The sequence below is a fragment of the Arthrobacter sp. SW1 genome, assembly GCF_001766675.1.
GTDB lineage: Bacteria > Actinomycetota > Actinomycetes > Actinomycetales > Micrococcaceae > Arthrobacter.
The window spans coordinates 56,867-112,097 of sequence record NZ_MJLT01000045.1; the positions used below are offsets into that span (position 1 = coordinate 56,867).

General features: G+C 66.8%; 53 protein-coding genes (2 of these 53 cut by a window edge). 21 read left to right on the top strand and 32 right to left on the bottom strand.

The annotated features are described in order from the left end of the window. On the bottom strand, positions 1-158 hold the beginning of the coding sequence (locus tag BIU82_RS13680; RefSeq protein ID WP_216099024.1) for a hypothetical protein. The gene continues 814 nt to the left of window position 1, outside the view; 158 of the gene's 972 nt are visible here — the first part of the coding sequence; its start codon is at positions 156-158; the stop codon falls past the left edge of the window. A 120-nt stretch (positions 159-278) separates the two neighbouring features. Then, complete coding sequence (locus BIU82_RS13685; protein ID WP_070350015.1) at positions 279-1,640, bottom strand: MFS transporter; 1,362 nt, start codon at positions 1,638-1,640, stop codon at positions 279-281. Between the two features lie 296 nt (positions 1,641-1,936). Between BIU82_RS13685 and BIU82_RS13690 the strand changes: the two genes are divergently transcribed. Beyond that, on the top strand, positions 1,937-3,436 hold the full coding sequence (locus BIU82_RS13690; RefSeq protein ID WP_216099025.1) for an NCS1 family nucleobase:cation symporter-1: 1,500 nt from the start codon (positions 1,937-1,939) through the stop codon (positions 3,434-3,436). A 71-nt stretch (positions 3,437-3,507) separates the two neighbouring features. Here the strand turns inward: BIU82_RS13690 and BIU82_RS13695 are convergent, their stop codons facing one another. Beyond that, positions 3,508-5,775, bottom strand: coding sequence for a transglycosylase domain-containing protein (locus BIU82_RS13695; protein ID WP_083292347.1), 2,268 nt, complete (start codon positions 5,773-5,775; stop codon positions 3,508-3,510). A gap of 132 nt (positions 5,776-5,907) precedes the next feature. Next, complete coding sequence (locus tag BIU82_RS13700; RefSeq protein ID WP_139146616.1) at positions 5,908-6,552, bottom strand: TetR/AcrR family transcriptional regulator; 645 nt, start codon at positions 6,550-6,552, stop codon at positions 5,908-5,910. Positions 6,553-6,609: 57 nt separating this feature from the next. Here BIU82_RS13700 and BIU82_RS13705 point away from each other — a divergent pair, with 57 nt between their 5' ends. The 3 genes from BIU82_RS13705 (at position 6,610) to BIU82_RS13715 (ending at position 9,703) form a co-directional block, all read left to right on the top strand. After that, positions 6,610-7,128 (top strand): VOC family protein, encoded by a 519-nt coding sequence (locus BIU82_RS13705; RefSeq protein ID WP_070350017.1) that lies wholly within the window; start codon positions 6,610-6,612, stop codon positions 7,126-7,128. Positions 7,129-7,221: 93 nt separating this feature from the next. Continuing rightward, the gene (locus BIU82_RS13710; RefSeq protein WP_070350018.1) at positions 7,222-8,040 is read left to right on the top strand and encodes a DUF2637 domain-containing protein; all 819 of its coding nucleotides are present in this window, start codon (positions 7,222-7,224) and stop codon (positions 8,038-8,040) included. 49 nt (positions 8,041-8,089) lie between these two features. Further along, positions 8,090-9,703, top strand: coding sequence for a hypothetical protein (locus BIU82_RS13715; RefSeq protein ID WP_139146617.1), 1,614 nt, complete (start codon positions 8,090-8,092; stop codon positions 9,701-9,703). Positions 9,704-9,705: 2 nt separating this feature from the next. Here the strand turns inward: BIU82_RS13715 and BIU82_RS13720 are convergent, their stop codons facing one another. The 4 genes from BIU82_RS13720 to BIU82_RS13735 all read right to left on the bottom strand — a co-directional run bounded on the left by BIU82_RS13720 (position 9,706) and on the right by BIU82_RS13735 (position 13,455). Then, positions 9,706-10,110, bottom strand: coding sequence for a VOC family protein (locus tag BIU82_RS13720; protein WP_070350020.1), 405 nt, complete (start codon positions 10,108-10,110; stop codon positions 9,706-9,708). A gap of 23 nt (positions 10,111-10,133) precedes the next feature. Continuing rightward, complete coding sequence (locus tag BIU82_RS13725) at positions 10,134-10,574, bottom strand: helix-turn-helix transcriptional regulator (protein ID WP_070350021.1); 441 nt, start codon at positions 10,572-10,574, stop codon at positions 10,134-10,136. Positions 10,575-10,669: 95 nt separating this feature from the next. Beyond that, the gene (locus tag BIU82_RS13730) at positions 10,670-12,388 is read right to left on the bottom strand and encodes an amidase (RefSeq protein WP_070350022.1); all 1,719 of its coding nucleotides are present in this window, start codon (positions 12,386-12,388) and stop codon (positions 10,670-10,672) included. Continuing rightward, the gene (locus BIU82_RS13735; RefSeq protein ID WP_070350404.1) at positions 12,388-13,455 is read right to left on the bottom strand and encodes an agmatine deiminase family protein; all 1,068 of its coding nucleotides are present in this window, start codon (positions 13,453-13,455) and stop codon (positions 12,388-12,390) included. Before BIU82_RS13735 ends, BIU82_RS13730 begins: the two co-directional genes overlap by 1 nt. Positions 13,456-13,526: 71 nt before the next feature. On the opposite strand from BIU82_RS13735, the gene BIU82_RS13740 reads away from it, so the two are divergent. After that, positions 13,527-14,159, top strand: coding sequence for a TetR family transcriptional regulator C-terminal domain-containing protein (locus BIU82_RS13740; RefSeq protein ID WP_070350023.1), 633 nt, complete (start codon positions 13,527-13,529; stop codon positions 14,157-14,159). A gap of 152 nt (positions 14,160-14,311) precedes the next feature. Here BIU82_RS13740 and BIU82_RS13745 read toward each other — a convergent pair whose 3' ends face one another. Both BIU82_RS13745 and BIU82_RS13750 read right to left on the bottom strand, forming a co-directional pair. After that, the gene (locus BIU82_RS13745) at positions 14,312-14,953 is read right to left on the bottom strand and encodes an NAD(P)-binding domain-containing protein (RefSeq protein ID WP_070350024.1); all 642 of its coding nucleotides are present in this window, start codon (positions 14,951-14,953) and stop codon (positions 14,312-14,314) included. Positions 14,954-15,051: 98 nt separating this feature from the next. Next, positions 15,052-16,344: an ammonium transporter gene (locus BIU82_RS13750; protein WP_070350025.1), complete on the bottom strand. Its 1,293-nt coding sequence runs from the start codon at positions 16,342-16,344 to the stop codon at positions 15,052-15,054. Between the two features lie 320 nt (positions 16,345-16,664). Between BIU82_RS13750 and BIU82_RS13755 the strand changes: the two genes are divergently transcribed. Beyond that, positions 16,665-17,396, top strand: coding sequence for a glutamine amidotransferase (locus BIU82_RS13755; protein WP_070350026.1), 732 nt, complete (start codon positions 16,665-16,667; stop codon positions 17,394-17,396). Here the strand turns inward: BIU82_RS13755 and BIU82_RS13760 are convergent. The 9 genes from BIU82_RS13760 to BIU82_RS13795 form a co-directional block, all read right to left on the bottom strand. Next, positions 17,384-18,628: an MFS transporter gene (locus tag BIU82_RS13760; protein ID WP_070350027.1), complete on the bottom strand. Its 1,245-nt coding sequence runs from the start codon at positions 18,626-18,628 to the stop codon at positions 17,384-17,386. The two genes, BIU82_RS13755 and BIU82_RS13760, sit on opposite strands and share 13 nt — an antisense overlap. Beyond that, positions 18,625-18,939 (bottom strand): hypothetical protein, encoded by a 315-nt coding sequence (locus tag BIU82_RS13765; RefSeq protein ID WP_070350028.1) that lies wholly within the window; start codon positions 18,937-18,939, stop codon positions 18,625-18,627. The genes BIU82_RS13760 and BIU82_RS13765 overlap by 4 nt, the downstream gene beginning before the upstream one ends. Positions 18,940-18,956: 17 nt before the next feature. After that, positions 18,957-21,239: a bifunctional SulP family inorganic anion transporter/carbonic anhydrase gene (locus BIU82_RS13770; RefSeq protein ID WP_070350029.1), complete on the bottom strand. Its 2,283-nt coding sequence runs from the start codon at positions 21,237-21,239 to the stop codon at positions 18,957-18,959. A gap of 199 nt (positions 21,240-21,438) precedes the next feature. After that, a complete protein-coding gene (locus BIU82_RS13775) occupies positions 21,439-23,022 on the bottom strand; it encodes an alkaline phosphatase D family protein (RefSeq protein WP_070350030.1) in 1,584 nt (527 codons plus the stop codon). Positions 23,023-23,135: 113 nt separating this feature from the next. Continuing rightward, the gene (locus BIU82_RS13780; protein WP_253182785.1) at positions 23,136-23,858 is read right to left on the bottom strand and encodes an aspartate/glutamate racemase family protein; all 723 of its coding nucleotides are present in this window, start codon (positions 23,856-23,858) and stop codon (positions 23,136-23,138) included. After that, positions 23,848-25,308 carry an MFS transporter gene (locus BIU82_RS13785; protein ID WP_070350031.1) on the bottom strand — a complete coding sequence of 487 codons (1,461 nt, stop codon included), beginning with the start codon at positions 25,306-25,308 and terminating at the stop codon, positions 23,848-23,850. Before BIU82_RS13785 ends, BIU82_RS13780 begins: the two co-directional genes overlap by 11 nt. Positions 25,309-25,570: 262 nt before the next feature. Beyond that, on the bottom strand, positions 25,571-26,407 hold the full coding sequence (locus BIU82_RS13790) for an alpha/beta hydrolase (RefSeq protein ID WP_070350032.1): 837 nt from the start codon (positions 26,405-26,407) through the stop codon (positions 25,571-25,573). 122 nt (positions 26,408-26,529) lie between these two features. Further along, positions 26,530-26,703: a hypothetical protein gene (locus BIU82_RS19945; RefSeq protein WP_171906555.1), complete on the bottom strand. Its 174-nt coding sequence runs from the start codon at positions 26,701-26,703 to the stop codon at positions 26,530-26,532. A 243-nt stretch (positions 26,704-26,946) separates the two neighbouring features. Further along, on the bottom strand, positions 26,947-27,513 hold the full coding sequence (locus tag BIU82_RS13795; RefSeq protein WP_070350033.1) for an MOSC domain-containing protein: 567 nt from the start codon (positions 27,511-27,513) through the stop codon (positions 26,947-26,949). A gap of 82 nt (positions 27,514-27,595) precedes the next feature. Here BIU82_RS13795 and BIU82_RS13800 point away from each other — a divergent pair, with 82 nt between their 5' ends. The 3 genes from BIU82_RS13800 to BIU82_RS13810 all read left to right on the top strand — a co-directional run bounded on the left by BIU82_RS13800 (position 27,596) and on the right by BIU82_RS13810 (position 29,134). After that, entirely contained in the window at positions 27,596-27,955 is a 360-nt protein-coding gene (locus BIU82_RS13800; protein WP_070350034.1) for a metalloregulator ArsR/SmtB family transcription factor, read from the top strand. Further along, entirely contained in the window at positions 27,952-28,449 is a 498-nt protein-coding gene (locus BIU82_RS13805) for an SRPBCC domain-containing protein (protein WP_070350035.1), read from the top strand. The genes BIU82_RS13800 and BIU82_RS13805 overlap by 4 nt, the downstream gene beginning before the upstream one ends. 79 nt (positions 28,450-28,528) lie before the next feature. Next, positions 28,529-29,134, top strand: coding sequence for a DUF1992 domain-containing protein (locus BIU82_RS13810; protein ID WP_070350036.1), 606 nt, complete (start codon positions 28,529-28,531; stop codon positions 29,132-29,134). On the opposite strand, the gene BIU82_RS13815 is transcribed toward BIU82_RS13810, so the two are convergent. Continuing rightward, positions 29,131-30,459 carry an MFS transporter gene (locus BIU82_RS13815; protein WP_070350037.1) on the bottom strand — a complete coding sequence of 443 codons (1,329 nt, stop codon included), beginning with the start codon at positions 30,457-30,459 and terminating at the stop codon, positions 29,131-29,133. The two genes, BIU82_RS13810 and BIU82_RS13815, sit on opposite strands and share 4 nt — an antisense overlap. 283 nt (positions 30,460-30,742) lie before the next feature. On the opposite strand from BIU82_RS13815, the gene BIU82_RS13820 reads away from it, so the two are divergent. The 3 genes from BIU82_RS13820 (at position 30,743) to BIU82_RS13830 (ending at position 33,768) form a co-directional block, all read left to right on the top strand. Next, positions 30,743-31,063: a hypothetical protein gene (locus tag BIU82_RS13820; protein ID WP_216099026.1), complete on the top strand. Its 321-nt coding sequence runs from the start codon at positions 30,743-30,745 to the stop codon at positions 31,061-31,063. A gap of 120 nt (positions 31,064-31,183) precedes the next feature. Then, positions 31,184-33,097, top strand: a complete 1,914-nt coding sequence (locus BIU82_RS13825) for a histidine kinase (RefSeq protein WP_253182786.1) — start codon at positions 31,184-31,186, stop codon at positions 33,095-33,097. Further along, on the top strand, positions 33,094-33,768 hold the full coding sequence (locus tag BIU82_RS13830; protein WP_070350040.1) for a response regulator transcription factor: 675 nt from the start codon (positions 33,094-33,096) through the stop codon (positions 33,766-33,768). Before BIU82_RS13825 ends, BIU82_RS13830 begins: the two co-directional genes overlap by 4 nt. Positions 33,769-33,836: 68 nt before the next feature. Here BIU82_RS13830 and BIU82_RS13835 read toward each other — a convergent pair whose 3' ends face one another. Beyond that, positions 33,837-34,316, bottom strand: a complete 480-nt coding sequence (locus tag BIU82_RS13835) for a hypothetical protein (protein ID WP_070350041.1) — start codon at positions 34,314-34,316, stop codon at positions 33,837-33,839. Between the two features lie 427 nt (positions 34,317-34,743). Between BIU82_RS13835 and aqpZ the strand changes: the two genes are divergently transcribed. Then, positions 34,744-35,520 (top strand): aquaporin Z, encoded by a 777-nt coding sequence (aqpZ, locus tag BIU82_RS13840; RefSeq protein WP_070350042.1) that lies wholly within the window; start codon positions 34,744-34,746, stop codon positions 35,518-35,520. A 17-nt stretch (positions 35,521-35,537) separates the two neighbouring features. On the opposite strand, the gene BIU82_RS13845 is transcribed toward aqpZ, so the two are convergent. Further along, positions 35,538-36,386, bottom strand: coding sequence for a pentapeptide repeat-containing protein (locus BIU82_RS13845; protein ID WP_253182787.1), 849 nt, complete (start codon positions 36,384-36,386; stop codon positions 35,538-35,540). A gap of 68 nt (positions 36,387-36,454) precedes the next feature. Here BIU82_RS13845 and BIU82_RS19730 point away from each other — a divergent pair, with 68 nt between their 5' ends. Next, positions 36,455-36,670, top strand: a complete 216-nt coding sequence (locus BIU82_RS19730; RefSeq protein ID WP_139146619.1) for a hypothetical protein — start codon at positions 36,455-36,457, stop codon at positions 36,668-36,670. On the opposite strand, the gene BIU82_RS13850 is transcribed toward BIU82_RS19730, so the two are convergent. Next, entirely contained in the window at positions 36,648-38,135 is a 1,488-nt protein-coding gene (locus BIU82_RS13850) for an ATP-binding protein (RefSeq protein ID WP_070350044.1), read from the bottom strand. The two genes, BIU82_RS19730 and BIU82_RS13850, sit on opposite strands and share 23 nt — an antisense overlap. Positions 38,136-38,208: 73 nt before the next feature. Here BIU82_RS13850 and BIU82_RS13855 point away from each other — a divergent pair, with 73 nt between their 5' ends. From BIU82_RS13855 to BIU82_RS20180, 3 genes are all read left to right on the top strand, one after another. Continuing rightward, complete coding sequence (locus BIU82_RS13855; protein WP_070350045.1) at positions 38,209-38,517, top strand: MmcQ/YjbR family DNA-binding protein; 309 nt, start codon at positions 38,209-38,211, stop codon at positions 38,515-38,517. A gap of 150 nt (positions 38,518-38,667) precedes the next feature. Further along, positions 38,668-39,297 (top strand): excalibur calcium-binding domain-containing protein, encoded by a 630-nt coding sequence (locus BIU82_RS19375; RefSeq protein ID WP_083292350.1) that lies wholly within the window; start codon positions 38,668-38,670, stop codon positions 39,295-39,297. A gap of 125 nt (positions 39,298-39,422) precedes the next feature. Then, entirely contained in the window at positions 39,423-40,001 is a 579-nt protein-coding gene (locus BIU82_RS20180) for a hypothetical protein (RefSeq protein ID WP_253182788.1), read from the top strand. Positions 40,002-40,066: 65 nt separating this feature from the next. Here BIU82_RS20180 and BIU82_RS13865 read toward each other — a convergent pair whose 3' ends face one another. The 4 genes from BIU82_RS13865 to BIU82_RS13880 are packed head-to-tail and all read right to left on the bottom strand — an operon-like array spanning position 40,067 to position 45,239. Continuing rightward, a complete protein-coding gene (locus BIU82_RS13865; protein WP_070350046.1) occupies positions 40,067-40,897 on the bottom strand; it encodes a bifunctional allantoicase/(S)-ureidoglycine aminohydrolase in 831 nt (276 codons plus the stop codon). Between the two features lie 12 nt (positions 40,898-40,909). Further along, on the bottom strand, positions 40,910-42,190 hold the full coding sequence (locus BIU82_RS13870; protein ID WP_070350047.1) for an aldolase: 1,281 nt from the start codon (positions 42,188-42,190) through the stop codon (positions 40,910-40,912). Between the two features lie 2 nt (positions 42,191-42,192). Next, positions 42,193-43,788, bottom strand: a complete 1,596-nt coding sequence (gene aceB / locus BIU82_RS13875; RefSeq protein ID WP_070350048.1) for a malate synthase A — start codon at positions 43,786-43,788, stop codon at positions 42,193-42,195. 14 nt (positions 43,789-43,802) lie between these two features. Then, the gene (locus BIU82_RS13880; RefSeq protein ID WP_070350049.1) at positions 43,803-45,239 is read right to left on the bottom strand and encodes an NAD-dependent malic enzyme; all 1,437 of its coding nucleotides are present in this window, start codon (positions 45,237-45,239) and stop codon (positions 43,803-43,805) included. Between the two features lie 210 nt (positions 45,240-45,449). On the opposite strand from BIU82_RS13880, the gene BIU82_RS13885 reads away from it, so the two are divergent. Then, on the top strand, positions 45,450-46,205 hold the full coding sequence (locus BIU82_RS13885; protein WP_070350050.1) for an IclR family transcriptional regulator: 756 nt from the start codon (positions 45,450-45,452) through the stop codon (positions 46,203-46,205). A 116-nt stretch (positions 46,206-46,321) separates the two neighbouring features. Here the strand turns inward: BIU82_RS13885 and BIU82_RS13890 are convergent, their stop codons facing one another. The 4 genes from BIU82_RS13890 to pucL form a co-directional block, all read right to left on the bottom strand. Continuing rightward, positions 46,322-47,863, bottom strand: a complete 1,542-nt coding sequence (locus BIU82_RS13890; protein ID WP_070350051.1) for an NCS1 family nucleobase:cation symporter-1 — start codon at positions 47,861-47,863, stop codon at positions 46,322-46,324. Positions 47,864-48,058: 195 nt separating this feature from the next. Next, on the bottom strand, positions 48,059-48,877 hold the full coding sequence (locus BIU82_RS13895) for a MurR/RpiR family transcriptional regulator (RefSeq protein ID WP_070350052.1): 819 nt from the start codon (positions 48,875-48,877) through the stop codon (positions 48,059-48,061). A 103-nt stretch (positions 48,878-48,980) separates the two neighbouring features. Continuing rightward, positions 48,981-50,468 carry a nucleobase:cation symporter-2 family protein gene (locus BIU82_RS13900; protein WP_070350053.1) on the bottom strand — a complete coding sequence of 496 codons (1,488 nt, stop codon included), beginning with the start codon at positions 50,466-50,468 and terminating at the stop codon, positions 48,981-48,983. Positions 50,469-50,631: 163 nt separating this feature from the next. Further along, entirely contained in the window at positions 50,632-51,543 is a 912-nt protein-coding gene (pucL, locus tag BIU82_RS13905; protein ID WP_070350054.1) for a factor-independent urate hydroxylase, read from the bottom strand. Positions 51,544-51,923: 380 nt separating this feature from the next. Here pucL and BIU82_RS13910 point away from each other — a divergent pair, with 380 nt between their 5' ends. Beyond that, positions 51,924-52,118 carry a hypothetical protein gene (locus tag BIU82_RS13910; RefSeq protein ID WP_070350055.1) on the top strand — a complete coding sequence of 65 codons (195 nt, stop codon included), beginning with the start codon at positions 51,924-51,926 and terminating at the stop codon, positions 52,116-52,118. Positions 52,119-52,205: 87 nt separating this feature from the next. On the opposite strand, the gene BIU82_RS13915 is transcribed toward BIU82_RS13910, so the two are convergent. Continuing rightward, a complete protein-coding gene (locus BIU82_RS13915) occupies positions 52,206-53,582 on the bottom strand; it encodes an 8-oxoguanine deaminase (RefSeq protein WP_070350056.1) in 1,377 nt (458 codons plus the stop codon). A gap of 360 nt (positions 53,583-53,942) precedes the next feature. On the opposite strand from BIU82_RS13915, the gene BIU82_RS13920 reads away from it, so the two are divergent. Further along, complete coding sequence (locus BIU82_RS13920; protein ID WP_070350057.1) at positions 53,943-54,434, top strand: nucleoside deaminase; 492 nt, start codon at positions 53,943-53,945, stop codon at positions 54,432-54,434. Between the two features lie 15 nt (positions 54,435-54,449). Continuing rightward, on the top strand, positions 54,450-55,231 hold the 5' portion of the coding sequence (locus BIU82_RS13925) for an NCS2 family permease (RefSeq protein WP_139146638.1). 793 nt of this gene lie beyond the right edge of the window; the window shows 782 of its 1,575 coding nt (coding positions 1-782); it begins with the start codon at positions 54,450-54,452; the stop codon falls past the right edge of the window.

Consider the following 55,231-nt stretch of genomic DNA (forward strand, 5'->3'; position numbering starts at 1 on the left):
GACAACGGCATGTCTGCCGGCAGTATCTCGGTGGCCCAGAGGTTCTGCAAGGGAAGCTGCGCGCCGGTGGCAAGCCACGGAAGCAGGCCGAGCACCGCGCCAAGCACTCCGATCAGCAGGGCTGTGCCGGGCTCCTTGCCGGCGCTTTGAGGGCTCATAGGCACCAATACTACGCCGATTGGATTTATCGCCATGCGCCCGGTTTGTTGCCATGGCAAAACAAGGACGACGACGGCGGGAGCCTCCCGCCGTCGTCGTCTCCTTGATCGGTGCCGCGCTTAGCGGGGCTCGCCGGCGCTCTCCAGCTCGCCTTCCTCGGAGGCCTGCTCCTGCTTGGCCTGCTTGCGGATGAAGATCAGGATGAAGCCGACTGCGAGGAACTCAACGGCTGCAATCAGGTAAAGGCCGCTGTTGTAGGCGCCGGTGCTTTCCTTGAGTCCGCCCAGGAGTTGCGGGGCGAAGTAGCCGGCCAGGTTGGCGATCGAGTTGATCACGGCGAGGCCCGCCACGAGCGCGGTGCCGGACATGAAGCGTGCCGGGAGGTTCCAGAACACCGGGATGGCGCCCATGGTTCCGGCGGCGGACAACGCCAGTGACAGGACGACCCCAAGCGTGCTGCCTTGGTTCAGGAACACGGAAGCGAGGACCAGGCCCAGGGCGCCGAGGGCGGCGGCCGTTGCCGTGTGCCAGCGGGATTCGCGGTTGCGGTCCGACAGCCAGCCGTTGCCCACCATGCCCAGCCAGCCGCAGGCATAGACGGCGGACATCACCCAGCCGAGGGTGGCGATATCCGTGATGCCCACGGCCTTGACCAGGCTGGGGCCGTAGAAGGTGAGGGTGGCGTTGCCTGCCACGATGCAGAAGAACGTCAGGATCAGTACCCAGGTGATGGGCTTGCGGAGCGAAACCCAGAAGTTGTGGTCCCGGTGGCCCAGCGTGGACTGCTCGGAGGCGAGTTCGTAGCGGATGTGCTCCTTTTCATCGGCGGACAGCCACTTCGCGTTGCCCGGGCGGTCCGTGAGGATGAAGAGCGCCAGGATGCCCACGATGATGGACGGAATGCCTTCCACAATGAAGAGCCACTGCCAGCCGTGCATGGCCAGCGAACCATCAAAGGCGTTCATGATGGAACCGGCCAGCGGTGAACCGATCATCAGGGACATGGCGGACGCGGACATGAAGACAGCCATGGCCTTGCCGCGGCGGTGGGCCGGCAGCCAGTAGGTGAGGAAGAGGATGACGCCGGGCTGGAGGCCGGCTTCGAAGGCGCCCAGCAGGAAACGCAGCGTGTAGAACTGCCATTCCTCCTGCACAAAGGCCATGAGGACCGAGACCACGCCCCAGCCCAGCGCAATCCGCATGATGGTCTTCGGTGCGCCGATCTTCTGCAGCAGCAGGTTGGACGGCACTTCGAAGAAGAAATAGCCGAAGAAGAAAATGCCCGCGCCTGCGCCGTAAACCACCTCGCTCCATTGCAGGGAATCCATCATGGTCAGCTTGGCGAAGCCGATGTTGACGCGGTCGATCCAGGCAAGGAACCAGACCAGGGTCAGGAACGGGATCAGCCTGAGGATGACCCGGCGGAAGGTGCGGTTGCGGTCCTCAACCGGGGCAGGGGGAGATAAGGGACTGGAATTCATGGTGTTCTCCGATGAGCGTGGCGGCGGGGAAATATCCCGTGGAAGCGTCGGGGGAATTCCTGGATCCGAACCCCCAATTTCGTAATTCGAAAAGCGTGCAGGCCGGATTTCGAGGCGTCAACGGATTCTCCGCGGAAACACAATGTGACCGGGCAGGGGAGGTTGCCCGAGCGGGCCGCCCGCCCGGCGGTCATATTCCGCGCGTAGGCGACGGAACCGTTGACATCTCCGATGTGACGCACAACACTTCCAACGGGATCCCAAAATGGGATCCCATTGCGCAAAGGTGCGCGCACATGTGTCCGACCGATCCCGGAGCAGCCATGGAACCCGACCACAAAGCCCTCGCAGCGCTCGACCCCTCCGGCCGCCTCTACAACGAGGACCTCGCACCGGCCACCGAGCGGAAATGGAGCACGTACAGCTTCTTCGCCGTCTGGATGTCCGCCATCCACAACATCGGCACCTACACCTTCGTCGCCGGCCTCTTCGTGATCGGCCTCAGCGGCTGGCAGGTCCTCGCCGCGATCCTCATCGGCACCGGCATCCTCTTCTTCGGCATGAACTGGGCCGGCCGCATGGGCCAGCGCACCGGCGTCCCGTTCCCGGTCATGGCCCGCATCAGCTTCGGCATCTGGGGCGCCAATATCCCCGCCCTGATCCGCGCAGTCATCGCCATTTGCTGGTATGGCATCCAGACCTACCTTGCCTCCATGGCCGTGGTGGTCCTCCTGCTCCGCATCAACCCGGAGCTCCAGCAGTGGCAGAACCAAAGCTTCCTGGGACTGTCCCTGCTGGGCTGGGCCTGCTTCATCCTGCTCTGGGTGCTGCAACTGGTGGTCATCACCCGCGGCATGGAGGCCGTGCGCCGCTTCCAGGACTGGGCGGGCCCGATCGTCTGGGTGGTCATGCTGGCCATGGCCGTGTGGCTCTTCGCGCAGGCCGGCTGGAACATCCCGATGGACATGTCCGTCAAGCCGCTCTCCGGCGGCGACGCCTTCCTTGGCGTCCTCACCGGGGCCTTCCTCCTCGTGGCCACCTATGCCACCATGCTGCTGAACTACTGCGACTTCACCCGTTTCGCCACCTCGGACAAGGCCGTGGTGCGCGGCAACTTCTGGGGCATCCCGGTGAATTTCGCGGCCTTCGCCGCCATCAGCATCACCATGACCATCGGCACCGTGGTGGTGTTCGGCGAAGCCATCACGGACCCCGCGCTCATCCTCGCGAAGGTCCCGGACACCGCCGTCCTGGTCCTGGGTGCCGTGATGTTCATCGTGGCCACCATCGGCGTGAACGTGGTGCTGAACTTCGTCTCCCCGGCCTACGACCTCGCCAATGTCTGGCCCAAGCACATCACCTTCAAGCGCGGCGGCATCATCAGCGCCGTCCTCGCGCTGCTGGTCATGCCCTGGAACCTGTATTCCAACCCCGTGGTGGTCAACTACTTCCTGGGCGGCCTGGGTGCCTTCCTTGGTCCGCTCTTCGGCATCATGGCCGCGGACTACTTCCTGGTGAACCGCGGCATCATCAACATCAAGGACCTCTACCGTTCCGACGAATCAGGCGCGTACTTCTTCCGGAAGGGCGTCAATCCCAAAGCCATCGCGGTGTTCGTCCCCACGGCCATCCTCGCCGCGATCCTCGCGCTGGTGCCCGCGTTCAGCGCCGCGGCCGCCTTCGCCTGGCCCATCGGCCTGGTGACGGCAGGCGTGGCGTACTACCTCGCCATGGGCGGCGCGAAGCCCGCGGTTGCGGCAGGGGAGCCGGAAGCGGAACTCGAACCGGCTGAGTAGACGCACCGCAAGGCGGGCCGACGACGGCGGGAGCCTCCCGCCGTCGTCGGCCCGCCTTTTACTGGGAAGACTCAGCGCCGCGACGGTTCCGGTGACGGCGAAGGCGGCGGCGTCGCGTCACCCTGCCGCTCCGGCTCCTGGAAACGCGGCGGCGGGGGTCCGACCGTGGTGGGCCGCGGGCCGGGGCCGCGCATCATCGACTCGGGCGGATCCGGGAACTCGCCGCCCGGGTAGAGCCGTACCACCTGCACCATGTAGTTGGCCCATTGCGGCCCGGCGATCATGTACCCGTCCAGCACCTTGTAGAACTTGCCGTTGATGGTGACGTTGCGGCCTTCCCGCTTCTGGCCCTTGGAGGTATCGCCGAAGAAGGACGCCGTGGCCAGCCCGCGCGTGTAGCCCACCACCCAGGTGGCGCCGTTCGTGTTGGAGGTACCGGTCTTGGCCGCGGTGGGAACGATCTCATGGACCTTCGGGTGGATGTACCAGCCGGAGCCCTGCACCAGCACGTCCTGCAGCACCGCGTTGACGCCCCGGGCCACTTCCGGCTTGATGGCGTCCCGGCAGCTGGCGCGGTCCGCTGCCAAGCGGCGGCCGTCCGGCGCCACCACGGACACCAAAGCGATCGGCTCGCAATGGCGGCCATCATTGGCGAAAGTGGCGTAGGCGCTGGCGAGGTTGAGCGGGGAAACCCCGATGGCTCCGAGCAGGTTGCCGATCTGGTGCATGTCGATCTGGGCCCGGTCCAGCCCGCTGTGCAGCCCGACAGCATCCACCATCCGCTGGATGGCGCAGAAATCAAGCTGCGCGGCGGTGGCGAACGTGGCGGTGTTGATCGAGTTGAAGAGGCCGTAGTTGATGGGCATGGGCCGGTAGTAGCCGGGGTCATTGTTCTGCAGGTCGTCGTCGGCGCCCTCGTTGGCTGCCTTCTGCGCCGAGCTGTAGCCGCCCAGCACCCGCTTGCCGCAGCTGGACCGCCACGGGAATCCCACGGGGTACACGCGCCGGGAAGCGTCCACGATCGCGTTCAGCGGCCGCCCGTCATTGAGCCATTCCGCGAAGGTGAACGGCTTCATGGTGGACCCGGGCTGGAAGCCGCCCGCGCCGCTGAGGTCGTAGCCATTCGCGTCCCGGGCATCCACATTGAAGTTCAGCTGGGTATCGAACTTCCCCGGCGCCGGCAGGAACACCGTGTTCTGTGCCATCGCCAGGATCTTCCCGGTGCCCGGCTGCACCGTCACCAGGGCAGCACCCCACTTGTCCGGGTTGGCACCCGCGGACGCGTTCACCTGCGCCTGCGCCACGGCCTGCAGGCGGCTGTCCAGGGTGGTGGTGATGGTCAGCCCGCCCCGGTACAGCAGGCGCTCGCGGTCATCGAAGGTGGCGCCGTAGGCCTTGTTGTTCAGGATCAGGTGGGACACGTAATCGCAGAAGTACGGTGCCATGGCCGCCCCGGCGCAGCCTTGCCGTGCGGGCGTGACCTTCAGCTGCAGGGGAGTGGAGGCCGCGGCGTCGTACGCTTTCTGCCCGATCATCCCCTGGGCGAGCATCTTGGACAGCACCACGTTGCGGCGCTGCACGGCGCCCTTGGGATTCGTCAGCGGGTTGTAGTAGCTGGGACTGTTCACCAGCCCGGCCAGCAGCGCGGCCTGCGGCAGGGTGAGGTTCTTGGCGGAGGTGCTGAAGAACAAGCGCGCGGCCGCCTCGATCCCGTAGGCGTCCCGGTTGAAGAACACAATGTTGAGGTAGCCCTCGAGGATCTGTTCCTTCTCATGCGTCTTCTCCAGTTCCAAGGCGAGCTTGATTTCCCGGAGCTTGTCCAGCATGGTCTTTTGGCCGCCGAGCACAATTTCCTCGGTGCGTCCCGCAGAGAGACGCTCCTCGTTGAGCACATTGGCCACGTACTGCTGGGTGAGGGTCGAGGCGCCCTGCCGGTCGCCGCCGCTCAGATTGACGCGCACCGCACGGATGATGCCCTGCGGATCCACGCCGGGGTGCTGGTAGAAACGGCTGTCCTCGACGGCGATCACCGCATTCCGGACGAACGGCGAGATGTCCTGGAGCTTCACCGGCACGCGGTTCTCGGCGAAGAAGGTGGCAATCAGCTTGCCGTCGGCGCTGAGGACCTTGCTGCTTTGCGACGGCGGACCGACCTTCAGTTCCGCGGGAAGGCTGTTGAAGTAGGAGACCGAGCCCTTCAGCGCCATGCCGGTGCCCGCAACCACCGGCACCACCAGGCTGGCGGATAAGAGGCCGCCCACAACGCTCAGGACTAAGTATCCGAAGACCCTCCCCAGGGTCGCCGCCACAGTGAACCTTGGACCATTCCTCATCGTCATGCCCCAGACTTCGCCCAGTTCCCAGCCATTGGCTCGTCCCGGATTCCGTACCTCCCGGCGTAAGGCCAGATTACGCCTTGGGTCCGGCGGATGGGGAGAGGGGTTTCCGTGGGACCGTGCGTGCGGCTGCGCCTAAGCGCCCAGCAGTTGCCCGAGGGTCCGGCGCAGCCAGGCCCGGTACTGTTTGGTGCCCCAGCCGTGGGTCTGCCGCAGGAGCAGGCACGTTTCGGCCTGTACGGCGAGGGTGGCCGTAGCGGCCAGCCAGTCCGGGTCGCTGCCTCCGGGAAGGAGGCGGTCGGCGTCGAGCTTGTCGACAAAGGCGCGCAGGTTGTCCCGCGTTGCCTCCCGCCCGCGCTGTGCCGCCTCCGCGATGAGCGGTTCCACCGGCTCGGCCTGGCGCGCGACGGCGAACAGCGCTCCCGCGCGTTCCATCAGTTCCGCTACTCCTTCGCTGAGCGCGTCGATCCGTTCCGCGGGCCGCGGCGCCGAGAGGGCGGTTTCGAACCAGTCGCGGTGCCGGACGTCGATGGGAAGGGCGTCGCCTGCCACAGCGATGTCCAGGGCGCGCTTGAGGAGTTCGGCCTTTGTGCCGAAGCGGACGTAGACGGTACGGTGCCCGACGCCGGCAGCTTCGGCGATTGCCGTGAGCGTGGTCGCCGCGTAGCCGTCCTTGGTGAACAGTTCCGCTGCGGCGTCCAGGATCCGCTGTTCGGTGTCGGCAACCCGGGAGGCGCGCAGCCCGGCCGGCCTCTGGGAGCCCTTGACTCCATCCTTCATGAGGTGCAGTATAACTGCATTATTGCAGTCGTACTGCATTAAAAGGCTGGAGGAATCATGGCCGCATCGGATGTTCCCCGCGATGTTCCGCAACTGGACGGTGTCCACCACCTGAAGCTGCCGGTCAGCGACATCAAGCGTTCCGTGGAGTGGTACGGCTCCCGGCTTGGCTACCAGGTGACCACCGAATTCACCGAGAAGGACAAGCTGGTGGGCGTGATCATGAACCACCCGGCAGGCGGTCCGGTGTTCGGGCTGCGCCTGGACCCGGAACTCGCGGCCCGGGCGGCTGGCTTCGACTATTTCTCCATCGGCGTGCCGACTAAGGAAGACCTCGAATCCCTCGCCGCCCGATTGAAGGACTTCGGTGACGGGCACGCCGGCGTCCACTTCGCCACGGTCGGCTGGATCCTTCCCGGCACCCACGACCCCGACGGCCACGAGGTCCGCTTCTACACCACCGAACAGCACACGGACTACGGCGACGGCGAGATCCGGCACGTGGAGAGCGCGGTCCGTTACGCGGCGGAGCGTGAACGGAACTACAAGGAATCCGGGCCCGGATCCGGGCGGTAAGATCATCGAAGTACCCCGCAGTTCGTGTCCGGAATCCATCCGCGCCATTTTTCGGCGCCCACGGCGGATGCGTGAGCAGAGAAGCCGGAGAGCATGAACACCAGGATTCCCAACGAGCCGCACAAGGCCGTCCTCCTTACCGCTGTCGGCACCACGGTGGTGATCGCCGTCGGCGCTTTCATCCTGTCCTTCGCCGCACTGACCGACCTCGCTGAGCGTTCGGGCATCGAGGCGCACCTGGCCTGGATCTGGCCGATCATCGTGGACGGCATGATCGTGGCCGCGACCGTAGCCATCGTGGCCCTGAACGGGCACAGCCGCCGGGCCATGGTCTACCCGTGGACGCTGCTCTTCTTCGGCGCGATCGTCTCCACCGCGGCCAACTCGGTGCATGCCATCCTCACTGTGGACGCCATCCAGTCCGGCATCCCGCCTATTGTCTCCGCCCTCGTGGCCGCCATGCCCCCGGTGGTGCTGCTCGCCATCACCCACCTGACGGTGCACATGTACCAGAAGCGCGCCGAAGTGGCCGAGCTGCACCGCGCGCAGGCTGCCGCCGAGCAGGCCGAACTCGCCCAGGCCGAAGCCGAGCGCGCCGCGCTTGAGGAGGCCTACCGCGCAGAGGCGTACTACGCTCCGGAATCCCACTACGCTCCGGAACAGGCAGCGCCCCGGGTGCCTGCCGCCGTCGCGCCCGTTCCGCAGGTTCCCGCACAGGCGCCGGCCGCGCAGGTTAACGCAGCTCAGGCGGGCGCCCCCGCCCAGCCGGCGGACGACGTCGTCCCGGCCCTTTATGAGGAAATGGTCCAGGCGCTGGAGCCGGTGGAGCCCGCCGTCACCCTCTCCGACGAGGAACTGAGCCAGGAAGACCTGCCCGACGACGACCCCCGGCTGGCGCAGGCCAAGGCGTAACAGTTCCGGGCAGTAGCGCCGGCCGCGTCGTTGGCCGATGATTGATCCCATGCCCCAAACGCCCTCCGCCGCGCGCTGTGCCGGCGTCCCCCGACGCTCCGCGCTCCGGCGGTTGCTGGCGGTCCTTGTCTGCGCCGTCCTGCTCTCCTTCGGCGCCGTCCCCGCGGCCGCACCCGTCCAGGCCGCGGCCTACGGCGCACCCCGCTTTACTGACCCGATGGCGCTCTATGATGCGGCGACGGCGCGGGTTGCGCTGACCGCGGCCAACGGCAGCGTCAGCTACAGCGTCGCTTCAGCCGAGGGCGGGCTGCTCCGGCAGGGCACGGCCACCGTCAGCAGCGGAGCCGGCAGCATCGACCTGCGCACCCTTGGGCCCGGTTACTTCAAACTCACCGTACGGAACACGGCCGGAAGCGCCAGCACCGATCTTGGAATCGTCGCGCGGCTCGCCACAACGCCCACCACCAAGAGCCCGTTTGGCACCACCGCGCACCCAGGCATCCACTGGCAGCTCAATCACGCCGCCGCTTCACGTGCCCTGGGCCTGTCCACGACGCGCGTCGACTGGCGCTGGGAGCGGATGGCCACCTTCATTTCCGGCTTCTACCGTTGGGACACCGTGGGCGAAGCTGAAATCAAGAGGCTGCGCGCGCTGGGCATTCGCCCCTCTTTGGTGATCGCCTACCACGGCCTCTGCGACGGCGCCCTCACACCTTCCAGCACCACCTGCATCAACGAATACGCCAAATTCGCCCGGGCCACCGCCCAGAGATTCGGCACCACGGTGGACTACGCGGTCTACAACGAATGGAACGCAGCCACCAACACCGGAAGCTGCGGCAGGAGCGCAGACTGCTACATGAAGCTGCTCAAACCAGCCGCCGCCGCGATCCGCGCGGCCGCCCCCGGCGCACGGGTCCTCGGCCCGGCCCTCGGAGCGGTGGACGACTGGTGGGCAGTGGATGGACCGGCGTACACCTGGTTCCAACGCTTCGTGCAACTGGGCGGGGCGGGGCACGTGGACCTGGTGACCATCCACAACTACTCCGTCACTACGGCCCCGGACGGCAAGGGAGAACGCGCGGTCCGCAACGCCAAGGCACTCCTGGCCGCGGCAGGGATCAGCAAACCGGTGGTGATGGAAGAAGCCGGCTACCCGACCGTTGCCGACGGCCTGCCCGAATACCTGCAGGCCGCATTCATGGCCCGGGATGCGGCCGCCGTGCTCACCGCAGGCGCCGCCACGTACATGCCCTACGGACTGGTGGACAACTACAACGACCGCGCCCATGCTGAAAGCAATTTCGGCCTGTTCCGGCACGAGGCCGTGAACGGCGGCCGCCTGGTTCCCAAGCAGGCGGCCGTCACCCAGGCCGTGCTTTCGCGCTTGCTTGCCGGCGCCGTATCCCGCGGCGAGGAAAAACTGGGAACAGGCACGCGATCCATGATGTGGCGCATGGCCGATGGCCGCACCCTCCGGATTGTCTGGACCACGGACAAGACCCGGACTCTTGAGATCGGCGGAAGTACCGGCGTGGCGGCCACGGACTGGCTGGGTCGGCCCGTTCCTACCCTCCTGACCGGCGGCAAGCGCCAGATGGTCATCGGTGGCATCCCGGCCTTCGTCACCACTCCCGCCGGCACGACCGCCAGGGTGTTCTAGGCTCAGGCGGCCTGGTTGAAGCGGACGTGGTTGCCGGACGGGTCGCGGAAGGCACAGTCGCGCGGTCCCCACGGCTGGTCGATCGGTTCCTGGAGCACCTCGGCGCCGGCGGCACGGAGCGTTTCGAAGGTGGCATCGACGTCGTCCGTGCGGAACACGATGACCGGCAGCACGCCCTTGGTCAGCAGCACCTGGAGGGCGTCGCCGTCGTCCTGGGAACGGCCGGCGTGCGGCTCTGACAGCACCAGTTCCAGGTCCGGCTGCGAGGCGCTGCCGAGGGTGACCCAGCGCTGGCCGTCGGAGCCGACGTCGTTGCGGACTTCGAGCCCCAGGGCGTCACGGTAGAAGGCGAGGGATTCGTCGAGGTTGTTGACGGTGATCTGTGCGTACTGAAGTGAAATGTTCATGCCTCACACGCTATTGCGGGTGCTCAGGCGGACGCTTCTTCGATCCTGCTCGCTTTGTCCTGCGTGGCTTTGCGGTCCGGTTTGGTGCGCTGCCGCGCGATGCATGAAGGCATTGCCTTGACGGCGTGGTGCTCCCGGTCCCGGTAGGCGCTGGGGGTCATGCCCACCACCTCGGTGAAGCGTGAACTGAAGGAGCCCAGTGAAGTACAGCCGACCTCCATGCAGGCATCGGTCACGCTGCTGCCGGCGCGGAGCAGGGCCATGGCACGTTCGATCCGCCGGGTCATGAGGTAGTTGTACGGCGTCTCCCCATAGGCGGCCTTGAACTGGCGCGAGAAATGGGCCGGCGACATCAGTGCCCGCCCGGCCATGGTGGGCACATCCAGCGGCCGGGCGTATTCGCGGTCGATCAAATCCTTGGCCCGGCGCAGGTGGGCCAAGTTGGCCAGCTCCTGGGGATTCACAGGGCTATCCTAAGCCAACGCGGGGTCACTTACGGCCCATGTTTGGTGCAAACATGGGCCGTAAGTGACCCCGCGTTGGGGGCGGGGCGGAGTGCCTAGCCGAGGCGGGGCGTGCGGGGCGGTTCGCTGCGGCGGGTGCCCGTCGCTTCGAAGGCCGCGGCCAGGGTGAGCAGCGCGGTGTCGTCATAGGCGCGGCCGGCGAAGGTCAGGCCCACCGGCATGCCGGTATCGGCCATGGTGCCCATCGGGACCGTGACGGTCGGGATGCCGAGGTGGCGCGGGACCAGGTTGCCGTTGGCCACCCACACGCCGTTGCGCCAGCCGAGGTCCGCGGACGCCGGGTTCACGTCCATGTCCGCAGGCCCGACGTCGGCTACCGCGGGGAACAGCACGGCGTCCAGGCGCAGGCCGTCCATCCATTCCTCGAGGTCGAGCTTGCGCGTCAGCTCCAGCCCGCGCACGCCCGCGGCCAGCTCCGGGATCTCCGTCACGGCGGAGACCGGGTTGGCCTGGACGTGCGCCGGGTATTCGGCGATGTCGTCGTCGAAGCCGGCGTAGCGGTCCGGGAGGGCGCCTTCCGGGTGCGGGAAGATCTGCGAGCCGTCAACCTGCGCCAGGGAATTGAGCGCAGGATCCCCGTTGGCGGCCAGGAAGTCGTCCCAGGACCAAGCGGAGAGGTCCACGATTTCGCGCTTCAGGTACTCCGGGCTGACCAGGCCGCGGGTGGCGATGGTGGGTGCGCCGGGCCGGTCGCCTTCGTAGTTGGAGACCACGGGGAAGTCCACCAGCACCACCTCGGCGCCGGCGGCTTCCAGGTCCCGCCGGGCCGCTTCCCAAAGCTCGATCACGGAGGCTCGGGTTTCGATCCGCTGCCCGGTCGGCCCGCCGATACCGGGCGAATCGGCAGTCCCGGCGTCGGGATCGGCGTTCACATACATGCGCGGCACCCCGAAGCGCTTGCCCCGCAGAGCCGCCCGTCCGCCGTCGGCGTCCCCGGGAGGCGGCGCGAGGGCCGGGTACGACTCAGGCCGCACCTCGGAGGCCTTCGGGATCTCCACCCATGGCTGCACGCGCCAGAAATCGCCGCGGGTCTCGGCGTCGTCCGCAACCACCACGTCCAGGATTTCCAGAAGGTCAGCCATGGTGCGGGTGTGCGGAACCACCACGTCCATAGTGGGGACCAGCGGCCAGTTGCCGCGCACCGAGATGACGCCGCGGGACGGCGTGTACGCGCACAGGGCATTGTTCGACGCCGGCGCACGGCCGCTTGACCAGGTCTCCTCGCCCAGGCCGAAGGCCGCGAAGCTCGCCGCCGTCGCCGTGCCGGAACCGTTGGAAGAGCCGGAGCCGAAGGCGGCCGTGAGGAAGTCCGCGTTGTAGGGGCTTTCGGCACGGCCGTAGACGCCCCGCTGCATGCCGCCGTTGGCCATGGGCGGCATGTTGGTCAGGCCGATCAGCACGGCGCCGGCTTCGCGCAGGCGCTCGATGGTGAAGGCATCCTTCTGCGCCACGAGGTCCTTGAACGCGGGGGAGCCGGCGGCGGCTGTGAGCCCCTTGGCCAGGTAGGAATCCTTGGCGGTGTATGGGATGCCGTCCAGCGGGCCGCGCACCTCGCCGCGGGCACGGCGCTCGTCGGAGGCGGCTGCGTCCGCACGCGCCTCCGGGTTCATGACCACCATGGCGTTCAGCTCGCCGTCGTACGCGTCGATCCGGGCGAGGTACGCGTCCAGGAGCTCGACGGCGGTCGTTTCGCCGGACTCCAGCGCCGCGCGCAGCTGCGCGATGGAGGCCTCGACGACGTCGATGCGCGCCATTACGCCACGCTCCTGTTCGCGGGAGCCGGGTCAGTCGGAAGCAGCGAAGGCTGCTGCTGGGTGATGCAGTGGATGCCGCCGCCGCGGGCCAGGATGGGCCGGGCGTCCACGGTGACCACACGGCGGCCGGGGTAGGCCTCGGCGAGGATCTCGGCGGCGAGGGCATCGGCGCGTTCTTCGCCGTAGCCGCAGGCGATCACGCCGCCGTTGACCACCAGATGGTTCACGTAGCTCCAGTCCACGAAGCCTTCCTCGTCCCGCAGCGTTTCCGGGGCGGGCAGCTGGACGATCTCGAAGGGCTTGCCAGCGGCGTCGGTCTGGGTTTCCAGGAAGGCGTGCAGGCTGCGGCTGACCTCGTAGTCCGGGTGCTCCGGGTTGCTCTGGGAGTGCAGCAGGATGCGGCCGGGTGTGGGCAGGGTGGCCACCATGTCGATGTGGCCGCGGGTACCCAGGTCCTCGTAGTCGCGGGTGAGGCCGCGCGGCACCCAGATCACCTTCGTGGCGCCGATGGTGCGGGCCAGTTCGGCTTCCACCCGGGCCTTGTCCGCGTGCGGGTTCCGGCCCGGGTCCAGCTGTACGGTTTCGGTGATGAGCACGGTGCCTTCGCCGTCTACGTGGATGGCGCCGCCTTCGTTGACCAGCAGGGAGCTCACCAGTTCGGCGCCGCTCTGTTCGGCGACGAAGCGCGCCATGCCGGCGCTCTTCTGCCACTCGGCCCACTGCGGGGCGCCCCAGCCGTTGAAGATCCAGTCGACGGCGCCGAGCACGCCGGGGCGTTCGTCGTCGAGCACGAAGGTGGGTCCGACGTCGCGCATCCAGAATTCGTCCAGGGGAGCCTCGAGCTGCTCGATCCCGCTGCCGAGCATGCGCGCGGCGCGCTCGCGCTCGCTGGGGTCCACCACCATGGTGACGGGCTCGAATTCGGCAACCGCATGCGCGACGGCGGTCCAGGCCGCGTACGCTTCCTCGGCCGAGGCGGCGTCATTGCCGAGCGTCAGGCCGGTGCGCGGGAAGGCCATCCAGGTGCGGTCGTGGGGCGCGGTTTCGGCCGGCATGGTCCAAGCCATGGGAACTCCTTCGGAAAGCTTGTTGATCACTTGATCAATAATGCTGAAAAGTTACTTTAGACTGTTCTGTGATGTCAAGCACCACGCAGAAACGCGCCACCCGGAAGTCCCCCGCCGAACGCGCCGCCGAAATCACCGAAGCCGCCCGCGGAATCGCCCTGGAGCAGGGGCTTTCCGCCATCACCTTGCGCAGTGTGGCCGCCCGGGTGGGCGTGGCCTCGGGCCTGGTGGCGCACTACCAGCCGAACGTGGATGCCTTGGTGGCGGGGACGTTCACGGCGATCGTCGCGGCCGAAACCGAGGAGGTGGCCGGGATGCTCGCCGCCCTGCCCGGACCCGTGGAGCGCCTGGCGTTCCTGCTGGACACCCTCATGGACGGCAGCCGCCTGGACGTCACGGCGGTGTGGGTGGAAGCGTGGACCCTCGGCCGTCGGAATGAGGCGCTCGCCGCCTGCGTCCGCGAACAGATGGACGCCTGGCAGGCCGTGCTGCAGCGGGTGGTGGAGGACGGTGTGGCGTCCGGCGATTTCGACGCTGATGACCCCGCCTCCCTCGCGTGGCAGGTCCTCGGCATGATTGACGGCCTCACCGCCCAGTCCCTGGTCCGCTGGGGCGGCGTCAGCGACCGTGGCACGCACTTGGCGCGCGCCGTGGAAGGCATGGTGGGGGCGGCGCGGGGATCGCTGCGGACGCCCTCCCGCTGAGCGCACATGTCCGTCTGCCGCATCGAAGGATGGACGTAGCGGTGATATGTCCACTCCCGGGGCTTGACGGTGGACATGTCCTGTAGCCGCAGTAAACAGCAGCGGACGACGGCGGGTACCTCCCGCCGTCGTCCGCTCGCTTTTACCGGGTGTCAGACTGTCCGCGTCGCCTTGGCGAGGTTCGCCTCCAGTTCCGCGGCGTCCTGCCGGATGACGTAGGCCGGGCGGTCCCGCTCCACGCGCCAACTCTCGGAGAGCGGGCCGATGTTCACGGTGTCGAAACCGAATTCGTCGTAGAGCCGGGTGACCAGGTCGCTGGCTTCGTCGAAGTCGCTGGCGGTGGCCAAGGCGCGGCGGCCCGGGGTCCCGGCGGGCGTACCGTCCGTGGTGATGTCGGCGGCCATGATGTGGTTGAAGCCTTTGGCCACCTTGGACTCGGTGAGGTGCTCCTGCACCAGCCCGGAGGTGGTGGCCTCGCCGGCGTCGAGTGCCGGGAAGCGGCCGTCGCGCTCCCAGTAGTAGTTGTTGGTGTCGATGACCACCTTGCCGGCCAGCGGTTCCGCCGGGAGCTCCCGGTAGTTCTTCAGCGGGACGGTCACGACGGCGAAATCGCCTGCCGCTGCCGCCTCCGCCGGGGTTGCGGCCCGGGCCTTGGGGCCCAGTTCCGCTACGAGCTCCGTGAGCGTTTCCGGCCCGCGCGAGTTGCTGATGACTACCTCGTAGCCAAGCTCCACGGCCTTGCGTGCCACCTGGCTGCCGATGTGTCCAGCACCGATGATTCCGATTGTCGTCATGTACCGGGCAACCGGCGCCGGCCGCAGGGCATTCCGGATGTTACGGGATATTTCGTCCGACGCCGGATATTAGCGGGCGCCGCCTAGTTCTTGGAAGCCTAGTTCGCGGACGCCTGGTTCTTCGACGCGGTGCTCGGGCTGAGGACGGCGTGGAAGTGGCTGCGGGACATCTCGCCGAATTCGTAAGCGGTTTCGGCGTGCTCGGAGAGATCCACACCGACGGTCTCGGCTTCGTGGCTGACGCGGAAGCCCATCACTTTGTTGATGGCCAGGCCGATCGCTGCGGTCATGCCTGCGGACACCACCACGGTGATGATGACGGCCACGGTCTGGGCCGTGAGCTGGCCGAAGCCGCCGCCGTAGAAAAGGCCGCCGCCCACACCGTCCACGGGAAGGGCGATGAAACCAAGGGCCAAGGTGCCGATCAGGCCGGCGCCCAGGTGCACGCCCACAACGTCCAGCGAGTCGTCGAAGCCGAACTTGTACTTCAGGTCCACGAACACCGCGCAGGCGGCACCGGCCACCAGGCCCAGGCCGAGGGCGGCCGCCGGGCTGATGTTCGCGCAGGACGGGGTGATGGCCACGAGGCCCGCGACGACGCCGGATGCCGCCCCCAGCGACGTGGGGTGGCCGTGGCGGACCTTCTCGGTGACGAGCCAGCCGATCATGGCGGCGCACGGTGCCAGCATGGTGTTGACCCAGATCAGTCCGGCCTGTTCCGCAGTGGTGGCGGCGCCGCCGTTGAAGCCGAACCAGCCGAACCACAGCAGGGCCGCGCCGAGCATGATGAAGGGGATATTGTGCGGGCGGTGGCCGGGGTCCTTGCCGAAGCCGTGGCGCTTGCCGAGGATCAGGGCCAGGACGAAGGCCGCGGTACCGGAGCTGATCTCCACCACCGTGCCGCCGGCGAAGTCGATCACCTGGCCGAACACCGCGGTGAGGGCGCCGCCGGCGCTCATCAGGCCGCCGCCCCACACCATGTAGGCGAGCGGGCAGTACACCAGGGTGACCCAGACGGGAACGAAGACCGCCCAGGCGCTGAACTTGGCGCGGTCCGCAATGGCGCCGCTGATCAGGGCGACAGTGATGATGGCAAAGGTGGCGCTGTAGCCCACCTTGATGAGGTCCGGGGAGAATGTGAGGTCACTGAGCCCGAAGTGCGCGAAGGGATTGCCGAAGAGGCCGAGGAAGCCTTCGCCGCCGATCATCGAATAGCCCCACAGCGCCCAGACCGCACCGACGATCGCCGCGGACAGGAAGCTCATCATGATCATGTTGAGGGAGGACTTGGCGCGGGTCATGCCGCCGTAGAAGAGGCCGAGGGCCGGGGTCATCATGAGGGTGAGGGCTGCTGCCACCATCATCCAAATATGTTCCGCAGTGATATGCACGTGCGTATCCCTTCTCCGTCAGAAGTCCGTCCGGGGGAGGCGTTCCCTCCCGCTGCTTTTCCCCGGATTCAATGGTTCAGGGCTTGTGTTTCAGGAAATGCGGGGAAAAATTGCGCCAGCGTTACAGAAATCCGGCCTGCGTGAAGAGCGGATGACGCCGATGTTTCCGTCATGTTTCAAAGTTCTTTTCGACGCCGTTTCGCCGGGTTGCCGAGCCTGACGTTTCCCCCGTGTAAACCCCGGCTCACCCGGGCTTCCGCCTCTGGCGCAGCGTACCCAGCCCTCTGGCGCGGCGTGCGGGACGGGCGCAGACTTGCTGTGTGAAGCCGTTCCTGTTGCTCGCCTCCCGCGCCGAAGACGTCGCCGCCGAGGAGGAATACCGTTCCTACCTGCGTTTCGGCGGTCTGGATGAAGCCCAACTGAGACGCGTCCGCCTGGAGGCCGCGCCGCTGCCGGAGCTGGACCTGGCGGACTATTCGGGCGTCATAGTGGGCGGCAGTCCCTTCACGTCCAGCGACCCCGAGGAGCAGAAAAGCGATGCGCAGCGCCGCGTTGAACGCGAGTTGGCGGGCCTGCTGGACCGGATCGTGGAATTGGACTTCCCGTTCCTCGGTGCCTGCTACGGGGTGGGCACGCTGGGCCGGCACCAGGGCGCCGTCATCGACCGCACCTACGGGGAGGGTCTGGGTGCGGTGACCATCAAGCTCACCGCTGACGGCCTGCAGGATCCGCTGCTCGTGGGCCTGAGCGAACGGTTCGCCGCCTTCGTCGGCCACAAGGAAGCCTGCACGGTGCTGCCCGGCCATGCCGTGCTGCTGGCCGGTTCGGCCACGTGCCCGGTGCAGATGTTCAGGATCAAACGGAACCTGTACGCCACCCAGTTCCACCCGGAGCTCGACGTCGACGGGCTGGCGTTGCGGATCAATACGTACCGGCACGCGGGGTACTTTCCGCCGGACGACGCCAGCCGCCTGATCGCCGAGGCCCGGAAGCAGGCGGTGACCGAACCGATGAAGATCCTGCGGAACTTCGTGCAGCGCTACGCCGCCTGACGCACCAGCAGCCGGCGCATCGCGAGGAGTCCGAGCACCGGCCCCGGGACCAAAAGCCACACCGCATTCACGCCCCACACAGTCATGGCTTGCTGCAGCACCACAATGCTCACCACGGTCAGGAGGAAGCCGGCGCTGTTCTGCGTGGTCAGTGCCGTGCCCACCATTCCCGGTGGAACGTAGCCGGCAGTCATGGAGGAAAACTGCGGCGAATCCGCGACGACGAAGAATCCCCAGAGCGCCAGGGCCGCCATCTTCAGGGCATCCGCCTCTGCCGGGAGCAGGGGATACAGCAGGCAGATTGCCCCGGAGGAGGCAAGGGCCGCGGCGGCGACGGCTTCGCTGCCGAACCGCCTGCTCAGCGTTCCGCCAAGAACGCAGCCCAGGCTGCCTGCCGCAATGACGACGGCGCTCAGCGCGGCGACCCCGCCGACGTCGTCCGGCCGGGAAGCGATGTCCGCGCACAGCCGGGGGACGACGCTCCAGAACGCGTAAAGCTCCCACATGTGCCCGAGGTAGCCGCCGCAGGAGGCCCGGAAGGCGGGCAGCCCGATGAGGGTCCGGATGGCCGCCGGGCCAGGCACTGTCGAACCCCGCACCGTCGAACCCTGCACCGTCGAACCCTGCACAGCAGATCCGACCGCCACCCGCACATGCCCGGCCTGGATCAGCAGGATCAGCACGGCCCCGGCCACGGCCAGCACCGAGGCGCCCAGGATGACGGACTGCCACGGCAGGGACGCGCCCGCGGCCCGGAGGATGTGCGGCATCGCGGTGCCCAGCGTCAGCATGGCCACCAGCCAACCCAGGGCCCATCCGGAGCCGCCGCCCACACGCTGCACGATCATCTTCATGCCCATCGGATAGATCCCGGCCAGGGCCACCCCGACGCCGAATCGCGCCACCCACGCCAGGGCGAACGCCGGCTCCGCCCAGGTCCAGAAGGAATTCAAGGCGGCGCCGGCCAGGCTGCTGACGGCGAAAATGCGCTCGGGCGGAAAACGGTCTGCCGCGCCGCTCAGCGCGGAAGCCAGGGTCCCGGCAATGAAGCCAAGCTGCGTGGCGGCCAGCAACCAGCCGAAGCCGCCGGGGGTCAGGTCCAGCCAGGCCGACAGGTCTTCGGCAGCCCCGCTCGGGCTGAACCACAACGACGTGCCGAGCCACTGCGCCAGTACGATCGCCGCCACGGCGAAGCCCGCGCCACGCCCGGCTCCGGACACCACGGAACTCATGCGGCGCCGCCGTCGAGCATCCGCCCTATCTTCAGTTCCATGCCGCCGCCGGACGTCCGTTCGGCCGTCACTGTCCAGGTCTTTTCAGGGATGACCGTCCCCGATGCCGTCCGGTAGCGCGCCACGTCCAGGGCCGCTCCGCGGTCGGAGGCCGCAAGCAGGAGTTCCGCCGTCGTGAGCGAACCGTCCGCGAAATGCAGGCGCAGGCCCAGCGGCTCCAGGGCGCCCGTGAAACCGGACATGTCCACCCGGACACGGGCACCCCGGAACAAATGGCTGTGCGAGGCGAAGGCGTCGTACGTGGTGCTCATCTGCCATTCATAGCAGTTCAGCCGACCGCCATGCTTGGGTCCAGCTGCTCGATACCCTCCGGGGTTACCAGCACAACGCGGGCCGTGCGGATGTCGTAGAACAAGCCGGTGGCCTGGAGCCGGCCGGAAGCGAGTGCCGGCCCGGTCACGGGATGTTCTTCCAGCTTCCGGAGCTGCACGGCCACGTTCACCATGCTGAGCTGGTCGAGGCGACTGTAGCCTGCGGCTTCGGCAGCCAGGGCCACGGGGTGGCCGGCCAACAAGGCACGGTAGCTCGGACGGGAATGCTCCAGCCAGGTATTGAAGCCGGCACCCAAGGCTGCGTTGCCGGCTCCTTCTGCGTCCGCCAGGACCGCCTTCATCGCCCCGCAGTTGGAGTGGCCGCACACCACGATCGAGTCCACGGACAGGCCCTTGACGGCGAAGGACAGCGTGGAATCGATGGACGCATCATGGCCGTCCTTGCAAACCACGTTGCCGATGTTCCGGAGCGTCAACAGGTCGCCGGGACCGCTGCTGGTGATGAGGTTGGGGTTCACCCGGGAGTCCACGCAGGCCACGAACAGGGTGTCCGGGTTCTGCGAGTCGGCCAGGTCCTGGACCAGCGGGCGGACCTTGTCCGCATAGCGCCGGTGGTACTTGTCGATTCCGAGAAGGATCGAGCGCAGCGGTAGTTGCCGGCCGTCGTCGTCTCCGGCATGGCCGGCGTCCTGCACGGCCGCGGCCTGCCAGGAATTCCGGGGCGGCAGCGGAAACTCGCGCGGATCCTGCCGCTGCGGCGTAGTGTTTTCGGCATCGCTGAACGCAGTGGTGCCGTGTTCTTCGATGGTCACGGACGCGCCGGAACTCCGGTGCTGGGACCGCCAGGCGAGCAGGGCCTCGCGGAAGGCGTGGTCGAGGTAGTCGGCATTCAGCTCGAGTACCACATCCACGCCGGCGGGCACGGAATGGAGAACCCGGTTGAGGCGTGGCAAGGCGAAGAAGCTGCAGGATCCGGCGATGGTGACGCGCCATGGATGATGTGCGGCCGAGGGCTGGTGCGCGTGGATCTGCGCCCGGAGCACCCGCCACAGTACGCACAGGGCAGCCAGCACCAGGCCGATGATGACGCCTTCGAGCAGGTTGAGGAACACGACGCAGCCCAGGGTGACCACGTAGACCAAGAGGTCGCCGGTGCGGCGGCTGGTCCGGATATCGGCCACCTTGATGAGTTTCGCACCGATCACCAAGAGAAGGCCGGCCAGCACCGCCAATGGAATGAGCTGGATCAGGCCGGCGAACAAGGCAGAGAAGACCAGCACCCAGACGCCGTGCAGGATCGCAGAAGCCCGGCTAGCAGCACCGGCTTCCACGTTCGTGGCACTGCGGACGATCACGCCCGTCACGGGGAGGCCACCCAGCATGCCGGACACCATGTTGGCGGAGCCTTGGCCCACGAGTTCGCGGTTGAGCTGGGTGCGCGCCCCCGAGTGCATCTTGTCCACGGCCACGGCGGACAGCAGTGACTCGATGCTCGCAATCAGTGCCACGGTGAGCACGGCCATGGCGGCGGCCCGCCAGTTGCCGTCCGGCAGGCTCGGCAGCGCGACGGCGTCGAACAGGGAACCGCTGAAGCTGATCCGTTCCACTGCCGGCGCCACCGCCACGGACAATGCGGTGACCAGGACCACGGCGGCCAGCGGACCGGGCACTTTCCGCACCGCCGGGGGCAGGAACTTCCAGGCGAGGAGGATCGCCACGACAGCAAGGCCCAGCAGTGCCGAATGCAGTTCCACGTTGGTGATGGCAGCGGGGAGCGCGGCGAGGTTCTCCACCGCGGAACCGGCGGCCCGGCCGCCCAGGAGTACATGCAACTGCTGGAGGATGATCGTGATGCCGATTCCTGCCAGCATTGCCTTTACCACCACGGGGGAGACGGCCAGTGCGGCGCGTCCCACTCGGCTGATGCCCAGGAGCAATTGCACGACGCCGGCGCCCACCGTGATCGCGCAGGTGACCTGCCAGCCGAACTCCTCGACCAGGCCGGCGACTACCACTGTCAGCCCGGCGGCGGGGCCACTCACCTGCAGGGGCGAGCCGCCCAGGCTGCCGACGACGATGCCTCCGACGGCCGCTGCGATGAGGCCCGCCATGACCGGTGCCCCGGAAGCGGCAGCGATGCCGAGGGACAGGGGCAGGGCTACCAGGAAGACAACGAGCGATGCCGGGAGGTCGGCACCGAGAGTGTTAAGGAACGGGAACTTGCGGGGCGGGCTGTGGGCGTCGTTGGGGACCGCGGCCGAAGCTGATGAATGTGGCATGGTTCTCCTTGGTTCGGGAATGCGTTCCGTTTAAGCCAAGGGAATTTCCGCAGATAGTGACAACAAAGTGTGATTCTTATGACAAAACTTGTGAATATGACTGTAGCGCGGCGTTAAAGAGGAACCGCTGCCCCGCTCCGCGCGTTGGAGGGCAGGTGCGCAGGGATGCGGCGCACCTGCCCTCCGCCATCAGCCCGGACTAGCCGCGCGCCTGCAGCCCCGGCACGGTGTCCTGGATCTCGAAGGAAGCCCGGGTCCGCGCCTGGGCGCCGCCGGTGTTGACGTAGTCCAGCACCCGGAAGTCGGCCCGCATGGCGTCCTTGGTGATCTTCGTGTTCACGTAGCCACGCTGGTCGTTGAAGAACTTCAGGTGCGGGTTCCAGGCCATGATCGGATCCGTTGCGGCGGCGTTGCCGTTGCCGCCCGAGGTGATGGAGCTGCACACCAGTTCGGAGCCCACCACGGGGGATTCGGGATCCTTGTAGTCCACCTTCACGTCGCTGGCCCAGTGCCGGTGCACGTCGCCGGTGAGGACGACGGCGTTGCGCACCCCGGCGTCCACCCAGCCCTGGGTGATGCGGCGGCGGGAGGCCGCGTAGCCGTCCCAGCCGTCCATGGACACATCGTCCACGTCGAGGGCCTGGGCGCGGTCGCGTTCGGCGAAGAACACCTGCTGGCCCAGCACGTCCCAGCGGGCCTCGGAGGCGCGGAAACCGTCCAGCAGCCACTTCTCCTGCTCGGCACCGGTGATGCTGCGGTTCTCGTCGAAGCGCTCCATGATGTTCTTCTTCCAGCCGTCGCCGGCCAGCTGATCATCGCGGTACTGCCGGGTGTCCATCATGTGGAAGTTGGCCAGGCGGCCCCACTGCACGCGGCGGTAGATGGTCATGTCCGCACCGGAGGGCAGCGACGACGGCCGCAACGGCATGTTCTCGTAGTACGCCTGGAAAGCGGCGGCGCGCCGCTGCAGGAACCGTTCGGTGGTGTCGTTCATCTGGCCGGGGTCCAGGTTTTCCGGGATGTCGTCCGCCCAGTTGTTGTCCACCTCATGGTCGTCCCACACCACCAGCCACGGTGCCACGGCGTGCGCGGCCTGCAGGTCGGCGTCGGCCTTGTACTGGGCGTGCCGCTGGCGGTAGTTCTCCAGGGTGACGGTCTCCGGGCCGTCGTGGTCGCGGACGTTGCCGCCGCCGATCACGTACGAATCCTTCTTGTATTCGTACTGGTAGTCGCCCAGGTGCAGCACCAGGTCCGGCTGGTCTTCGGCCATGCGCTTGTACGCGGTGAAGAAGCCGTGTTCGTACTGGGCGCAGCTGGCGAAGGCCATGGCCAGGGCGGCCGGCATTTCGTGCGGTGCCGGGCTGGTGAGCGTGCGGCCTACCGGGCTGATGTAGCGGCCCGAGCGGAAGCGGTAGAAGTACTCGCGGCCGGGCTGCAGGCCGCGCAGTTCCACGTGCACGGAGTGGGCGGAGGAGATCGACGCGATGGCCACGCCGCGGCGCACCACGCGGGCCATGCGTTCGTCTTCGGCCACCTCCCATTCGACGGGAACATCGCGCGAAGGCATGCCGCCCAGGCCGTCCTCGGCCAGCGGATCCACGGCCAAGCGGGTCCAGAGGACGAAACCGTCCGGCCACGGCTCGCCGGAGGCGATGCCCAGGCTGAACGGGTCGGTACGGAGACCGCCCAAGGAGGGAGCGGCGGCGTTGGCGATTCCGGGGACCGCGACAATGAGGCCGGCACCGAGGCCGGCAGTGAGCAGGGACCTGCGGGAAATAGTCATGCCGCCACGCTAGGGACCGTGCTTGGCCGTGCCCTGAAGCCCTTGTGAATACAGGTTTAACAGCAAAGGACCGGCGTCCCGTGGGTACGGGACACCGGTCCTTTGGTGGTGGATCAGGCTGCCGGAACCTCCAGCCTTTCCAGCAGCAGCGCGCAGGCGCTGGAGATGGGCTGGATGATCTCCGCGGAGGTGGTTTCCGCCAGCCGGCGGGCCGTCTCGCTGAGCGGCCCGCCCGCGATGATCACCGCGTCTGCGCCGTCCACCGTGGTGGAATCGCCGACGGCGGCGGCTAGCTCCTGGTACTGCCGTTCCGGATCGGCGGCGAGCACCAGGGGTTCGGAGGCGGTGAGCCGGACCCCGCTGAAGGTATCCGACTTGCCGTGCGAAGCGACCAGGGCTGCCAGCGAATCCGCCAGCAGCGGGGTGCTGGTCGCCATGCCGAAGCGCCGCCCGCCCTTCGCCGCCTGATGGATGGAGCCTTGCCCGATGCCGAGCACCTGGACCTCCGGGTACTGCTCCCGCAGTTCCCGTTCCAGGGCCTCCCGGCCCGGGTCCCCGATGGCCGAGACGATCACCGCAACCACCGTGCCGCCGTCGGGCCCTTCCAGGTAGTCCAGCACCGCGGTGCGGACGTGCGCCGCGGAAGCGGCCAGCGAGTCGGGGTCGATGATCATGGCCGGCCCGGCGGCCGCCGTGAGCCCGACCACGCTGAAGCCGTGCGGCGCGAGGGCCTCGGTGGCGAGCTCGGCCATCATGGCGGTGGTGCGGGTGTTGCTGTTCGGGTTGACCAGCAACACCATGCCGCGCGCCGCCGCCGGAGCGGAATCAGTGGCCATAGATCGCGGCCTCTTCTTCCTCGGAACCGTCCTCTTCCATCGGCTTGCCGAAGGTTTCCGGCGGGAACTGGACCGCGATGGCCAGGACCACGAACAGGCCGGCCAGGGTGGCGAACATGCCGCCGAGGCCTGCGGAGTCGAAGATGGCGCCGGAGATCAGCGGGAACAGGCCACCGGAGAGCGAGCCTGCGGCGAGGATGATGGAGGTGCCGAAGCCGCGGGTGCGGGTGGGGTAGAGCTCCGGGGCGAACAGCCAGATGGTGGTGTTCAGGATGATCACGGAGAAGTTGAACAGCACACCGAAGATGATCACCAAGGTGATGTTGCTGGCCAGGAACGCCATGGACAGGCCGGCGATGCAACCCAGCGCGGCGGCACCGGTGAGCACCTTCTTGCGCGGCAGGCGGCTGGCGAGGAACGCCGCGGTGCAGGCGCCCAGCAGGGAGCCGGACTGCATGATCAGCGTGAACCAGAGGCTGGTCTTCACCTCGAAGCCCTGGGCAACAAGGATGGTGGGCATCAGGGTCAGCATGGAGATCTGGGCTGCGTAGGACATGCAGACGGCGATGCAGAGGAGGATGGTGCGCTTGGCGAGCTTGCCGCGGAGGGCGTCCTTCCAGTGGCCGGTGGACTTGGCCTCCACCGGGTCCGGAGCCGCGGTGATGAACTGTTCGGGATCGTTGATGGGGCCGGAGAGCTTGCCGCGGGCCAGGCGCGTGATGACCAGGTTCGCTTCATCGAGACGGCCCTTGGAGGCCAGGAAGCGCGGCGTTTCAGGGACGTACCGCCGGAAGAACATCACCAGCAGGGCCGGGATGAAGAGCAGGCCGAAGACCCAGCGCCACTTGTCCGGGCCGTCGAAGAGCGTGAAGACCAGGATGCCGAAAGCGGGGGCGAGCATGTTGCCCAGGCCCGCTGCCGTGACGTTGATGAGGCCGACGGCGGTGCCGCGGTGCCGGGCCGAGAAGAACTCGGCCATCATGATGACGGCGACGGCGATCTCGCCGCCCAGGCCGAAGCCGACGATGAAGCGGCCGGCGGCAAGCACGGGATAGTTGGGCGCGATGGCGCAGAGGAGGGAACCGCCCGCGAAGATGATCAGGTTGATCATGAGCATCTGGCGGCGGCCGTACTTGTCCACGATCAGGCCGGTTGCCACGCGGCCAAGGGCGGTGGCGGTGAAGGTCATGGTGTTGAGCAGGCCGATCTCGGTGCCGCCCAGTCCCCACGCTTCACGCAGGATGGGTCCGGTGATGCCGACGGCGTTCTGTTCCAGGGCGTCGAAGAACACGCCGAGGAGGATCATGAAGACGATGCTGCGGTGGGCGCCGGTGACGCCGATCTTTTGGTATGCACCTTCGATCTGCTGCGCCAGGGAACCCTTGCGGGGGCCGGTGCCCGTTCCGCTGGCTGGTGTTGTTGCGGCCCCCCGGGAAGCGTTGCTGTCCACGGTGTGCTCCTTACTGAGCTCTGAAGAAGGGATTGTCCGTGCCTCCGGACTATTCCAGGATGTGGGAACTTTCATGATGCGAAAACTAAATTTCACAACTGGGATCGTGTGATTCAGGTTACATCTTGGGATCCCAATAATTCAATGCTTTGGTATGCCAAATTTTTGTAACGCTGCCGTCAACGAAAAATGACCGCCGGCTCACCTTGTGAGCCGGCGGTCATTCCGGGGTGCGTTCGCTCCGTTTACTTCCGGAGGAAAGTTACTTCCGGAGGAAAGCGAGCAGCGCCTCGTTGATTTCCGCCCCGTGGGTCCAGAGCATGCCATGCGGGGCGCCGTCGATCTCCACGTACTCCGCGGACGGCAGGGCGCGGGAGAAGGGGCGGCCGGTGACGTCCACGGGCAGGATGTTGTCCGCGGTGCCGTGGACGATCAGGGCCGGGACGTCGATCTTGGGGATGTCCGCCCGGAAATCGGTAGGCCAAGTGGGCTGCGCGGCCACCGAGGCGAAGGCGCCGGAGCGGGACGCCAGGTTCCAGCTTGCCCGCAGCGATTCCTCGCTGAGCCGCGGCGTGCCCAGGAAGGTATCGGTGTTGTAGAAGTTCTTGAAGAACTCGGTGAAGAAGGCGTAGCGGTCGGTCTTGACGGCGTCGAGGAGTCCGTCGAACACTTCCTGTGGAACTCCGTCCGTGCCTTCCTCCGGATCCAGCAGGTAGGGCTCCAGCGAGCCGAGGAAGACGGCCTTCGCCACTCGGTCCGAACCGTAGCGGGAGATGTACCGGGCCACTTCGCCGGTGCCCATGGAGAAGCCGACCAGTACGGCATCGCTGAGGTCCAGGGTGTCCATCAGGACCTTGAGGTCCGCCGCGAAGGTGTCGTAGTCGTAGCCGGCGGTGGGCTTGTTCGAGTTGCCGAAGCCGCGGCGGTCGTAGGTAATGACGCGGTAGCCGGCGTCCAGCAGCGCCACCGTCTGCTTCTCCCAGGATGAGCCGTCCAGCGGGTAGCCGTGGATCAGCACTACCGGCTGTCCGCTGCCATGGTCCTCGTAGTAGAGCTCGATGTCCGTGCTGTTCTCGGTTCCGACGGTGATGTAAGCCATGGCAACGCTTCCTTCCGGTGACGATCGCGATCGTTCCCCAGCCTAAGTCAACGCGGGGTCACTTAGGGCCGCTTTGAGGGCCTGGAATGGGCCGTATGTGACCCCGCGTTGCTTGGACTGCCTTAGGCGGCGACCGAAACGGTGAAGGTGCCGGGGCCGCTGGCGGTGACGGCGATCTTGGTGGGGCAGATGCTGTGGCGGGCCGAGAGCTCATTGACGACGGAGTCGAGCGTGTGGTGCACGGCGTTGCGGTCCCAGATCTTGAGGGTGACGGATTCTGCGGTTTCAAACGTCATTGTTCGGCTTCCAATCATGAATGCGGTTGCCGGCCCTGCGCCAATGCAGAGCCGGATGGTCTGATCCATGAACGCCCCGTGCCTCCGGGCGGCTCTGCGAGCTCACCGGTTTGGCCTCGTTGCGTCCACCAGATGAAGGATTGGCCTGGAGCGGGTCCGGGCCAACTTTTCCATGGTGCACGGAGGGCGGCGGGCCGCTCAATCGACTGCGTCACATGGCGGGGTGATCCTGATCACAGCGCCTCACGGCAGCCGCGACGGCCGCAGCACCACAGCCTCGCCGGCCCGTGGCGGATCCAGCGGAACGGGGCTGATCAACACCGCCGGGCCGCGGTGCAGCGCGCCGTCGGAGAGCACCCGGCAGCGGACGCCGCCGCGCCCGCGCATTGCCTTATGGGCTCCGGGTGCCAGCATCCGGTCCATCCAAGCGCACGGATGGGCGGCCCGCCCGGCGTGCAGGCGGACCAGGCCGCCGCCGGACTCCAGGGCGAAGTCGTGGCCGAGCAGCGGCGCCAGCTCGGCGCCGCGCAGGAAAACGTTGCGCCGGGTCAGCAGCGGGTCCAGCGGACCGGCGCCGAGTTCCGCCGCGATCGCTTCGAGAGCCTCGACGGCGAAGAGCGTGACCGCCGCGTCCATGTGCGCCGCCTTGCCGAAGAAGCGGTCGGCCACGATTCCCTTGCCTGCCACCAGTTCCACGGCGTCAGCGTCCACGGCGGGAACATCGGCCGCGCCGTCGCGCGCCCGGCCGAAGTAGGCATGCTCCGGCGAAACCAGCAGGTGCAGCACGTCCACGTCGTAGCGGTAACTCATGCCATCAAATTATCCTCCGCCAAGTTTTTCTCCGTCCGCCAACCATTGACACCGTCTGCGCTCTGGAATAATCTACAACCAAATGGTTGTAGATTATTTGGACGAAGCCGGGATCGACCGCCTGTTCCAGGCGCTTGCGGATCCCACCCGCCGGGACATTGTTCGCCGGGTGACGCTGGGCGAGTACTCAGTGTCAGGCCTCGCCGCGTTGTACGCCATGAGCTTTGCCGCCGTCCAGAAACATGTGGCGGTACTGGAACGTGCCTCCCTGGTCAGCAAGGAGAAGCGCGGAAGGGAGCAGATTGTGCGGGGGAACCACGAAGGGCTGCAGAACGTCCGCCGGCTGCTTGAGGAATACGAGGAGATCTGGCGGCAACGCGCCGCCCAGATCGCAGACATCCTCGCCGAAGAACCAAAACACAACGGAAGGGTTCAGCAATGACTGTCATCAGTTCCACCACGAATCCCGAGGCACTCAGCCTGACGCTTGTCACGGAGTTCGATGCCGACGTCGAACGCGTCTGGCAGATCTGGGAAGATCCGCGCCAGCTGGAACGCTGGTGGGGCCCTCCCGGCTACCCGGCCACCTTCGAAAAGCACGAGTTCACGCCCGGCGGCGAGGCCGGCTACTACATGACCACGCCCGAAGGCGAGAAGCCCCGCGGCTGGTGGCGCTTCACGCGGATCGAGCGGCCGAACCGGCTTGAGCTCGAGGACGGCTTCGCGGACGAGAACGGTGAACCTGTCGAGAGCATCGGCTCCGGCCAGGTGATCGTCACGCTGGAGGACATCGGCGGCCGCACCCGGATGACCATCCAGAACAACTTCGCCTCCGAGGAGCAGATGACCACCATGCTCCAGATGGGCATGGAAGAAGGCATGAAGGAAGCGGCAGGGCAGATCGACGATCTGCTCGCCGAACACTCGCGCGCCTGACGCGCAAGGACAGCCGACGACGGCGGGAGCCTCCCGCCGTCGTCGGCTGCCGTTAAGCTCCCGGCAGTACGCTGTGGTTATGGACGGGGAGGCCGCCGAATCCGGTGCCAGGCGCCGGCTGGAACGGGCGGCGGAGCTGCGGGCTGCGCGCTCGTCCGGGAAGCTGACGCCGGAGGAAGCCGAGTGGCTCGCGGCGGAAGACGAGCTGCAGGAGAAGCGCCGGAAGATCGGCAGTGCCGCGCGCGCCGACTACCTGGTGCGGGACGCGATGGCCCAGGGCAAGTTCGACAACCTCAAGTACGCCGGCAAGCCGATTCCGGGCCTCGGCGAAAGCTACGATCCTGACTGGTGGATCAAAGGGCTCATCCAGCGGGAGCAACTCAGCGGCCTGGCTCCGGAGGCGATCCTGCTGCGTAGGGACGATGCGGAACTGGACGCCGTGCTGGACGGGCAGCCCACGGAGGACCGGGTCCGGGCTGTCCTCGAGGAATTCAACGCCCGCGTCATCAATGCGCGGCGGCAGCTGCAGGGCGGTCCGCCCGTTGTTACCAAAACCCGGGACATCGACGGCGAGCTGGAACGTTGGCATGCCCGGCGCGCCGCTGCGGCCGCCGAACGCACAACGCCGCCACCGGAGCCCCGAAGGCCCTGGTGGCGGCGCCGGCCACGCGAAGGCGGTGCCTAGCTCACCGGATTGCCGAGTTCACGCAGCGGAGTCTTGTGCGTCTCCCGTGCCCAGAGCGCACCGGCTACGGCCAGCACGGTGGAGGCCGCCACGATCCACGCTGCCGGGCCCCAGTTCGCCTTGTCGCCGCCGACCAGGGCGGTGCCCAGCAGGGGAGTGAAGCCGGCGCAGAGGATGCCGATCTGCAGGCCGATGGCCATGCCGGAGTAGCGGACTTTCACGTTGAACAGCTCCGAGAACCATGCGGGGTAGATGGCGTTGGACATCGAGTAGGTGCCGGCGGTGATCAGGGTGCTGGCCAGGAAGATCATGGGGATGTTGCCGGTGGAGATCACCGAGAAGTACACGAAGATCATGGCGCCGGAGCCGAGGACGCCGCCGATGAACACGGGGCGCCGGCCGAACTTGTCGGACAGGGCGGCGAAGAACGGCTGCGAGGCAATGGCGATCACGTTGCCCAGGATGCTCACCCACAGCATGGTGGACGCCGGAACGCCAACGGACACCGCATACGCCAGGCCGAAGGACTGCATGAAGGTGTTGGTGACCGTCTCGAAGGACATCAGAGCCACCTGGAAGAACTGTGCCGGGTGGGTGGCGAACATCTTGGCGAAAGGCAGCTTCACGAGCTCGCCGTGATCGTGCTTTTCCTCGAACACCTCCGGCTCATCCAGCGAACGGCGCACCAGGTAGGCCACCACCAGCACCACCAGGGAAAGCCAGAAGGGGATGCGCCAGCCCCAGGCCAGGCGTTCGGCCTCGCCCATCGCGGCGACCGGCAGGAATGCCAGCGAGGCAAGGACGATGCCGGCGGAGATGCCGCTCATGGCGAAGCTCGCGAAGAAGCCGCGCTTTCCTTCCGGGGCTTCCTCGGTGGAGAGCGCCGAGGCGCCCGCGGTTTCGGCGCCGGCGGACAGGCCCTGCAGGAGGCGGAGGACCACCAGCAGGGTGGGCGCCAGGTAGCCGGCGGCGGTGAAGTCCGGCAGGATGCCGATGGCGAACGTCGCCGTTCCCATCAGCGCCAGCGTGAGGACCAGGGTGTTCTTGCGGCCGATCTTGTCGCCGAGGTGGCCGAAGACGATTGCGCCGAAGGGCCGCGCCACGTAGGCCACGCCGAACGTGGCGAAGGAAGCGATCAAGGCAATGGTGGGGTCGCCGGCCGGGAAGAAGATCTTGGAGAAGACCAGGGACGCCGCCGTGGCGTAGATGAAGAAGTCGTAGTACTCCAGGGCGCCGCCAAGGAATGCCGCGAGGGCTGCTTTCCTGGCCCGCTTGAGCTGGCGCTCGTCGGCCGTGGTTGCCGGGCCGCTTGCGAGATTGGTCATTGGGGGTCCTTCCGCGCTGAAAGACGGTGGTGGATTCTTGGAAGATGTTCGTATTGCGAACGCATGTACGCGATGTGATCTGAAAAGAGAGTAGCGTACGGTGAGGTGGCTCACAAGATGCCGGCGTTCCGGTATGCCGTGGGCGTCACGGTTTCGCGCCTTCCGAAAGCGCTGTGGTTAGCTTCGTCACCTCTTCCCCGGAACGGTGAAAACGGGCCGTTCTCCCGCTGCATACTTGATCTGGTTGTTGTGAAATCCAGGCGTTGAAGATGGGGTTCGGCTGATGGAAAAACTGATGCGTGTGGTGCGCAGTGAATACTTTCCCGCAGGGCTTGTGCTCGGCGGAGTCTTGTTGTTCTGGACGGTGGGATTGCTCGGCGGGCTGAGCTGGCTCAGTGGCGGACAGTCGCCTTTGACCGTGCTCGCCTGGATGATCTTCATCTACGCCGCCGTAGTGCTTTCCCCGGTTGCGATCGCCCTGGCCGTGCTGGACATCAGCCGCCGTTACCGCGGCACGCACGACGCCGGAATCGCCGCGCCGCTCCTGAAGAACCTTGCGGACCTCCGCCGTGCGGTGACGGCGCGCCTGCAGCGCGAAGACTGACTGCAGCGCAAAGACTGAGCCGCCGCTTCCGGCGGGATAACCGGAAAATGCCGCTGGATTTCCTGTAGCCCGCCGCCCTCCGGCGTGGGAATCTTAAGCCGTGGCGGAGGGGGTTGCGCCGTGGCTGCTCAGCAGATGACTCCACGGCAGACGGCGCTGGTGTTGGGGGTGACCGCCGCCCTGGCGCTGCTGGTGGCGTTCGCCGTCGACTGGTCGCCCCTCGCCGTGCAGGACCCCGCCCGGACCCTTGGCCTCCTGAACGCCCAGGGCATTGTGCATCTCGGCGGCATCGCGGACCGGGCGCCGTTCACGGTTTTTGAGTTCGCCATGTTCCTGGCCGTCGGCCTGGGACTGGTTCTTTCCGGCGTGGCCGCGTGGCGCAGCCAGCCGAGCTGGCGGCCAGGTTTCCTGCTGGTCTTGGCGGGGTGGCTGTGGCTGGCGGCCGGCCTGCGCCGCTCCAGCGATCCGCTTGCCTTCACAGCCGGCGTCGCGCTCACGCTGATGTACCAGCCGCCATTGCTGCAACTGGCGCTGAGCTTCCCCACGGGCAAGCTGGCAAACCGTTTCCAGAAGGCAGCCGTGGGCTTCTTCTTTTCCCTTTGGCTGCTTGCTGCCGCCGCCAACTGGGCCTTCTTCGATCCGCGCCTCCATGTTGCGGCCGGCGAATCGAACTCGCGGAACCTGCTCCTGCTGTGGGACGATCCTGCGCTCACTACGGCGATCGGCAACGTGGCCCGGGTCGTGCAGGTCTGCGTAGGCCTGGCCATCGTGGTGGTCCTGGCGGTGCGCTGGCATTCCGGCACCCCGGCGTACCGGAGCGCGTTCCTGCCCCTGGGCTTCGCCTTGGTCCTCAAAACGGCGGCGACAGTCTGGGTGGCGGCCGCCGTCGTGCAGTTGTCCGGACCGCAGGTATCGGAAGCGCTGCTGTGGCAATACCCCGCGACGGCGGTGATCCCCTTGGCGGTGCTGCTGGGCTTGTGGCGGTACCGCTTTGCCCGCGGCTCCCTGGGGGAGCTGATGGTGGAGATCGGTGCCGCCCCGCTCAACGAACGCCTCACCGGCGCACTGCGGAAAACCGTCCGCGATCCCAGCCTTGAGTTGTGGCAATGGTCCGCTGCGGGTGCGGCTTTCGTCGACGGGCATGGCAGGGCCCGCGAACTCCCCGAAGAACACAGCGGCCGGGCCGCGATGGTCCTGGAACGCAACGGCGCCCCTGTGGGAGCGCTCGTGTTCGACCAGGCCCTGCGCGACCAGCCCCGGCTCCTCGACGCCGTCCGCAGCGCCACCTCGCTCACCCTCGAAAACCGCAGCATGGAGCAGCAACTGCGCGAACAGCTGGTCGAGGTCCGGCGCTCCCGCGAACGCATCGTCACCGCCGGCGACGCGCGGCGCCGCCAGCTGGAACGGGACCTGCACGACGGCGCCCAGCAGCGGCTCGTGGCCGTCACCATGGAACTCGCCCGGGCCAGGCGGCTGGTCCCCGACGGCGAAGCCCGGGAACTGATCACCCGTGCCGCGGTGGAACTCCACGAAGCCCTGCAGGAGCTCCGCGAACTTGCCCGCGGCGTGTACCCGCCGTCGCTGCGGGAACGCGGGCTGGCCGGCTCCCTGACCGCACTCGCCGAACGGACCACGGTGCCCGTGGATGTCGAGGTGAGGCTCGAGGCCCCGCTGCCGCCCGCCGTCGAACTCGCCGCCTATTTCATCTGCGCCGAAGCCGTGACCAACAGCGCGAAGTACGCGGCCGCCGGCATGGTCCGCGTGCGGGCCACCGGTACGGCCGGGGAGCTGACGGTGGTGGTCGCCGACGACGGCCGGGGCGGCGCCGTGCCCGGTCCCGACGGCGGCCTGATGGGGCTCGCGGACCGTGCGGCTGCGCTGGGCGGAACGTTCGACGTCGACAGCCCGCCGGGGCGGGGAACCACCGTTACGGCGGTGCTTCCGTTCGCCGCGGATGGCATTGCGGGTACGGCGCCTGAGGAAAGCGGCACGGTTGAAAGCGGCACAGTTGAAAGGGGTACGGTGCGGCCATGACATTGCGGGTGGCGATTGCGGATGACTCGGCCCTGCTGCGGAGGGGACTGGCCGCGCTGCTGGAAGCCGAGGGAATGGCCGTCGTGTGTGAGGCGGCCGATGCCGCGGAGCTCCTGGCCTGCGTGGACCGCGAACTCCCGGACGCCGCCGTGGTGGACATCCGCATGCCGCCGGCTTTCAGCACGGAGGGGATCGAGGCCGCCAAGGAAATCAGGCGCAGGCATCCCGACATCGGCGTGCTGTTGCTGTCCCAGTACGTGGAGACCGAGAACGCGATGTCCCTGTTCGGCGGGAATCCTGATGGTGCGCGCGGCCTCGGCTACCTGCTGAAGGAACGGGTTTCGGACATTGACGAGTTCATTGATGCCCTGCGGCGCGTGGCTGCCGGCGGGACCGCCGTCGATCCGGACCTGGTGGCCCGCATGGTGTCGCGGCCGCAGGGCGGCAGGAACATGGGCGAGGAGCTGAGCAGCCGCGAACGGGACGTCCTGGAGCTCATGGCGGAGGGCCGGACCAACCAGGCGATCAGCCGCAGCCTGTTCCTGGGCGAACGGACGGTGGAGGCCCATATCCGCAGCATCTTCCTGAAGTTCAACCTGCGGCCCGAGCCCGAGGACCACCGCAGGGTCCTGGCCGTACTCAGTTACCTGCGGGCAGGCGGCGGGCACTAGCCCATGCAGACACAGAAACGGCCCGGCACTGTGCTTGCCGGGCCGGTTTCTGTTGGGGGCGGTGGGGCTCAGTTCGAGATCGACAGTTGCGAGCTCGTGTGCCAGCCGGTCCAGCCGGACCAGACGCCGCCGCTGCCTACCTTGAAGCGGATCTTCTGGTAGACCTCCTCGTAGCCGATTTCGCCGTCCACCAGGGTCCGGTAGTTGTGGATGGTGGTGCTGGTGCCGGCGCTCAGGTACTTGCTGAAGTACGAGGTGCCCAGGTAGTCGTCACCGTTGGGCCAGGCGTCGGATTCCCAGCGTTCCTGCTGGATGTAGAGCGAGCGGCTTCCGGAGCAGCTGGCGGTGATGCGGTAGTCCAGGACCTTCACGCCGCTGCTGTTGAAGTGCGAGAAGACCGGCTTCAGCGGCTCCACCGTACAGGTGTAGGCGGTGTGTGCCTGGGCCGGAGCGCCGAGGGCGACGCCAGCGCCGGCGAGGGCAAGGGTTGCGGCGAGGACGGGGACGATCCGGGCACGGGTACGCCGGGACATGGTGTTGGTGCGCATTTCTCTCCTGAGGTGTGATGTTGACCGGACGGTGCGGGCGTGAACGGCGGTCCGCTGCCGGGCGTCTTTGCCCGGCTGTCCGGTGATCCGTGGAGCTCCCGCAACGCCTGCGGTTCCTCCTCGTGGTCCAGGGGTTCCTGGCCCGAAATCAATGGTGCTCCGGGTCCGCATGGCGCCGCTTCCGTGCTAGCACGTATTTAGTGCAGCGACTGGATAAATACCGGGCGACCTCTTTTCGTTTCGTTTCCCGCGGAGACCCCGTATTGCGAAGTGGTTAATTCTTGTGACAAATGCTGTCAATTTCTTGGAAATGCTGGATATGCTCCAGCCATAGCTGTCGGGCATGGGGGACTGCGGCTTGAATCCCTGGCCTGCCGGCGCAGCTCACGTCGGTCCTGACAACGGACCCAACATGAAAGGCGCACCAATGGCTAAGAATGACATCCAGACCGCTCCGCGCTCCGCAGCGCTCGACGGCGGCCCCTCACTTACCGCGAAGCTCGGCGCCGAAGCGCTGGGCACCTTCGTCCTCGTCTTCGGCGGCGTGGGAACGGCGTTGTTTGCCGCGAAATTCCCGGATGCCGCGAACCCGCTCGGCGTCGGCTTCCTGGGCGTGGCGCTCGCTTTCGGCCTCACGGTGGTGGCCGGGGCCTACGCCTTCGGACCCATCTCCGGCGGCCACTTCAACCCTGCCGTCACCATTGGTGCCGCAGTGGCGGGACGCCTTCCCGCGAAGGACATCGGCCCGTACATCGTCGCCCAGATCGTCGGTGGCGCGTTGGCCAGCAGCCTGCTTGCCGCGATCATCGCGGGCGGTCCGGACGGAGCCTTCGACGCCGCCCGTGCGGGTGGTTTCGCCTCCAACGGCTTCGGTGAGCACTCGCCCGGCGGATTCGGCCTCGTCTCGGCCCTGCTGATCGAGTTCATCCTGACCGCCGTGTTCCTCTTCGTCATCCTCGGTGCCACGGACGGCCGCGCCACTCCGGCGCTGGCCGGGCTCGCCATCGGCCTGACGCTGACCCTGATCCACCTCATCAGCATCCCTGTCACCAACACCTCGGTGAACCCGGCCCGGTCCATCGCGACGGCGATCTACGCCGAAGGCTGGGCGTTCGGCCAGCTGTGGGTCTTCATCGTGGCGCCGATTGCCGGCGCCGCCGTGGCAGGCGTGCTGCACAAGGCGGTCTTCGCCAGCAAGGGCTGACCGTTCCTCGCGGGACCTCAGTTCCGCGAGGAAAGCCAATGACGCGGAACTTCAAGCGACGCCGGCACTTTGGTGCCGGCGTCGCCTTTTGCTGCGTTCAGCTGAGGCTGCGTCAGGAAGAGGCTCGTCGACAGATCGGCTCCGCGGACGTCCGCATCGCGCAGGTCGGCGCCGATCATGTCGGCCAGGCGGAGGTCGGCGTCGCGCAGCTCCGCTGCGATCAGCCAGGCTCCCCGGAGGTTCGCGCCCCGCAAGTCCGTCCCCTTGAGCCTGGCACCCATGAGATCCGCCCCGCCGAGTTCCGCGCCCTGTTTGCCGTTGCGGCGGCCGCCCGTGTGCGGGGCGCGTGCCAGGGCGCTCGCCTCCAGCAGGAGGGTGTTGACACGCCCGCGGTGCGCATCGACGTCGAGCTCCAGGAGCGCCTCGGCGGGGCTGAGCGTGAGCCGGAGGGTGGAGTCGACGGCGGACCGGAGTTTTGTGCGCAGCCCGGCTCCCGCCGGGGCCGCGACGGCGGGGAAGCCAAGCGCTCCGTTGACGTACCAGAGCAGTTCGTGGAGCTGGCGCATGACCCCGAAGGTGCTGAACATGGTTCCGGCGGTCTCCGGAGCGTCCCGCCAGCTTGTTCCCCCGAAGGTGTGACGGGAGATTTTCTGGCCTGCGCCGAAGCACTCGAAAACGGTGCAGCCTTTCCAGCCGTCGGTGCGCAGCCGCTTGTGGATACCGCAACGGAAATCGTCCTGAAGGTTCCGGCAGGGCGTTCCGCCGTCCTTGTTTCGGGCGAAATCCGTGGACGCCTGGAAGGGGAGGGCAACACAGCACAGGCCAAAACAACTGCCGCAATCGGCTTTCAAGACATCCGGATCCACCCGAACAATCTACCGGGGTTGCGGATCCGCTCTGGCAGTTCCCCGTGCACAGGAGAACAATTGATGGCATGGCGAGCTATTCAGCTCTCGAGAAAGCGTCAAGCAAACATCCCCACGACTGGGGCCGAGCCGTGGCCACGGCGATGACCCGTTTGGTGGAGGCCGCCCGGCTGGACGGCCGCACCTTCGAGAACGAGTTCCTTTTTGGCGAGGAACTCCAACTCTGCATCGAAGAAGACGAGAACGGCGCCACCATCCGGCTCAGCTGGGCTCCCGCGGACTAATCCCACCGCCTCCCTCGACGCGCTCCGCGTGGCCGGCCACGAAGCCGAAGTCCACACCGCCGTGGGCGGCAGCTCCGCCGTCGGGATGCTGTCCGTTGCTGCCCAGCAGGCTGCGGGTGAGGGCCTCCCCGTCGGCCATCAGTTGTCCCACGGCGCCCGCAAGATGAGCGTCCGACGGTGCCTCCCCGGCGAGTGCCGCGGTGACCACCGCGCGGCGCACCAGTTCCTTGGTGAACGACGCCGTGGTGCCGGCGGCGCGGGCGGCCGCCGCTTTGACCGATCCGGCGGAGAAGCCGAGTCCTTTCGAGTACAGCTGCAGTAGCCGCTCGCGCTCCTCTTCGGACGGCAAGGGAATTTCGACGGCGAGGTCCACCCGGCCGGGCCGCTGCGCGAGCGCCCGCTCCAGCATGTCCACCCGGTTGGTGGTGAGGACAAAGGCGACGTCGGCATCGCTGTCCAGGCCGTCCATCGCGTCCAGCACTTCGAAGAGCAAAGGCTTGGGGCCGTGTCCGTAGCTGCGGTCCTCGGCGATCAGGTCGCAGTCCTCCAGGACCACGATCGACGGCGCCAAAGCCCGCGCGATGCCGGCCGCTTCCGAAATCCGGGCGAGGGTGCCGCCCGAGAGGAGGACCGCCGTCGTTCCTTCGCTCTGGCTCAGCAGGTACCGGACGGTGTGCGTCTTGCCGGTGCCGGGCGGACCGTACAGCAGGAGGCCCCGCTTGAGGTGCTGGCCGTGTTCCTGGAGGACCGCCGACTGGCGGGCGATGCCGAGCGCATGGTCCTCCACCCGGTCCAGCAGCCCCTCCGGAAGGATCACGTCCTGCCGGTCCAGCCCCGGGCGGCGGACGAAGGTTACCCCGCCCATGTGCGGGCCGTAATCGCCCATGGTGAGGGCAATGACCTGGCCCTTGAAGACGCTGGTGTGTTCGAGGCCGGCCCGGATTTCGGCGAGGAGCGCGGTGGTGGCCGCGGGCCCGGGGGAGATGAGTTCGAGGGTTGCCATGTGCCGGCCGTACTGCGGATTGGCCTCGCGCTGCAGGACCGCGCAAGGTACGCCGTCATAGCTGAAGAGCCGTAGCCCGGAAGCGAGTACCTGCCGCTGTTCATCGGGCCCGACGGCGAGGTTGCTGTAGTCCGGCTGGGCCAGGGGAAACCCTTGGAACATCCGTGAGTGCTGGAGCATGTCGCTGAAAGAAGAGTGGTTGCGCTGGTTCCCGCCGCCGATCCCCAGCAGCCGATGCTCCGGATCCTTCGCCGCGACGGATTCCAGCAGGATGTCCAAGTCCACCAGCCGGTGCGATGGGAACTCCTCGGTCACGACCGGCAAGTCCACCGCTTCCCGGCCAAAATGCCCGTTCAGTGTTTCAAGAAGCTGGTTTCCGTTGGGAAGGTTTTCCCGCTCTTCCTGGGCCAAGCGTGCCAAAACGCCGAAGTCTTTGATGAATTTCCCCAAATTTTCATCCATGCACAGACCCTAGCCCATCCATGCGCCCCGGCAGGGCATTGCCGGGAATTCCGGGCGATGCCACAGTGGGCGCATGGCCAGCGAAAACGATGTCCGCAGGATCTGCCTGGAATTCGCCGGAGTGAGCGAAAGGTCAAGCTGGGGCCGGCCTGCATGGTTCGCGAAGACGTTGATGGCCCGGATGTGGGACGACGGCATTCTTACCGTGAAAAGCGAAGAACGCGAAGCACTCGCGGCGATGGAGCCTGATACGTATTTCTGGACCCCGCATCATGACCGTTCCCCGCAGCTCCTGCTCGTCCGGCTGGAGCGGATCGACGCCGTCGAACTCAAGGAATTGCTGGAGGAGTCGTACCGGTTAGCGGGCGGGGCGGAGGCGTAAAAGTTTTTCTGAACTGGAAAGTTTTCCGGACCGGCAAGAATTCATGACGGGCTTGGGGGGATCATTTCTCCATCGCTTCGAATTTTCCCGGGAATGGCTATAACATGCCCCTTGTGGATTTGACTTGAATCTACAAGTTCTTTCGTACTCATGGGGGCAAAAGTGAGTCAACTTTTCGTGCCGGAAACAGACCCGGCGCACCAAGTAATTTCCGGAGTTCCTCAGCGGACCCGTTCCGTCCGGAGTAATTTCGCAGTCATCGCTGCAGGCGCAGCACTTCTCTTCGGACTGGCAGCGTGCGGATCACCCGGTCCCCGCGACCGCAGCACCGCGGATGAGCCGACGCCCGTGGTCTCCGCAAGCGAGGAACCGTCAGCGACGCCGAGTCCGTCAGCAACGACGGCCAGCGCCACGCCGACGCCGACTCCCACGCCGAAGGCCACCAAGCCGCCTGCTGTTCCGGGAGCCGCGGGCGCCGGAGCAGGCGCAGTGGTTGGCGGAAATGTACCGGCACCACTGGTCAAGGTGCCGGTCCAAAAGCCGCCTGCACCGGCTCCGAAGCCCGCGCCGCCGGCACCGAAGCCCGTGGCTCCCGCTCCGAAACCGGTGGCACCCGCGCCTGCGCCGCCTAAGCCGGCAGTTCCCGCTCCTGCGCCGCCAGCGGCCTACTTCTCCAGTTGCGCCGATGCCCGCGCAGCCGGCGCCGCGCCGCTATACGCAGGGCAGCCCGGCTACCGTGCCGGTTTGGACCGGGACAAGGACGGCGTCGCCTGCGAGTAAGGGTTCAGTCCTGACCGAAGTCGCCGTAGCGCTGCGGGGTCGCCGGAACATTGCGGCGACCAGCAGTGTTCCGGCGACTTCGTGCGTTAAAGCCTGCCCGACGGCGGCGCTGTTAGTCTGCGGGCATGGATTCTTTGGGGGACAACACTGAACCGGGCGAACCTCAGCAGCCCGGCGGGAAGCCGGGTGGCGGGCGCAAGGCGACGGCCGCCGTCGCACCTTTGCTCGCACCTTTGCTGGGACTGGCGGTGGTCATCTCAGGAGTGGTGACCGCCTGGGCAGGCAAGAAGCAGCCGTTCGATTTCGGCTTCGTGTCGCCGCTACCGGATTCCTTCAGCCTGTCCGGAGCCGCTTTCCTTGGTCCTTTGACGCAGGCCGGCTATGTGATCGCCCTGCTCGGACTGCTGCTCCTGGCGGTGTGGGCCGGACTCCGCAGAGGCGCCAAGGCACGGACGAATGTCATCTTGCTCCTGCTGGGGCTGGCCGTGGTGAGCGGCGGGCTGGTGACCGCGCAGATCGGGAGAAGCGAGCGGTTCTCGTTTGGCTGGTTCGCTTATGCACCGCTGTCCAACGAAACCTTCAGTTCCCAAAGCCTCCTCATCCTCGGCCCGGTGACGAAGGCAGGCTACCTGATCGCCGCCGTCGGGCTCTTGGTCCTGGCTTTCTGGGCAGGGCGCCGCCTTCGCCGTCCGGTACCAGCCTAAAACCCGCCACAACGACAAGGGCCGCCGGATCCACAAAGGATCCGGCGGCCCAAGAGCCTGAAAGCCTAGCCCGGCAGCGGTGCGCCGGTGAGCTTGATCTGGCGGTTCTGGTCCTTGTACAGCAGGTACCGGAAGCGGCCCGGGCCGCTGGCGTAGCAGGCCTGCGGGCAGAAGGCGCGCAGCCACATGTAGTCGCCGGCTTCCACCTCGACCCAGTCCTTGTTGAGCAGGTACATGGCCTTGCCTTCGAGGACGTAGAGGCCGTGCTCCATGACGTGGGTCTCCGGGAACGGAATCACGCCGCCCGGCTGGAAGGTGACGATGTTGACCTGCATGTCGTGGGCCAGGTCGTCCGAGGGCACGAAGCGCTGGGTGCTCCACACGCCGTCGGTGTCCGGCATCGCAACGCCTTCAACGTCCTTCTCGTTGGTGACGAAGGACTTGGCTTCGTAACCTTCAAGGCGGTCGTAGGCCTTGCGGATCCAGTGGAAGGTGGCGATGTCGTCCGAGGTGTTCTCGATGCCCCACTCGTCGCCGGCGGCCAGGTACGCGTAGCCGCCTTCTTCCATGATGTGCTTCTCGCCCTTGAGGTCCAGGTTCAGGGTGCCCTTGACCACGAAGATCACGCCTTCGACGCCGGACTCGAACTCCGCCTTCGGAGCGCCGCCGCCGGGGGCAACCTCAACGATCAGCTGCGAGAAGGTGGTGGCGAAGCCGGAGATCGGGCGGGCAATGATCCACGAACGGGTCTTCGTGAAGCCCGGCAGGAGGCTGGTGACGATGTCAGTCAGCACACCCTTCGGGATCACCGTGTAGGCCTCGGTGACGATCGCACGCTCGGTGGTGAGGTGGGTCTGCGGCGGCAGGCCGCCGGCGGGGTAGTAGTAGTCGCTCATCGATGAGTCCCTTTAGCTCGAAGTGGTGGAGTTCGACGTGGTGGCGAGCCGCGGATGTGCCAGGACGGTCAGGCGGGGGAGTTCGACGCCGGCAAGGGCCAGGACTTCCTCGGTACCCACCGCGCCGCACTGGACGCCGCGCAGGATGAACGCGGCCAAGGCGCGTGCCGTTGCCGGCTCGTCCATGACGCCGCCTTCGGTGCGCTCCACGTAGTTGCGCAGGCGGGCCGCCGCGGCCGGGAGGCCTTCGCGGTAGAAGGCGTACGTGGCGGCGAAGCGGCTGGCCAGCTGGTTGGCCTGCAGGTCCCAGCCCTGGTAGTAGCCGCGCTCCAGGGAGCGGCGGACCAGGCGGCCGTGCAGCTTCCAGGCGTTCTCCACGTTGTCACCCACGGGGATGATGTTCGTGGAACCGTCCGAAAGCCGGATCCCGGTGCCCGCCACCGCCAGCTGCATGACTTCCTTGGCGAAGTCCGCCACCGGGTGCTCCATGGACTGGTACTCGGCTGCGATCTGCAGCGACGCCGAGTAGTCGTAGGTTCCGTAGTGCAGGCCGCTGATGCGTCCAGGTACCGCGTGCGGCAGCTGGGCCACCGGGGAAGTGCCTTCCGGGCCGAGGATCAGCTGCGGCGTTTCCACCTGGACCTCGAACCGCAGGCGGCCGGCGGGCAGCGAGTGGATCTCTTCCAGGCGGGAGACCGCGAAGTCCATGGCCTTGACCTGGGCCACCGTGGTGACCTTGGGCAGCGTCAGCACCAGGCCCTCGGGCAGTTCGCCCGCGGAGGCCAGGGTGGAGACGAACAGGTCCAGCGTCTTCAGGCCGCGGGCCCGGGTGGGGGCCTCGAAGCACTTGAAGCGGATGCCGATGAACGGCGGAGCCGAACCGGCAGCCACGGCTTCGCTGACGGCCTGGGCCGCGGCCACTGCAGCCACGTCTTCGGCGTCATCGCCACGGTCGCCGTAGCCGTCTTCGAAGTCCAGGCGCAGGTCCTCGATCGGTTCGCTGCGCAGCTTGGCGGAAACCCGGCCGGCGACGGCGGCCGCCAGCTCGGGCTCCTGGCCCAGCAGCGCGCCGAGCTTCTCGAGACCGCCGTGCTCCTCCGCCGTCGCGAGCGCCTGGGCGCCCCATTCGGCGGCGAGCGACGGCGTGAAACGGTCCGCAGGCACGTACACGGTGTGCACGGGCTGGCGGCTGCCGCTGTCGCCGGGGTAGTTGCGTTCCAGCAGCTGGTCGGTCTCGGCCAGCTGGGAATCGATGGCGGCGAAGTCGGCCGCGTTGAGGGAGTGTGCTGCCATCCCTACACCAGCTCGTAGGCGGGGGTGGTCAGGAAGTCCGTGTAGTCCTCCGAGAGACAGATGTCCGCGATCAGGCGGCTGGCCGGCTCGTAGTACTTGGTGAAGGACTCGGCGTCCACTTCGCCGCGCAGGCGCTCGGTTTCCTCGGCCAGGACCTTGGTGACGAGCTCGCGGGTGACGGTGTTCCCGGTGTCCGCAAGGACGGACTTGTTGCGGATCTGCTGCCACACCTGCGAACGGGAGATTTCCGCCGTCGCGGCGTCTTCCATCAGGTTGTGGATGGCGACGGCGCCGCTGCCGGAGAGCCACACCGCGGTGTAGGCGACGGCGACGTACAGGTTCAGGTGCAGGCCGGCTTCGGTGACGTCACCTTCGGCGGAGCGGACGTCCAGGAGCTGCTCAGCCGTGACGGAAACCTCCGGGCGCTGCTTGTCGAGCTGGTTCGGCTTGCTGCCGAGCACAGAGTCGAACACTTCCTGGCAGGTGGAAACCAGGTCCGGGTGGGCAACCCAGGAACCGTCGAAGCCGTCGTTCGCCTCGCGGGTCTTGTCCGCACGGACCTTTTCGAAGGCCTGGGCGGTGACTTCCGGTTCGCGGCGGTTCGGGATGACGGCGGCCATGCCGCCCATCGCGAAGGCGCCGCGCTTGTGGCAGGTCTTGACCAGCAGCTCGGTGTAGGCCCGCATGAACGGCGCGGTCATGGAGACGGAAGCGCGGTCCGGCAGGATGAAGGACTCGCCGCCGTCGCGGAAGTACTTCACGATGCTGAACAGGTAGTCCCAACGGCCGGCGTTCAGGCCGGAAGCGTGGTCGCGCAGCTCGTAGAGGAACTCTTCCATCTGGAAGGCGGCCGGGATGGTCTCGATCAGCATGGTGCCGCGGATGCTGCCCTGCGGGATGCCGATGTAGTCCTGGGCGAAGACGAAGATGTCGTTCCAGAGGCGGACCTCCAGGTAGCTCTCCATCTTGGGCAGGTAGTAGAACGGGCCATGGCCGTTCTCAAGGAGCTGCTTGGCGGTGTGGAAGAAGTGCAGGCCGAAGTCCACCAAGGCACCCACGGTGGGTTCGCCGTCGATCAGCAGGTGGCGTTCGTCCATGTGCCAGCCACGGGGGCGGGTGACCACGACTGCCAGCGGAGCGTCGGTGCGCAGGCGGTATTCCTTGCCCTCCGGGGAGGTGTATTCCAAGGTGCCGCGGGCGGCGTCGCGCAGGTTCAGGATGGCGTCGATGACGTTCGCCCAGGTGGGGGTGCTGGCGTCCTCGAGGTCCGCGAGCCACACCTTGGCGCCCGAGTTGAGGGCGTTGATGGCCATCTTGGCCGGGGAAGCGGGGCCGGTCATTTCAACGCGGCGGTCCTGCAGGGCGGCCGGAGCCTCGGCGACCTTCCAGTCGCCTTCGCGGACTTCCTTGGTTTCGGGAAGGAAATCCAGCTTGCCGGTGCGGGCCACTTCCTCGCGCTTGGCGGTGCGGGCCGCCAGGAGTTCGTTGCGGGTGCCGGCGAAGCGCTTGTGCAGTTCCTCCACGAAGGCCAGGGCCTCGGGGGTCAGGATTTCTTCGGCGCGTTCGATCGGCTGGGGATCGGTGACGGTAAGAGCCATGGGAAGGGTCCTTCCTAGTGTGCGCCGGCCGGAACGGCGGCGTTGGACTGGGTAGCAGCAGACTGGGCGGCGGCGTGTGCTGCGTTCGCAACTGCGGTTGCGACATCGGCCGTCACGTGCGGGTCGAAAATGCTGGGAATAATGTAGCTCGCATTGAGCTCATCGTCAGCGACGCGGTTGGCGATTGCCTCGGCGGCGGCCACCAGCATGTCCGGGGTGATGTCGCTCGCGCCGGCGTCGAGCAGGCCGCGGAACAGGCCCGGGAAGGCCAGGACGTTGTTGATCTGGTTCGGGAAGTCGCTGCGGCCGGTTGCCACGACGGCGGCGTGCTTGGACGCGATGGACGGATCCACCTCGGGGGTGGGGTTGGCCATGGCGAAGACGATGGCGTCGCTGGCCATCGAGGCGACGTGCTCTTCGCTGAGGATGTTCGGGGCGGAGACGCCGATGAAGACGTCCGCGCCGACGAGGGCCTCGTGCAGGGTTCCGGAGAAGCCTTCTTCGTTGGTGTTTTCCGCGATCCAGGTGCGGTGCTGGTCGTCGTAGCTCTCGCCGTGGTGGATGGCGCCGGAGCGGCCGGCGGCAATGATGTGCTGCGCGCCCTGGGCCTTGAGGAGCTGGATGATGGCGGAGCCGGCAGCGCCGACGCCGGAGACGACGATCTTGACGTCGGAAATCTTCTTGTCCACAACGCGCAGGGCGTTGACCAGGGCGGCCAGGGTGACGATGGCGGTGCCGTGCTGGTCATCGTGGAAGACCGGGATGTCGAGTTCTTCACGCAGGCGTGCCTCGATTTCGAAGCAGCGGGGAGCGGCGATGTCCTCCAGGTTTACGCCGCCGAACACCGGAGCCAGGAGCTTGACGGTGCGGATGATTTCCTCGGTGTCCTGGGTGTCCAGGCAGACCGGCCAGGCGTCCACGTTGGCGAACTGCTTGAAGAGGGCGGCCTTGCCTTCCATGACCGGCAGGGCGGCGGCGGGGCCGATGTTGCCCAGGCCCAGCACTGCGGAACCGTCGGTGACGACGGCGACCGTGTTGCGCTTGACCGTCAGGTTGCGGGCCGCGGACGGGTCCTCGGCGATGGCCAGGCAGACGCGTGCGACGCCGGGGGTGTAGGCGCGGGAAAGATCGTCGCGGTTGCGCAGCGGCACCTTCGGGACAACCTCGAGCTTGCCGCCCAGGTGCATGAGGAAGGTGCGGTCGGAAACGTGCTGGACCGTGACGCCGTCGAGCGCGTTCAGGGCCGCCTTGACCTGTTCGGCGTGTTCTTCGCCGGTGGTGTTGCAGGTGACGTCGACGACGATCGTGTCGTGGTGGGACTCTGCGACGTCCAGCGCGGTGACGGCTGCTCCTGCTGCCGCGACTGCGGCTGCGATCTCACTGGTGGCAGTGAAGTTCGACGGCGCGGCGACGCGCAGGGTGATTGAGTTTCCGGGGCCCGGGTTCGCCATTGAATGTCCTCCTGTTGCGGGTCCTGTTAAGGACCGGTGTGCCTCGCTAGTGTTTTCGTATTATGGATATTATTATCTACAAAGTGGAAACACAAGCTTTCCGCCGAAGGTGACCGCAGGGGTGTTTGGTGCGGTATCTTGAAGACCTAAACAACTTTTTTCACGATGCGGATAACAGTTGTCGGATTCCGAGCCATAGGAGACAACGGAATGGCCGAAAAACCCTCGGGAGGCGTGCAGTCCGTCGAGCGCGTCTTCGAACTGCTGGAACTCATCACGGACGCCGGCGGTGACGTTACGCTCAGCGAACTGTCGTCGTCGACCGATCTTCCCCTGCCCACCATCCACCGCCTGCTGCGCACGCTCGTGGCACTCGGCTACGTGCGGCAGCTTCCCAACCGGCGCTACGCCCTGGGTCCGCGCCTGATCCGCCTCGGCGACGGCGCCAACAAGCAGCTCGGCGCACTGGCGCGCCCGCAGCTGAAGTCCCTCGTGGACCGGCTGGGGGAGACCTCCAACATGGCCGTGCTCGATTCGGACATGGTCATCTACGTGGCCCAGGTTCCGTCCCCGCACTCCATGCGTATGTTCACGGAGGTGGGCCGCCGCGCCCACACCCACGACACCGGCGTCGGCAAGGCCATCCTCGCCCAGCTGGACGACGAGGTGGTCCGCGGCATCGTGGCCCGCACCGGCATGCCCACGCCCACGGCCAAGAGCATCGGCGACATCGATTCGCTGCTGCATGACCTCAAGCTCATCCGCGAACGCGGCTATTCCATTGACGAAGAAGAGCAGGAACTGGGTGTCCGCTGCTTCGCCATGGCCGTGCCGAACGCCCCGACGCCCACGGCGATCTCCGTGTCCGGCCCGATCACCCGTGTGGACCAGGACTTCGCGGACCGCGCCGTTCCCATGCTGCGCGAAGCTGCCGAGGCCCTCTCGATCGAGCTGAACCGCAACTGACCTTCCGGCGCTGCACCAAATCGTGCTGCACCAAGCAGCGCGAGCGTACAGTTGAGGCCCTGGAATCCGCGGATTCCAGGGCCTCAACTGTACGCTCGGCATAGTGCGTGTGGTGCCTAGTCGTCGCTGAGTGAACCGTCGTTCACGTCGACGCCGTCGTCAGCCAGGTTGATCATGGGCGAGGTCTTCTCGAGCTGGCGGAAGACCACCAGGCCCAGGCCGCAGCCGATGAACCAGCTGTAGTTGCCCAGCCAGGTGAAGTCCACCGTGGTGGCCCCGGTGTCCAGGAGCAGCTTGGGGATGATCACCGAGGCGACCGATACCGCGCCGCTGATGGCCACGGCCTTGATGGCGTTGGGGTTGTAGCCGTTCTTGAACCAGTACTTGCCTTTCGGGTCCATGGTGTACATCTCGTCCACCCAGACCTTCTGGCGGCTCACCAGGTAGTAGCCGGCAATCAGGATGCCGAACAGCGGGCCGATCAGTGCGCCCAGGATGCCCAGCGAGTAGTGGATGGCGGTGGCGTTGCTGTACCAGTTCCACGGAAGCAGGATCACGGAGCCGACGGCGGCGATCATGCCGCCGGTGCGCCAGCTGATCTTGTGCGGGGCAACGTTGGAGAAGTCGAAGGCCGGGGAGATGAAGTTGGCCACGATGTTGATGCCTACCGTGGCGGTGACGAAGGTCAGGCCGCCCAGCAGGATGGCGAACGGGGTGTCGATCCGCTCCACGGTGTGGATGGGGTCGGTGATGAGTTCTCCGAACACCGGGACGGTGGCCGAGGCCGTGATGACCGTCAGCAGCGAGAAGAACAGGAAGTTGATCGGCAGGCCGAGGAAGTTGCCCTTCTTGACCGCCTTGAAGGACTTGCCGTAGCGGGCGAAGTCGCCGAAGTTCAGCATGGGGCCGGAGAAGTAGGACACCACGATGGCGATGGCGCTGAGCATGACCGGGATGGAGGCCCAGAAGTCCAGCGGTTCGCCGGCGGAGAGGTCCAGGCTGACCTTGTCCCAGCCTGCCTGGGAGACCAGGTAGATGGCCAGGACGATCATGACGACGTACACGGCGGGGCCGGCGAAGTCGATGAACTTGCGGATGGTTTCCATGCCGTTCCAGAACACGGCGGCCTGCGCAACCCAGAGGATGGCGTAGGAGATCCAGCCCAGCGCGGAGAGCCCGAGGAAGGAGTAGTCCGTGGCCAGGGCGTGGGTGGCCGGGATGAACTTCAGGAAGATGATGTTCAGCGATTCCGCGGCCAGGAAGGTCTGCACCCCGTACCAGGCGATGGCGATGGCGCCGCGGATGATGGCCGGGATGTTGGCGCCCTTGATGCCGAAGATGGCGCGGTTGATGACCGGGTATGGAACACCGGTCTTCTGGCTGGGCTTGGCCACCAGGTTGGTGAAGACCTGGACGATCACAATGCCGATGATCAGGGCAAGGAGAACCTGCCAGCTGGCGATGCCGAGGGCGAAAAGGCTGCCGGCGGTCACGTAGCCGCCGACGCTATGCACATCGGACATCCAGAAGGCGAAGATGTTGTAGGCGCCCCACTTCTGGTGCTTGAGCGGGACGAGGTCCTCGTTGGCGAGGCGGTGGTCATAGTGGGGCTTGACGGCTTCGGCGCCAGTGCCGGCAGCGGTCTCAAGTTCAGCCATGGTCGTTCCTTAGGGCCGGAGTTCTCGGCCGAGCCGGCCGTTTCATGAACTCAAGTTTGTGGAACGGATGTTACATAGCTGTTTCCGCTTGAAGAAGAGCCTGTGTATTACGAAATTGCTTCAGGGCAAAGTCAAATCGCTGGAGCCGCGGTTTTCCGCGGGTCCACCCCGCGTATGCGCAAATTGTGACTGGCGTCACTCATCCAGTTCGCCCAGTGCGCCGAAGACCGCGGTTGCTTCGCGGATCCGGTCCCGGCCCGCTTTCGATAGCCGGGTCAGCACGCCGTTGGCCAGGGCGCTCATGAGGCTCATCGCCGAGGCGTAGCTGTCGAACGCCGAGGCGCTCTCCACCGGGCATTCCAGCCAGATGCCCGCCTGCGCCGCGTAGCGCCGGGCGCTCGGATCGCCGATCAGGATTGTGGTGGCGCCGCACGCGGCAGCGGACTGCAGGATTGCGCCGAAAGTCGCCGGCCGGCGTCGGAATCCCATCAGGAGGACGACGTCGCCAGGCCCGCATCCTGCCAATTCCTCGCCGATGCTCTGGCCCGGCTGAGGGGCAGCGGCCACGCGCCCGCGGCACTGCAGGAGCTGCTGCCGCAGGTGCAGCGCGAGCGGAAAACTGTTGCGGTAGCCGATCAGCAGGAGCTGCCGGCCGGCGGCGAGGGCTTCCGTCGCGGCGGTGAACTGGCCGGCGTCGAGCTTTTCGAAGGTGCGGCGGACGGCCTCCAGTTCATGGGCCAGATGGACGGCGAGGTCGCTCTCATCATGGGTGGCCACCGGGATGCCGCTGGCGCGCAACTGCCGCGTGTGCTCCTTGACCTCGGTGAAATCGGCGAAGCCCAGCCGGCGGAACAGCCGGCTCATGGTCGCCTTGGAGACTCCGCTGAGCCGGGCAAGTTCGGCGGCGTTGTAGACCGCGAGGTCGCCCAGATGGTCCAGGAGCGTGTCCGCCGCCTTCTGTTCCTGCGGTCCCAGGTCCGGGTAGTGCTGCCCGATGCGCTCATCGATCCTCATGAAACAACCGTCTCACGAAGCGGGCCGCCGGACGCGGTGCGTCCGGCGGCTCTTACCATTCAAAACTGAAGCTTCGTCGTTGAAACCTCCTCTTTGCTCGGGGTCAGTGGTCGTGGGCGGAGGTCTTGACCGGGACTTCGTTGCCGTCGCAGTCGATCAGCTTGCCGTTTTCGAAACGGTCGCCTTCGGCCAGGCAGGCGATGTCGGCCTCGGTGAGCACGCGGTCCGTTCCGGCCACGAACGTCGACTGGTTGTCCGAGTTCCCCTTCTTGATGTGGTTGAACAGGATGTTCAGGAGGATGGCCATGACGGCTGCGGAGCTGATGCCGGAGTGGAAGATGGTCTCGAACCAGGACGGGAACTGGTCGTAGAACTTGGGCGCGGCGATCGGGATCATGCCGAAGCCGATCGACGCGGCAACGATGATCAGGTTCATGTTGTTGCGGTACTCCACCTTGGCCAGGGTGCGGATGCCGCTGGCGGCCACGGTGCCGAAGAGGACCACGCCCGCACCGCCCAGGACGGGAGTGGGGACGGCTGCGATCACGCGGCCCAGCACGGGCAGCAGGCCCAGGACCACCAGGATCACGCCGCCGGCGGTGACCACGAAGCGGCTCTTGACGCCCGTGATGGCCACAAGGCCCACGTTCTGGGCGAAGGCGCTCTGCGTGAAGGAGTTGAACATGGGCGAGATGACGCTGGAGAGCATGTCCGCACGCAGGCCGTTGCCGATGCGCTTGGAATCGACCTTGGTGTCCACGATCTCGCCGACGGCGATGATGTCCGCCGAGGTTTCGGTCAGGGTGACCAGGATGACGATCAGCATGGAGATGATCGCGGCGATTTCAAAGGTGGGGGCACCGAACGCGAAGGGGGTGGGGAATGCGACCACATCGCCCTGGCCCACCTTGGAGAAGTCCGCCATGCCGGTGACGGTGGCGATGATGGTGCCGATGACCATGGCCAGCAGGATGGAAAGCCGCGAGATGGCCGCGTTGCCCACCTTGCTCAGGATCAGGACCACGGCCATGGTGGCCGCGGCCAGGCCGATGTTGGCCATGCTGCCGTAGTTCTCGGCCTTGGCGTTGCCGCCCATGGCCCAGTTCGCGGCGACCGGCATGAGCGTCAGGCCGATCGTGGTGATGACCACGCCGGTGACCACCGGCGGGAAGAACTTGATGATCTTGGAGAACAGGGGCGTGATGATCAGGCCGATCAACGAGGCGACCATGACGGAGCCAAAGACCGACTGGATGCCGCCACCGCCGTTGACGATGGCCACCATGGTGGAGACGCCGGCGAAGGAGACGCCCTGGACCAGGGGAAGCTGCGAGCCGAAGAAGGGAATGCCCACGGTCTGCAGGATGGTGGCGAGGCCGCCGACGAAGAGGCAGGCGGCGATCAGCAGGCCGATGTCCTGCGAGGAGAGGCCGGCGGCGGCGCCGATGATGAGGGGCGGGGCGATGATTCCGCCGTACATGGTGAGGACGTGCTGGAAACCGTAGGCGAAGGAGCTGCCGATCGACAGGCGTTGGTCTTCGGGGCGGGTGCTCTGGGTTCCCGCGGGGCGGTTTTTCTTCTTGGTGTTCATGGCAGACTTCCTGATTTGGGGCAGACACCTTTGTCTGGCTGATATGTCTGGCTAACAATCCGGGCCGAAGATCGGCATTTTTGGGTATGGCTAAGGGCCGGGGTGGCCGGGTCCAAGGGCTGTGCAGCGCTGGTCCCGGCCGCCCCGGTGCGTCATGGACGGCTTAGCAGAAGCCGGCGATGCCGTCCCAGGCGTTGCCCGGGTCCGAGATCAGGTCGCGCTCGAAGTTGGCTTCGATCAGGCCGTACGGGCGGTCGGCTGCGAAGAAGACCTCGTTGGGGTTGTCCAGGCCGAACGGGCTCAGGTCCACTACGAAGTGGTGCTTGTTCGGGGTGGAGAAGCGGAGCTCATCGATTTCCGGGTGGGCGTCCAGGACCTTCTGGGCCATCTGGTAGAGGGTCTCCTGGAGTGCCTTGGAGTACTGCTCGGAGAAGCCTTCCAGCAGGAGGGCCTTCACGGATTCGTAGGCGGCGTTGTAGTCGATCTTGCCTTCGGCCACGGCGTCGTTGTTGTAGCGCCAGCGGGCGGACACGGCAGTGGCCAGGATGCGGTCCGAGGTTTCCTGCAGGGTGGTGTACTTGTCCTTGGGGTAGCCCTCGAAGCCGGATTCGGTGGACTTGAGCACCGTGAGGTCGGTCAGGCCGGAGATGACGTACGTGGCTTCGCCTTCGCGGACGACGACGGCGGTGCGGACTTCCTGGCCCTTGCGGACGAAGGAGTGGTTGTGCTCCTTGCCGTTGGCGATGATGCGCTCCCAGGCGTACTGTTCGGCTTCCCAGCGGCCGCCGGTGATCCAGTCGAATTCGCCGGTGAAGTGGTCCGCCAGGCGGAGCAGGAACTGCTCCGGGGAACCGATGCCTTCACGGGCGAAAGCGTAGACGGTGTTCTTCTGGGTATCGGTGGGGACAACGTGGCTGTTGTCGCCCTCGAAGTGTGCTGCGGCGAGGTCGCCGCGCAGCTGCGACGTGATGTTGAGGTCCTCGATTTCGTGACGGTCGGTATCGCGGGTGATCTTGACGACGCGGTTTTCCGCCTTGCCGTACTGGTTCTTGCCGAGGACGATCTTGCTGCTCATGGTCTGTCTCAACTTTCTTGGGGTGGACCAGGCTAACGATCCACCAGGGTTGTTTCGCGCGGATCACACACTGTCTCGTGTCTGTTTCGCGCTTATTTCTGGATGGATGCCGGCAACAAAAAAGAGCCGGCATCCGTTGATGCCAGCTCATTACGACCCTGCCTGCTGCTCCCAGGTTTCGTGACCTGAGTCACGAGTTGCTGAAAAGACTAGCGCGGGAATCCGTCCTTGTGAAGGGGGTCACGGAATTGTCCAAAGTTTTTCGAATATGACCGGCTGCTGTGGCGCGCGTCATGAACATCTCTTGACGCGGACGCCGAAGCTGCCTACGCTTTCCACATATCAATAAAAGTTTTCCGAAGTGCGGAAAGCGCGGAACGATGAACGAGGAGGAACAGATGGACCCGCAGGAGAACAAGAACGTCGTGGAATTCCCGGCACCCGGTCAGGAGCTGTACCTGCCGTTCGGCTCCACCGATCCGGACTTCTACATTCCGGCCGACTGCGACCGCAAAGCCGGCGGCTTTTCCCGCTGGCTCCGCGCGCTCCCGGTGTTCGGCCGGCAGCGTCCCTGAAGTCCTGCCTTCAGGAGACGCACGGACTCTGCGCAACAGAGCCTGAAGCGGGCGGCATCTGGGGAGGTGCCGCCCGCTTTTCCGTGCCTACCCGCTGATCAGTTTCCGTGCGGCGGCCGAGTGCCTTGCCATCAACCCCGCCACATCCAGGCCCGGAATGGAACCGTCCACCACCCGCCATTCGCCGCCCACCATCACGCGGTCCGCACGGTCCGCGCCGCACAGCAGCAGCGCGGCCACGGGATCGTGGCTGCCCGAGAACCGCAGCTCGTCCAGCGTGAACATGGCCAGGTCCGCCTGCAGGCCCGGGGCCAGCTGCCCGATATCGGAACGGCCCAGCACTGCTGCCGAACCACGCGTTGCCCATCCCAGTGCCCGCTCCACCGGAACGTCCGCGCCGTAGCGCAGCCGCTGCAGATACAGCGCTTGCCGCGCCTCGAGGATCATGTTTGAGGCGTCGTTGGACGCCGAGCCGTCCACGCCCAATCCCACCGGAACCCCGGCGTCCTCAAGTTCCAGCACGCGTGCGGTTCCGGACGCCAGCCGCATGTTCGACGTCGGGCAGTGCGCGACGGCGGTGCCCGCGGCTCCCAGCCGGGCGATCTCGCCGTCGTCGAAATGGATGCCGTGGCCCAGCCAGGTGCGCTTGCCCAGCCAGCCGACGCTCTCCAGGTAATCGACGGTGCGCAGGCCGAAGGTTTCCCGGCAGAAGTCTTCCTCGTCAAGGGTTTCGGCCAGGTGGGTGTGCAGGCGGACATCGTGCTTCTCGGCGAGGGCCGCGCTTTCGGCCATGATCTCCTTGGTGACCGAGAACGGCGAGCACGGTGCCAGCGCAATCTGGATCACGGCGCCGTCGCCGGGCTCGTGGTACTGCCGGATCAAGCGCTCGCTGTCGGCCAGGATCTCCTCCGGGCGCTGCACCGTGGACTGCGGCGGCAGTCCGCCGTCGTCCTCGCCGAGGGTCATGGATCCGCGGGTGAGCGTGGCACGCATGCCCATGCGCCGCACCACGGCGGCCTCGATGTCGATCGCATCGTCCATTCCGGCAGGGAACAGGTAGTGGTGGTCGGCGGCGGTGGTGCAGCCGGAGAGCAGCAGTTCGGCGAGGGCCACTTCGACGGCGGCCTCCAGGCTTTCCGGGGTCAGTCGCGCCCAGACGGGGTAGAGGTTCTGCAGCCACGGGAAGAGCGGGGCGTTCGCCACCGGGCTCCAGGCACGGGTGAGCGTTTGGTAAAAGTGGTGGTGCGTGTTGACCAGGCCGGGCAGCAGGACGTGCCGGCCGGCGTCGAACACCTCATCGCAGGGTGCGGAAGGCTGCCCGCCCGCAGGGACGAGCTCCGTGATTTTCCCTTCGCTGACCACCAGGCCGCCGCGGGCGTCGAGGTCATTGGCGGTGAAAACCGCGAGGGGGTTCTTGATCCAGAGCCTGGACGGGGCGGGTTTTTCGGGCGTGGCAGGGGCCATGGAGCTCTCCTTTGGCTGTTGACGGTATGCGTTCCAGCTCAGTTAGGCCCTGTCTGCTGATCCAGGTGGTACGGCGCCAGCGTACGTTCGGCGCCCATTGCGGTCAATGTGACCGGGCCGTGAGCGCCTGGAAACACGGATTTCACATGGCGAAATTAAGTTTCCAGAAAGCTATGGCGCCGCCCACAGTGTGATGCTAATCTCTAACTGCCAAAGGCGGGCACCCGGACTCCGGGAAGCTATCTACCAGGCGCAACTCAACCTTCATCGCACATGCTGAAGCCTGGTAACCGCGGCACAGTTCCGTTCCCTTGGTGTTTTCGGTCGCCAGCGCTTCCACAGCAAAAAGGAAGTCGCACAATGAGTACAACCGTCACGGCCGAAACGTTCCTGGCCACCTCCATCGAACTGGCAACTGCCAATGTCCTCAACAGCGGCGGGCCGTTCGGCGCCGTCATTGTCACCGCGGACGGCAGGGCCTTCGAAGGCGTCAACCGCGTCACCGCCAGCAACGATCCCACGGCCCACGCCGAAGTCACCGCCATCCGCAACGCCTGCCGCGAACTGGGCACCTTCGACCTGAGCGGCGCCACCCTTTACACCAGCTGCGAACCGTGCCCCATGTGCCTTGCCTCGGCGCTCTGGGCACGGATCGATAACGTGGTGTTCGCCGCCGACCGGCACGACGCCGCCTCGGTCGGTTTCGATGACGCCGTCTTCTACGAATACTTCGACAACAAGGACCGCGACCGGCTCATGCCGGTCCGCAAGCTCAGCCTCTCCGAAGGCGCACCGGACATCCTCCAGCCGTTCAACACCTGGAACACCCTCGACTCCAGGATTGACTACTAAGGCCCGGTGTCTGAAATGACAATCCTGGACAACTCCCCGGAGAAGCACCTGGCCGAAGATGCCTCAGCGCAAACGGCCACGGCACAGCAAGCGGCCCGCAAGGCCGCCAAGAAAGCCGCGAAAGCGGCCAACGCAGCGCCGGCCCCCAATCCGGCACAGCCCACCTCCTTCCTGGATGCCTTCTTCCAGATCACCAAGCGGGGATCCACGCTGGCCCGTGAATTCCGCGGCGGCGTGGTCACCTTCTTCACCATGGCGTACATCGTCATCCTCAACCCGCTGATCCTGGGCGGGTTCTCGGCAGCCAATGCCCCCGCCGACGTCGCCGGCGGCTGGCTGCCCGCAGCGCAGGTGGGTGCCGTCACAGGCCTCACCGCCGGCGTCATGACCATCGTCTTCGGCCTCGTGGCGAACCTCCCGTTCGGCCTCGCCGCGGGCCTGGGCATCAACTCCTTCCTGGCCGTGGCCGTGATCCGCGAGGTCACCTGGGCCGAGGCCATGGGGCTGGTGGTCATCAACGGCATCCTGATCGTCCTCTTCGGCATCACCGGGGCCCGGACCGCCATCTTCAAGGCCGTGCCCAAGGAGCTGAAGGCCGCCATCACCGTGGGCATCGGGCTCTTCATCGCCTTCATCGGCTTTGTGGACTCGGGCTTCGTGCGCCCCACCGCGGGCGGCCCGCCCGTGCAGCTCGGCACGGACGGCTCCATCACCACGGTGCCCACCCTCGTCTTCATTGCGGGCCTGCTGGTGATGGGCATCCTGGTAGCCCGCAAGATCCAGGGCGGGCTGCTGAT

Coding starts and splice junctions, on each gene's coding strand:
- BIU82_RS13685 (WP_070350015.1), bottom strand. CDS start 1,640: ATGAATTCCAGTCCCTTATCTCCCCCTGCCCCGGTTGAGGACCGCAAC.
- BIU82_RS13690 (WP_216099025.1), top strand. CDS start 1,937: ATGTGTCCGACCGATCCCGGAGCAGCCATGGAACCCGACCACAAAGCC.
- BIU82_RS13695 (WP_083292347.1), bottom strand. CDS start 5,775: ATGACGATGAGGAATGGTCCAAGGTTCACTGTGGCGGCGACCCTGGGG.
- BIU82_RS13700 (WP_139146616.1), bottom strand. CDS start 6,552: ATGAAGGATGGAGTCAAGGGCTCCCAGAGGCCGGCCGGGCTGCGCGCC.
- BIU82_RS13705 (WP_070350017.1), top strand. CDS start 6,610: ATGGCCGCATCGGATGTTCCCCGCGATGTTCCGCAACTGGACGGTGTC.
- BIU82_RS13710 (WP_070350018.1), top strand. CDS start 7,222: ATGAACACCAGGATTCCCAACGAGCCGCACAAGGCCGTCCTCCTTACC.
- BIU82_RS13715 (WP_139146617.1), top strand. CDS start 8,090: ATGCCCCAAACGCCCTCCGCCGCGCGCTGTGCCGGCGTCCCCCGACGC.
- BIU82_RS13720 (WP_070350020.1), bottom strand. CDS start 10,110: ATGAACATTTCACTTCAGTACGCACAGATCACCGTCAACAACCTCGAC.
- BIU82_RS13730 (WP_070350022.1), bottom strand. CDS start 12,388: ATGGCGCGCATCGACGTCGTCGAGGCCTCCATCGCGCAGCTGCGCGCG.
- BIU82_RS13735 (WP_070350404.1), bottom strand. CDS start 13,455: ATGGCTTGGACCATGCCGGCCGAAACCGCGCCCCACGACCGCACCTGG.
- BIU82_RS13740 (WP_070350023.1), top strand. CDS start 13,527: ATGTCAAGCACCACGCAGAAACGCGCCACCCGGAAGTCCCCCGCCGAA.
- BIU82_RS13745 (WP_070350024.1), bottom strand. CDS start 14,953: ATGACGACAATCGGAATCATCGGTGCTGGACACATCGGCAGCCAGGTG.
- BIU82_RS13760 (WP_070350027.1), bottom strand. CDS start 18,628: ATGAGTTCCGTGGTGTCCGGAGCCGGGCGTGGCGCGGGCTTCGCCGTG.
- BIU82_RS13765 (WP_070350028.1), bottom strand. CDS start 18,939: ATGAGCACCACGTACGACGCCTTCGCCTCGCACAGCCATTTGTTCCGG.
- BIU82_RS13770 (WP_070350029.1), bottom strand. CDS start 21,239: ATGCCACATTCATCAGCTTCGGCCGCGGTCCCCAACGACGCCCACAGC.
- BIU82_RS13775 (WP_070350030.1), bottom strand. CDS start 23,022: ATGACTATTTCCCGCAGGTCCCTGCTCACTGCCGGCCTCGGTGCCGGC.
- BIU82_RS13780 (WP_253182785.1), bottom strand. CDS start 23,858: ATGGCCACTGATTCCGCTCCGGCGGCGGCGCGCGGCATGGTGTTGCTG.
- BIU82_RS13790 (WP_070350032.1), bottom strand. CDS start 26,407: ATGGCTTACATCACCGTCGGAACCGAGAACAGCACGGACATCGAGCTC.
- BIU82_RS19945 (WP_171906555.1), bottom strand. CDS start 26,703: ATGACGTTTGAAACCGCAGAATCCGTCACCCTCAAGATCTGGGACCGC.
- BIU82_RS13795 (WP_070350033.1), bottom strand. CDS start 27,513: ATGAGTTACCGCTACGACGTGGACGTGCTGCACCTGCTGGTTTCGCCG.
- BIU82_RS13800 (WP_070350034.1), top strand. CDS start 27,596: ATGGTTGTAGATTATTTGGACGAAGCCGGGATCGACCGCCTGTTCCAG.
- BIU82_RS13805 (WP_070350035.1), top strand. CDS start 27,952: ATGACTGTCATCAGTTCCACCACGAATCCCGAGGCACTCAGCCTGACG.
- BIU82_RS13810 (WP_070350036.1), top strand. CDS start 28,529: ATGGACGGGGAGGCCGCCGAATCCGGTGCCAGGCGCCGGCTGGAACGG.
- BIU82_RS13815 (WP_070350037.1), bottom strand. CDS start 30,459: ATGACCAATCTCGCAAGCGGCCCGGCAACCACGGCCGACGAGCGCCAG.
- BIU82_RS13820 (WP_216099026.1), top strand. CDS start 30,743: ATGGAAAAACTGATGCGTGTGGTGCGCAGTGAATACTTTCCCGCAGGG.
- BIU82_RS13830 (WP_070350040.1), top strand. CDS start 33,094: ATGACATTGCGGGTGGCGATTGCGGATGACTCGGCCCTGCTGCGGAGG.
- BIU82_RS13835 (WP_070350041.1), bottom strand. CDS start 34,316: ATGCGCACCAACACCATGTCCCGGCGTACCCGTGCCCGGATCGTCCCC.
- aqpZ (WP_070350042.1), top strand. CDS start 34,744: ATGGCTAAGAATGACATCCAGACCGCTCCGCGCTCCGCAGCGCTCGAC.
- BIU82_RS19730 (WP_139146619.1), top strand. CDS start 36,455: ATGGCGAGCTATTCAGCTCTCGAGAAAGCGTCAAGCAAACATCCCCAC.
- BIU82_RS13850 (WP_070350044.1), bottom strand. CDS start 38,135: ATGGATGAAAATTTGGGGAAATTCATCAAAGACTTCGGCGTTTTGGCA.
- BIU82_RS13855 (WP_070350045.1), top strand. CDS start 38,209: ATGGCCAGCGAAAACGATGTCCGCAGGATCTGCCTGGAATTCGCCGGA.
- BIU82_RS19375 (WP_083292350.1), top strand. CDS start 38,668: ATGGGGGCAAAAGTGAGTCAACTTTTCGTGCCGGAAACAGACCCGGCG.
- BIU82_RS20180 (WP_253182788.1), top strand. CDS start 39,423: ATGGATTCTTTGGGGGACAACACTGAACCGGGCGAACCTCAGCAGCCC.
- BIU82_RS13865 (WP_070350046.1), bottom strand. CDS start 40,897: ATGAGCGACTACTACTACCCCGCCGGCGGCCTGCCGCCGCAGACCCAC.
- BIU82_RS13870 (WP_070350047.1), bottom strand. CDS start 42,190: ATGGCAGCACACTCCCTCAACGCGGCCGACTTCGCCGCCATCGATTCC.
- aceB (WP_070350048.1), bottom strand. CDS start 43,788: ATGGCTCTTACCGTCACCGATCCCCAGCCGATCGAACGCGCCGAAGAA.
- BIU82_RS13880 (WP_070350049.1), bottom strand. CDS start 45,239: ATGGCGAACCCGGGCCCCGGAAACTCAATCACCCTGCGCGTCGCCGCG.
- BIU82_RS13885 (WP_070350050.1), top strand. CDS start 45,450: ATGGCCGAAAAACCCTCGGGAGGCGTGCAGTCCGTCGAGCGCGTCTTC.
- BIU82_RS13890 (WP_070350051.1), bottom strand. CDS start 47,863: ATGGCTGAACTTGAGACCGCTGCCGGCACTGGCGCCGAAGCCGTCAAG.
- BIU82_RS13895 (WP_070350052.1), bottom strand. CDS start 48,877: ATGAGGATCGATGAGCGCATCGGGCAGCACTACCCGGACCTGGGACCG.
- BIU82_RS13900 (WP_070350053.1), bottom strand. CDS start 50,468: ATGAACACCAAGAAGAAAAACCGCCCCGCGGGAACCCAGAGCACCCGC.
- pucL (WP_070350054.1), bottom strand. CDS start 51,543: ATGAGCAGCAAGATCGTCCTCGGCAAGAACCAGTACGGCAAGGCGGAA.
- BIU82_RS13910 (WP_070350055.1), top strand. CDS start 51,924: ATGAACGAGGAGGAACAGATGGACCCGCAGGAGAACAAGAACGTCGTG.
- BIU82_RS13915 (WP_070350056.1), bottom strand. CDS start 53,582: ATGGCCCCTGCCACGCCCGAAAAACCCGCCCCGTCCAGGCTCTGGATC.
- BIU82_RS13920 (WP_070350057.1), top strand. CDS start 53,943: ATGAGTACAACCGTCACGGCCGAAACGTTCCTGGCCACCTCCATCGAA.